At 44.0% G+C, this 54,950-nt stretch carries 49 protein-coding genes; 25 read left to right on the top strand and 24 right to left on the bottom strand.

The features are described from left to right. Positions 1-291 precede the first annotated feature (291 nt). A complete protein-coding gene (locus LIN78_RS17430; protein ID WP_227182163.1) occupies positions 292-1,812 on the top strand; it encodes a fumarate hydratase in 1,521 nt (506 codons plus the stop codon). Positions 1,813-1,913: 101 nt separating this feature from the next. Here LIN78_RS17430 and LIN78_RS17425 read toward each other — a convergent pair whose 3' ends face one another. The 5 genes from LIN78_RS17425 to phaR all read right to left on the bottom strand — a co-directional run bounded on the left by LIN78_RS17425 (position 1,914) and on the right by phaR (position 6,813). Next, positions 1,914-3,056, bottom strand: coding sequence for a branched-chain amino acid ABC transporter substrate-binding protein (locus tag LIN78_RS17425; RefSeq protein ID WP_227182162.1), 1,143 nt, complete (start codon positions 3,054-3,056; stop codon positions 1,914-1,916). 404 nt (positions 3,057-3,460) lie between these two features. After that, positions 3,461-3,967 carry a DUF1993 domain-containing protein gene (locus tag LIN78_RS17420; RefSeq protein ID WP_227182161.1) on the bottom strand — a complete coding sequence of 169 codons (507 nt, stop codon included), beginning with the start codon at positions 3,965-3,967 and terminating at the stop codon, positions 3,461-3,463. A 113-nt stretch (positions 3,968-4,080) separates the two neighbouring features. Further along, the gene (ppa, locus tag LIN78_RS17415; RefSeq protein WP_227182160.1) at positions 4,081-4,608 is read right to left on the bottom strand and encodes an inorganic diphosphatase; all 528 of its coding nucleotides are present in this window, start codon (positions 4,606-4,608) and stop codon (positions 4,081-4,083) included. Between the two features lie 140 nt (positions 4,609-4,748). Then, positions 4,749-6,077, bottom strand: coding sequence for a 30S ribosomal protein S12 methylthiotransferase RimO (gene rimO / locus LIN78_RS17410; RefSeq protein ID WP_227182159.1), 1,329 nt, complete (start codon positions 6,075-6,077; stop codon positions 4,749-4,751). Between the two features lie 175 nt (positions 6,078-6,252). After that, positions 6,253-6,813, bottom strand: coding sequence for a polyhydroxyalkanoate synthesis repressor PhaR (gene phaR, locus LIN78_RS17405; RefSeq protein WP_227182158.1), 561 nt, complete (start codon positions 6,811-6,813; stop codon positions 6,253-6,255). Between the two features lie 191 nt (positions 6,814-7,004). Here phaR and LIN78_RS17400 point away from each other — a divergent pair, with 191 nt between their 5' ends. After that, positions 7,005-7,550, top strand: a complete 546-nt coding sequence (locus LIN78_RS17400) for a phasin family protein (protein ID WP_227182157.1) — start codon at positions 7,005-7,007, stop codon at positions 7,548-7,550. 135 nt (positions 7,551-7,685) lie between these two features. Here LIN78_RS17400 and LIN78_RS17395 read toward each other — a convergent pair whose 3' ends face one another. Both LIN78_RS17395 and LIN78_RS17390 read right to left on the bottom strand, forming a co-directional pair. Then, a complete protein-coding gene (locus LIN78_RS17395; RefSeq protein ID WP_227182156.1) occupies positions 7,686-8,867 on the bottom strand; it encodes an acetyl-CoA C-acetyltransferase in 1,182 nt (393 codons plus the stop codon). 91 nt (positions 8,868-8,958) lie between these two features. Next, positions 8,959-10,680, bottom strand: coding sequence for a PHA/PHB synthase family protein (locus LIN78_RS17390; RefSeq protein ID WP_227182155.1), 1,722 nt, complete (start codon positions 10,678-10,680; stop codon positions 8,959-8,961). Between the two features lie 382 nt (positions 10,681-11,062). On the opposite strand from LIN78_RS17390, the gene LIN78_RS17385 reads away from it, so the two are divergent. Further along, complete coding sequence (locus tag LIN78_RS17385; RefSeq protein ID WP_227182154.1) at positions 11,063-11,323, top strand: hypothetical protein; 261 nt, start codon at positions 11,063-11,065, stop codon at positions 11,321-11,323. A gap of 83 nt (positions 11,324-11,406) precedes the next feature. Here LIN78_RS17385 and pgeF read toward each other — a convergent pair whose 3' ends face one another. Continuing rightward, on the bottom strand, positions 11,407-12,156 hold the full coding sequence (pgeF, locus tag LIN78_RS17380; RefSeq protein WP_227182153.1) for a peptidoglycan editing factor PgeF: 750 nt from the start codon (positions 12,154-12,156) through the stop codon (positions 11,407-11,409). After that, a complete protein-coding gene (gene rluD / locus LIN78_RS17375; RefSeq protein WP_227182152.1) occupies positions 12,146-13,132 on the bottom strand; it encodes a 23S rRNA pseudouridine(1911/1915/1917) synthase RluD in 987 nt (328 codons plus the stop codon). Before rluD ends, pgeF begins: the two co-directional genes overlap by 11 nt. Here rluD and LIN78_RS17370 point away from each other — a divergent pair. Further along, positions 13,131-13,919: an outer membrane protein assembly factor BamD gene (locus LIN78_RS17370; RefSeq protein ID WP_227182151.1), complete on the top strand. Its 789-nt coding sequence runs from the start codon at positions 13,131-13,133 to the stop codon at positions 13,917-13,919. The genes rluD and LIN78_RS17370 overlap by 2 nt on opposite strands. Before the next feature lie 93 nt (positions 13,920-14,012). Here LIN78_RS17370 and LIN78_RS17365 read toward each other — a convergent pair whose 3' ends face one another. Beyond that, complete coding sequence (locus LIN78_RS17365) at positions 14,013-14,879, bottom strand: AAA family ATPase (protein ID WP_227182150.1); 867 nt, start codon at positions 14,877-14,879, stop codon at positions 14,013-14,015. A 24-nt stretch (positions 14,880-14,903) separates the two neighbouring features. Continuing rightward, on the bottom strand, positions 14,904-15,242 hold the full coding sequence (fdxA, locus tag LIN78_RS17360; protein WP_227182149.1) for a ferredoxin FdxA: 339 nt from the start codon (positions 15,240-15,242) through the stop codon (positions 14,904-14,906). A 276-nt stretch (positions 15,243-15,518) separates the two neighbouring features. On the opposite strand from fdxA, the gene trxA reads away from it, so the two are divergent. From trxA to LIN78_RS17340, 4 genes are all read left to right on the top strand, one after another. Beyond that, positions 15,519-15,845, top strand: a complete 327-nt coding sequence (gene trxA, locus LIN78_RS17355; protein ID WP_227182148.1) for a thioredoxin TrxA — start codon at positions 15,519-15,521, stop codon at positions 15,843-15,845. A gap of 169 nt (positions 15,846-16,014) precedes the next feature. Beyond that, on the top strand, positions 16,015-17,274 hold the full coding sequence (gene rho, locus LIN78_RS17350; RefSeq protein ID WP_227182147.1) for a transcription termination factor Rho: 1,260 nt from the start codon (positions 16,015-16,017) through the stop codon (positions 17,272-17,274). Between the two features lie 98 nt (positions 17,275-17,372). After that, positions 17,373-17,579: a 50S ribosomal protein L31 gene (rpmE, locus tag LIN78_RS17345; RefSeq protein WP_227182146.1), complete on the top strand. Its 207-nt coding sequence runs from the start codon at positions 17,373-17,375 to the stop codon at positions 17,577-17,579. A gap of 143 nt (positions 17,580-17,722) precedes the next feature. Further along, on the top strand, positions 17,723-19,339 hold the full coding sequence (locus tag LIN78_RS17340; protein ID WP_227182145.1) for an ArnT family glycosyltransferase: 1,617 nt from the start codon (positions 17,723-17,725) through the stop codon (positions 19,337-19,339). A gap of 77 nt (positions 19,340-19,416) precedes the next feature. Here the strand turns inward: LIN78_RS17340 and LIN78_RS17335 are convergent, their stop codons facing one another. Together LIN78_RS17335 and LIN78_RS17330 are read right to left on the bottom strand one after the other, a co-directional pair. Further along, positions 19,417-22,527 carry an efflux RND transporter permease subunit gene (locus LIN78_RS17335; protein WP_227182144.1) on the bottom strand — a complete coding sequence of 1,037 codons (3,111 nt, stop codon included), beginning with the start codon at positions 22,525-22,527 and terminating at the stop codon, positions 19,417-19,419. Positions 22,528-22,582: 55 nt separating this feature from the next. Next, complete coding sequence (locus tag LIN78_RS17330) at positions 22,583-23,689, bottom strand: efflux RND transporter periplasmic adaptor subunit (RefSeq protein WP_227182143.1); 1,107 nt, start codon at positions 23,687-23,689, stop codon at positions 22,583-22,585. A gap of 160 nt (positions 23,690-23,849) precedes the next feature. Here LIN78_RS17330 and LIN78_RS17325 point away from each other — a divergent pair, with 160 nt between their 5' ends. The 5 genes from LIN78_RS17325 to LIN78_RS17305 all read left to right on the top strand — a co-directional run bounded on the left by LIN78_RS17325 (position 23,850) and on the right by LIN78_RS17305 (position 29,574). Further along, positions 23,850-25,127 (top strand): sensor domain-containing diguanylate cyclase, encoded by a 1,278-nt coding sequence (locus LIN78_RS17325; RefSeq protein ID WP_227182142.1) that lies wholly within the window; start codon positions 23,850-23,852, stop codon positions 25,125-25,127. 103 nt (positions 25,128-25,230) lie between these two features. Continuing rightward, positions 25,231-26,007: a sulfite exporter TauE/SafE family protein gene (locus LIN78_RS17320; protein WP_227182141.1), complete on the top strand. Its 777-nt coding sequence runs from the start codon at positions 25,231-25,233 to the stop codon at positions 26,005-26,007. 82 nt (positions 26,008-26,089) lie between these two features. Then, positions 26,090-26,776, top strand: coding sequence for a phosphoadenylyl-sulfate reductase (locus LIN78_RS17315; protein WP_227182140.1), 687 nt, complete (start codon positions 26,090-26,092; stop codon positions 26,774-26,776). 180 nt (positions 26,777-26,956) lie between these two features. Further along, entirely contained in the window at positions 26,957-28,948 is a 1,992-nt protein-coding gene (locus LIN78_RS17310; RefSeq protein WP_227182139.1) for an ATP-binding protein, read from the top strand. A gap of 2 nt (positions 28,949-28,950) precedes the next feature. Then, a complete protein-coding gene (locus LIN78_RS17305) occupies positions 28,951-29,574 on the top strand; it encodes a response regulator transcription factor (RefSeq protein WP_227182138.1) in 624 nt (207 codons plus the stop codon). 78 nt (positions 29,575-29,652) lie between these two features. Here LIN78_RS17305 and LIN78_RS17300 read toward each other — a convergent pair whose 3' ends face one another. Then, the gene (locus tag LIN78_RS17300) at positions 29,653-30,780 is read right to left on the bottom strand and encodes a hypothetical protein (protein ID WP_227182137.1); all 1,128 of its coding nucleotides are present in this window, start codon (positions 30,778-30,780) and stop codon (positions 29,653-29,655) included. A 190-nt stretch (positions 30,781-30,970) separates the two neighbouring features. Here LIN78_RS17300 and LIN78_RS17295 point away from each other — a divergent pair, with 190 nt between their 5' ends. From LIN78_RS17295 to LIN78_RS17280, 4 genes are all read left to right on the top strand, one after another. Continuing rightward, positions 30,971-31,648 carry a GntR family transcriptional regulator gene (locus LIN78_RS17295; RefSeq protein ID WP_227182136.1) on the top strand — a complete coding sequence of 226 codons (678 nt, stop codon included), beginning with the start codon at positions 30,971-30,973 and terminating at the stop codon, positions 31,646-31,648. Between the two features lie 180 nt (positions 31,649-31,828). Further along, positions 31,829-32,821, top strand: coding sequence for a LacI family DNA-binding transcriptional regulator (locus tag LIN78_RS17290; protein ID WP_227182135.1), 993 nt, complete (start codon positions 31,829-31,831; stop codon positions 32,819-32,821). 3 nt (positions 32,822-32,824) lie between these two features. Further along, a complete protein-coding gene (locus LIN78_RS17285) occupies positions 32,825-34,033 on the top strand; it encodes an AGE family epimerase/isomerase (protein WP_227182134.1) in 1,209 nt (402 codons plus the stop codon). A 66-nt stretch (positions 34,034-34,099) separates the two neighbouring features. Continuing rightward, the gene (locus tag LIN78_RS17280; protein WP_227182133.1) at positions 34,100-35,032 is read left to right on the top strand and encodes a carbohydrate kinase family protein; all 933 of its coding nucleotides are present in this window, start codon (positions 34,100-34,102) and stop codon (positions 35,030-35,032) included. Positions 35,033-35,073: 41 nt separating this feature from the next. Here LIN78_RS17280 and LIN78_RS17275 read toward each other — a convergent pair whose 3' ends face one another. From LIN78_RS17275 to LIN78_RS17265, 3 genes are read right to left on the bottom strand one after another with little or no spacing between them, the layout of a single operon-like run. After that, entirely contained in the window at positions 35,074-35,589 is a 516-nt protein-coding gene (locus LIN78_RS17275) for a 2-thiouracil desulfurase family protein (RefSeq protein WP_227182132.1), read from the bottom strand. Further along, positions 35,579-36,667, bottom strand: a complete 1,089-nt coding sequence (locus LIN78_RS17270) for a 6-phosphofructokinase (protein ID WP_227182131.1) — start codon at positions 36,665-36,667, stop codon at positions 35,579-35,581. The genes LIN78_RS17275 and LIN78_RS17270 overlap by 11 nt, the downstream gene beginning before the upstream one ends. 21 nt (positions 36,668-36,688) lie before the next feature. Further along, complete coding sequence (locus LIN78_RS17265; protein WP_227182130.1) at positions 36,689-37,450, bottom strand: sulfite exporter TauE/SafE family protein; 762 nt, start codon at positions 37,448-37,450, stop codon at positions 36,689-36,691. Between the two features lie 124 nt (positions 37,451-37,574). Between LIN78_RS17265 and LIN78_RS17260 the strand changes: the two genes are divergently transcribed. Next, positions 37,575-38,342 carry an AraC family transcriptional regulator gene (locus LIN78_RS17260; RefSeq protein WP_227182129.1) on the top strand — a complete coding sequence of 256 codons (768 nt, stop codon included), beginning with the start codon at positions 37,575-37,577 and terminating at the stop codon, positions 38,340-38,342. A gap of 6 nt (positions 38,343-38,348) precedes the next feature. On the opposite strand, the gene LIN78_RS17255 is transcribed toward LIN78_RS17260, so the two are convergent. The 7 genes from LIN78_RS17255 to zwf all read right to left on the bottom strand — a co-directional run bounded on the left by LIN78_RS17255 (position 38,349) and on the right by zwf (position 47,674). Further along, complete coding sequence (locus LIN78_RS17255; protein WP_227182128.1) at positions 38,349-40,715, bottom strand: GspE/PulE family protein; 2,367 nt, start codon at positions 40,713-40,715, stop codon at positions 38,349-38,351. A gap of 65 nt (positions 40,716-40,780) precedes the next feature. Then, positions 40,781-41,650: an NADPH-dependent 7-cyano-7-deazaguanine reductase QueF gene (queF, locus tag LIN78_RS17250; protein WP_227182127.1), complete on the bottom strand. Its 870-nt coding sequence runs from the start codon at positions 41,648-41,650 to the stop codon at positions 40,781-40,783. A 255-nt stretch (positions 41,651-41,905) separates the two neighbouring features. Further along, positions 41,906-43,561, bottom strand: a complete 1,656-nt coding sequence (gene pgi, locus LIN78_RS17245) for a glucose-6-phosphate isomerase (RefSeq protein ID WP_227182126.1) — start codon at positions 43,559-43,561, stop codon at positions 41,906-41,908. Between the two features lie 2 nt (positions 43,562-43,563). Next, positions 43,564-44,412: an SIS domain-containing protein gene (locus tag LIN78_RS17240; RefSeq protein WP_227182125.1), complete on the bottom strand. Its 849-nt coding sequence runs from the start codon at positions 44,410-44,412 to the stop codon at positions 43,564-43,566. An 85-nt stretch (positions 44,413-44,497) separates the two neighbouring features. Continuing rightward, positions 44,498-45,532 (bottom strand): glucokinase, encoded by a 1,035-nt coding sequence (gene glk / locus LIN78_RS17235; RefSeq protein WP_227182124.1) that lies wholly within the window; start codon positions 45,530-45,532, stop codon positions 44,498-44,500. After that, a complete protein-coding gene (pgl, locus tag LIN78_RS17230) occupies positions 45,522-46,208 on the bottom strand; it encodes a 6-phosphogluconolactonase (RefSeq protein WP_227182123.1) in 687 nt (228 codons plus the stop codon). Before pgl ends, glk begins: the two co-directional genes overlap by 11 nt. 5 nt (positions 46,209-46,213) lie before the next feature. Further along, entirely contained in the window at positions 46,214-47,674 is a 1,461-nt protein-coding gene (gene zwf / locus LIN78_RS17225; RefSeq protein ID WP_227182122.1) for a glucose-6-phosphate dehydrogenase, read from the bottom strand. 290 nt (positions 47,675-47,964) lie between these two features. On the opposite strand from zwf, the gene edd reads away from it, so the two are divergent. The 7 genes from edd to LIN78_RS17190 form a co-directional block, all read left to right on the top strand. Next, a complete protein-coding gene (gene edd / locus LIN78_RS17220) occupies positions 47,965-49,779 on the top strand; it encodes a phosphogluconate dehydratase (RefSeq protein ID WP_264474663.1) in 1,815 nt (604 codons plus the stop codon). 21 nt (positions 49,780-49,800) lie between these two features. Next, positions 49,801-50,424: a bifunctional 4-hydroxy-2-oxoglutarate aldolase/2-dehydro-3-deoxy-phosphogluconate aldolase gene (locus LIN78_RS17215; protein WP_227182121.1), complete on the top strand. Its 624-nt coding sequence runs from the start codon at positions 49,801-49,803 to the stop codon at positions 50,422-50,424. A 189-nt stretch (positions 50,425-50,613) separates the two neighbouring features. After that, complete coding sequence (locus LIN78_RS17210; RefSeq protein WP_227182120.1) at positions 50,614-50,925, top strand: FmdB family zinc ribbon protein; 312 nt, start codon at positions 50,614-50,616, stop codon at positions 50,923-50,925. Then, positions 50,916-51,575 carry a DUF502 domain-containing protein gene (locus LIN78_RS17205; protein ID WP_227182119.1) on the top strand — a complete coding sequence of 220 codons (660 nt, stop codon included), beginning with the start codon at positions 50,916-50,918 and terminating at the stop codon, positions 51,573-51,575. The genes LIN78_RS17210 and LIN78_RS17205 overlap by 10 nt, the downstream gene beginning before the upstream one ends. Before the next feature lie 87 nt (positions 51,576-51,662). Next, a complete protein-coding gene (gene aspS / locus LIN78_RS17200; RefSeq protein ID WP_227182118.1) occupies positions 51,663-53,468 on the top strand; it encodes an aspartate--tRNA ligase in 1,806 nt (601 codons plus the stop codon). An 82-nt stretch (positions 53,469-53,550) separates the two neighbouring features. Further along, positions 53,551-54,315: a DeoR/GlpR family DNA-binding transcription regulator gene (locus LIN78_RS17195; protein WP_227182117.1), complete on the top strand. Its 765-nt coding sequence runs from the start codon at positions 53,551-53,553 to the stop codon at positions 54,313-54,315. Positions 54,316-54,319: 4 nt separating this feature from the next. Continuing rightward, positions 54,320-54,950 (top strand): pyridoxamine 5'-phosphate oxidase family protein (locus tag LIN78_RS17190; protein WP_227182116.1); only part of this gene is annotated, 631 nt, incomplete at its 3' end.

Here is a 54,950-nt window from a genome sequence, read left to right as displayed (position 1 = left end):
CCTCTTTCTTTACAGACACCAACACCAAAGCACATCAACCCCTTGATTCCAAAAGAAAATATTACAAAAATAATTTTTTAATTTTTTTAGCTAACTAACAATAAACTCTAGGTTTTTTATCACTAACCTTCCACGAATCATATTCATCAGTAAATATGATGTGTTTTGAACCATCAAAACACTCACCTTTCTGAGTATTTCATCGTAAAATTCGTTTTGAACCCTTGTTTGATTAGATTCCTTTATCTAACAAACCCCTCCAATCCCTCTTATATATACAAGGTGAAGTAAATGACAGATATTCGTCAGCAGGATTTCATCGATAGTATTGCTGATAGCTTGCAATTTATTTCTTACTATCATCCAACTGATTACATTCAAGCATTAGCAACCGCTTATGAGCGCGAGCAAAGCCCTGCGGCTAAAGATGCCATCGCTCAGATTCTTACCAATAGTAAAATGTGTGCAGAAGGACACCGTCCAATCTGCCAAGATACGGGTATCGTCTGTGCGTTCGTTAAAGTGGGGATGAATGTTCGTTTCTCTGATGCCACTTTAAGTATTCAAGAAATGGTGAATGAAGGCGTTCGCAAAGCCTATAACCATCCTGACAATAAACTGCGTGCGTCAGTGTTGGCAGATCCAGCCGGCGCACGAAGAAATACAAAGGACAATGCACCTGCTGTTGTTCACTTTGAATTAGTACCTGGTGATACAGTTGATGTACGAATCGCCGCTAAAGGTGGTGGCTCTGAAAACAAGAGCAAGTTCGCGATGTTAAACCCATCAGATTCAATTGTTGATTGGGTGTTAAAAACCGTACCGTTAATGGGTGCAGGCTGGTGTCCGCCAGGCATGCTGGGTATCGGTATTGGCGGTACGGCAGAAAAGGCGATGCTCTTAGCGAAGGAATCGCTAATGGAGCACATCGATATTCAAGAGCTAATTGCACGCGGACCGTCAAATCGAGTGGAAGAGTTGCGTATTGAGCTATATGAAAAAGTAAACGCGCTTGGCATCGGTGCGCAGGGACTTGGTGGTCTGGCAACCGTGCTAGATGTGAAAATCCTTGATTACCCAACTCATGCCGCTAGTTTGCCAATCGCAATGATTCCTAACTGTGCGGCTACGCGCCACACACATTTCACCTTGGATGGTTCTGGCCCTGCTGTTTTAACCCCTCCAAGCCTATCTGACTGGCCTGAAGTGGCATGGACACCATCAGCAGAAGCAAAACGTGTTGACTTAAACAATGTCACCAAAGAAGAAGTTGCAAGCTGGCAACCTGGTGATACCTTGTTACTAAATGGCAAGCTACTAACCGGACGTGATGCAGCCCACAAACGCATGATTGACATGCTAAATAAAGGCGAATCACTACCAGTTGATTTCACTAATCGCTTTATCTATTACGTTGGTCCTGTTGACCCTGTTCGTGATGAAGTAGTTGGCCCTGCCGGCCCAACAACAGCAACTCGCATGGATAAATTTACTCGCCAGATGCTTGAGCAAACAGGTTTATTGGGCATGGTGGGTAAAGCTGAGCGTGGCCCAATTGCGATTGATGCAATTAAAGACAACAAAGCAGTTTATTTGATGGCGGTTGGCGGTGCTGCTTACCTAGTCTCTAAAGCCATTAAACACAGTGAAGTGGTTGCGTTTGCAGACTTGGGTATGGAAGCCATTTATGAATTTGATGTGGTAGATATGCCTGTGACGGTTGCCGTAGATAGTCTCGGCTCATCTGTTCATAAAACTGGTCCAGCAGAGTGGCAAGCCAAGATTGGAAAAATCCCAGTAAATGTTGGGTAATTTCAATCCATTTAGCGGCCATCACTTTGGCCGCTAAATGGTGTACCAACAAAAAATGGCGCTTTAGGCGCCATTTTTTGTGTGCGTTGTCAGCTAAACAATTAGCGAACTACGGCAATTGCTTTCCAAGCGCCGCTATCAAACTGCTTCACGGTAACGGCAGCTTTTTGAATATCACCTTTTGCATCAAAAGCGATATTTCCGGTTACACCTTTAGTTTGAATCGCAGCTAGTTTAGGCAAGTATTTTGCTGGATCTGATGAGTTTGCTGCTTGCATTGCCTGTGCAACAGTCATCACTGAATCGTAAACATACGGTGCGTAGATTTGCACATCTACATTAAAGCGCTGCTTAAAGCGCTGGAAGAATGCTTTACCTTGCGGCATTTGCTCAGGCGGAATACCTGCTTCTGTGCAATATACGTCTTTAGTTAATGCATTGCCCGCCAACTTCAGCATATTGCTTGAGCAGCCGCCATCACTAACCACATACTTTGCAGTCAATCCCAAACGGCGCAATTGTTGCAACTGAGGAGCTGCAGTCACATCCATGCCACTGTACAGCACGACATCTGGCTTTTTACCTTTGATAGAAGTTAATACTGCCATCCAGTCAGTCGTTTTATCTGTTCCGTATTCACGCGCAATCACTTTCGCGCCAGATGCTTTAACAGCCTTTTCCACTTCATCCGCCAAGCCTTGGCCATAAGCAGAACGATCATCAATAATCGCGACTGTTTTTGCTTTTAAATCTTTTACCGCAAATTTACCCATCGCAGAGCCTTGTTGAATATCATTGGCTACCATGCGGAAAGTAGTTTTAAAACCTTGCTGGGTGAATTTTGGATTGGTTGCAGAGGGTGTAATCTGAGGAATACCTGCATCAGCATACAATTTTGCAGCTGGGATAGAAGTTCCTGAAGTTAAGTGACCAATTACGGCAGAAACTTTTGCGTCGACTAATTTTTGAGCAACGACAACTGCTAGTTTTGGATCTGCAGCATCATCTTCAGAAATTAACTCGAACTTAGCAACTTGACCGCCAATTTTAATTTTCTTCGCGTTCAAGTCATCAATGGCTAGACGCGCGCCATATTCATTATCTTTACCCACATGGGCAATAGGGCCCGATAACGCAGATGCATGGCCAATTTTAATGACCACATCAGCGTTTGCTGCACCAACTGATAAAGCTAATGCAATAGAAGACATTTTTACAATTTTACGAATTACAGCAGACTGCATAATGAAGGAATTCCTTACATGATTTGATAGACGCCAGCCAATCCCACATCACACTACTCGGGTTCGAATAGTCATTAAACAATAGCCTGTGGATGACAGACTACAAGAGGGACACCAGCAACAATTCCAAGACATAAACAGCAATCCGTGATGCAGATCGATGTTTGGCCACATGTCAGCAAGGGTAGGCTTGACGAACTACCGCAGTGTTTTGCACTGCAATATTGCGTATTTTCCCTTATTTAGTGCATTTATCGCAATTCGATTGCGTCAATAATTAACCAACTAAGTATTCTTACTGATGCGCATAAGCACATGATATATAAATAGAAAAAGCCGTGTACGCGAATTTTGCCGCACGGCCTCTCCATCATCAAAGCACCAGATTAGCGCGTATCAATTAGTTAATACGCACCAAGAAAATCCATTTTACCCACCGGAACACCATTTGCTCTCAAGATGGCATACACAGTACTAATGTGAAAGTAAAAATTTGGCAATACAAAGTTAAGCAAATAATCCTGACCATTAAAATTCAATGTAACAGTCGGCCAATTCAGGATCACTTCTTTTTGCTCAGATCCATCAACTTTTTCTGCCACAAAAGAAGAAACATAATCTTTTGCTTTAGCAACACGAGCCAACAACTCTTCAAGTGTAGTTTCTGTATCCGCCCATGATGGAGGCGTTTCGCCAGACAATCTTGCAGCGGCGCCTTTTACCATATCCGTGGCAATCTGCACCTGCTTAGAGAGAGGAAACATATCTGGAAAAAGACGCGAGCTTGCCAAAACATTTTTATCATACCCAGCTTTTTCGGCATGCTGAGCGGCAATTGTTAGTAGATTCGATAAGTTATCTAGCATGCGAACAAAAACGGGGATAGACGCTTGGTACATAGAAAGTGACATCTTGGTTAGCCCTCTGAAATGAATCAATATTATTAAAATACGCCGCTCTAATTTACCAAAAGAAAAGGGTGAACATAGTCACCCTTTTTCATGCAGTTGATAAAGGTCAAAAATTAACCCTTATAACGCTCCACGCCAGCAATGATTTCCGCTTTTGCAGCTTCAATATTATCCCAACCTTGAACTTTCACCCATTTGCCTTTTTCTAGGTCTTTGTAGTGCTCGAAGAAATGAGAGATTTGTTGAAGTAGCAACTCTGGCAAATCAGAAGTGCTTTTCACATCTTTGTACATTGGGCAAAGTTTTTCGACTGGTACAGCAATTAATTTAGCGTCGATGCCAGACTCATCTTCCATCTTCAACATACCAAGCACGCGGCAGCGAACCACTACACCAATTTGCAATGGAAATGGAGTAACCACCAATACATCAACAGGATCTCCATCTTCAGAAAGTGTATTAGGAATGTAGCCGTAGTTACATGGATAGAACATTGCTGTACCCATGAAACGATCTACAAACATTGCGCCGGTTTCTTTATCTAACTCGTACTTAATTGGCGCTGCATTTGCAGGAATCTCAATAATTACGTTGAAGTCATTAGGAATATCTTTACCAGCTGGTACGCGATCTAGAATCATCAGAAGGTCCTCTTATTTAACTTAGGTTTTACATTGTGTAGATACAAATTTTGCAAATGCTGAAGGTTTGCTCAGTGTCTACTGCAAAATAAACACCCACGTTCAACATTTTAGTAATCTGTTGATTATATCACTTCAAATCAACTACGTTCAGCCCATAGATCATACTCATCAGATTCAACAATCGTTGCTTGAATCTTATCGCCAACCTGTAACGCGGTTTCTCCATTGAGATACACCAAGCCATCGATTTCAGGCGCATCAGCATACGTTCTACCAATCGCCCCCTCTTCATCCACCTCATCGATCAGCACTTCCAGTGTTTTTCCAACTTTTGCGGCTAAGCGGCGAGCACTGATTTCTGCTTGTTTTTCCATAAAGCGAGCTTTACGTTCTTCCGCCAATTCAGCTGGTACATGATCTGGCAACGCATTAGCAGTTGCACCTTCAACAGGTGAATAGGTGAAGCAGCCAACTCTGTCTAATTGTGCTTCATCAAGGAAATCAAGCAACATTTGGAAGTCTTCTTCTGTTTCGCCAGGGAAGCCTGTAATAAATGTTGAACGAATCGCCAAGTCTGGACAGATTGCTCTCCATTTTTGCACACGCTGAAGCACTTTTTCACTATCGCCAGGGCGCTTCATTGCTTTTAGGATACGCGGACTGGCATGTTGGAATGGAACATCCAGGTAAGGAAGAATCTTTCCTTCTGCCATCAATGGGATCACTTCATCCACTGATGGGTATGGGTAGACATAATGCAGCCTTACCCAAATACCAAGTTTGCCAAGTTCTTCAGCTAGCTCGGTCATTCTAGTTTTTACTGGACGACCGTTATAAAAACCTGTCTTGTATTTCACATCTACACCATAAGCACTGGTGTCTTGAGAAATGACTAACAATTCTTTTACACCCGCTCTCGCTAGGCTTTCCGCTTCTTTTAGTACGTCATGTACTGGGCGACTCACTAAATCGCCACGCATAGATGGGATAATGCAGAAAGTACAGCGGTGATTACAGCCTTCTGATATTTTTAAGTAGGCGTAATGTTTGGGCGTTAGCTTAATCCCTTGTGGTGGAATTAGATCAATAAAAGGGTCATGCGGTTTTGGCAAGTAGTCATGAACCGCTTTTACTACTTCATCTGTTGCATGTGGCCCGGTAACTGCAAGCACCTTAGGATGCGTTTGTTGAACGATATCCCCTTTGGCGCCAAGGCAGCCGGTGACAATTACTTTGCCATTTTCACTTAAGGCTTCACCGATTGCATCAAGTGACTCTTGCACTGCGCTATCGATAAAACCACAGGTATTTACAATTACTAAATCAGCATCATTATATGAACCTGAAATTTCATAACCTTCAGCGCGAAGCTGGGTTAGAAACTGCTCAGAATCGACTAAGGCTTTGGGACAGCCCAAAGACACCACACCAATTTTTTGCTGACCTGCAATACCTGAATTACTCATGCAACCTAACTCTTCAATTGAATATTCGTTTGGTGTGAAGATCTTTTCTAGAGCATCACTCCGCTTACTTACAAATGACAAAAAGGCGAGCGGAGCCCACCTTCTTGACTTACTTAACTTACCAAACAGTGGATGACTGATTGATTTTTAAGGGATTATACCTGAACGAAGTAAATCACTCTTTTGTTTTTTCATCTCCAGGCATTGCTTGAGGAAAACCAAAACCGGTAAATAAATTGCGGGTGCGCTCTTGCATCTGCTGCTGCATATCGACAAACATATTAGTCGATTGCTCTAAATAGCTAGACATCATCCCCTGCATTGCAGGCGCTTGAAACTTTAAAAATTCATTCCACAAATTTGCAGAAGGTACCGGGTTCTCGCCATAAATTTGCTTTGTTTGCTCTTTAAGGCGATCTTGCATTTGAGAAAACATTTGCAGGTTTTTCTCTAAATAGCTACCCAACATGCCTTGCATTGCATTTCCGTAAAAACGAATAATTTGCGTTAGCACATCGTAAGTAAACAGAGGCATTCCACCCGCCTCTTCTTCCAAGATAATTTGAAGCAGAACGCTTCTAGTTAGATCTTCTGAGGATTTTGCATCGACAACTTGAATGTCCACATGATCTAGCACTAACTTTTTGACATCTTCTAATGTGATGTAGCAGCTGGTTGCAGTGTCATATAGGCGGCGATTTGGATACTTTTTGATAATTCTTTTTTCTTGTGTCATTCGCAAGTTTTCCATGGAATAAGATGGCACTACCTAATTAGATTCTAGCATCTTTTTAACGTAACAGATGGCATAGCGCAAGCACATCGATTTTATATTTTTGTGCAACGCACAAAATAATACTTGACGTTTTATTTTGGCTGGCATAACATGATTTTGTGCATTGCAACAATTATTCAGGAGATCCGATTATGTCTGCAAATGAAACTCTGAAACAATATAGCCTAAAACAAGCTGAATCTGCTCTTCAACTAGCTCAAATTTCTTTGGGTAGCGCAGAGAAGCTAATCAAACTTCAACTAGATACCGCTAAAGCGTTGCTAGAAGAACAAGCTCGCCAAACTCAATTGATTACTGGCATTAAGTCTGTTCAACAAGCCAACGAAACTCGTCAGTCTTTGACTGAAAGCAACTTAGACAACCTAGTTTCTTTGTCTCGTAGCGTTTACGAATACGCAACAAACACACAGTCTGAACTAGCTAAGTTCACTGAAGCTCGCATTACTGAACTAAACAAAGATGTGATTACTTTGTTAGATCAAAGTGCAAAAATGGCACCAGCAGGTTCTGAAGCTGCAGTTACTGCAGTTAAACAGACTGTTCAAGCCACTGCAGCTGCAGTTGACAGCCTAAGCAAAGCAGCTAAACAAGTTGCCGACTTTACAGAAGCTAGCGTGAAATCTGCTACTACTGCTACTGTTGATGCAATCAAACAGGCTGCAACGCTAAAAGTATAATCAATCCGATAGGTTTGATTGACGTAAAAACCCCGTCTTTTGATGGGGTTTTTTTATTGCTGAATCGTTGTAGAATCGCAGCAAAAAAACTAAGCCACAACATGATGTTGTGGCTTAGTTTTATTTACACGCCAATTACGCGCGCTCAACCGCTAGTGCAACGCCCATACCACCACCGATACACAGTGTTGCCAAGCCTTTTTTCGCATCACGGCGAATCATTTCATGAATCAAAGAAACCAACACACGTGCACCAGATGCACCAATTGGGTGACCTAAAGCAATCGCACCACCATTCACGTTTACTTTAGAGGTATCCCAACCAAGCTCTTTGTTTACGCCAATTGCTTGCGCTGCAAATGCTTCGTTCGCCTCAACCAAGTCAAGATCATCTAGAGACCAACCTGCTTTTGCCAATGCTTTGCGTGTCGCAGAAACAGGACCAAGACCCATTACCGATGGTTCAAGACCAGATGATGCATAACCTTTGATAGTGACCAATGGTGTTAAACCTAGTTCTTTTGCTTTATCAGCTGTCATCAAAATAACAGCTGCTGCACCATCGTTTACACCAGAAGCATTACCAGCAGTTACTGTACCGTCCTTTTTAAAGGCTGCACGCAATTTGCCAAGACCTTCAGCAGTAGAACCCATTTTAATGAACTCATCCTTATCGAATACAACTGGATCCCCTTTTTTCTGAGGGATCACAACAGGGATAATTTCATCTGCAAACTTACCTTCTTTTTGCGCTGCTTCCGCTTTATTTTGAGAAGCGGCGGCAAATGCATCTTGCTCTTCACGCGTAATCGCATGCTTCTCTGCGATATTTTCGGCAGTAATACCCATGTGGTATTGGTTATAGACATCGGTAAGACCGTCGTAGACCATGCTATCAACTAAAGCGGCATTTCCCATACGGAAACCATCGCGGCTGCCTGGTAAAATATGCGCCGATTGGCTCATATTTTCTTGACCACCAGCAATCACGATGTCGTTATCGCCAGCCAAAATTGATTGCACAGCTAGGTGCGTTGTTTTTAGGCCAGAACCACATACTTGGTTAATTGTTAGTGCAGGCACTTCAACTGGCAGGCCTGCTTTAATTACTGCTTGGCGAGCAGGATTTTGACCCAATCCAGCTGTTAATACGTTACCAAAAATCACTTCACTTACTTGCTCTGGCTTGATACCAGTTTTTTCTAGCAACGCTTTAATGACTGTTGCGCCTAATTCTGGGGCTGATACTTTTGCCAATGAACCACCAAAGTTACCAATTGCGGTACGGCCTGCTGCAACAATTACTACATCAGTCATTTGTGACTCCTTATGGATTTATATTTCATGCAGTGACTAGTGATGCCAAGAAAACTATATTTCTTGGCATCTTTTTTAAATTGCTTACAAATTATTCTGCGCGTGCTTTTACATAACGACCAGGTGCTGGCTCGATCGCTTTGTATGTTCGGTTGCCCGGTGTTTTTGGCGCGGCCACTTTTTCACCAGATAATGCGCCCAACCAATTGGAGTAGTCTGGCCACCAGCTGCCTGGATTGCTTTGCGCTCCTTGTAACCATAGGTCAGACGAGGCAGGCAATTGATCATTTACCCAGTAGTTACGTTTGTTGGTTGTCACTGGGTTAATCGTACCGGCAATATGACCGGATGCACCCAATACAAAACGTTGAGGTCCTGTTAGATACTGTGTGCTTAGGTATGCAGTTTTCCAAGGCACAATGTGATCTTCTTGTGCTGCAAATAGGTACACAGGAATATCAATCTTACGTACATCGATCTTCACACCACAAAGCTCCATTTTGCCTGGCTTTGTCAGGTTATTCTCAATGTACATATTACGTAAGTAGTAGGTGTGCATTGGCATTGGCAAGTTGGTACCGTCAGAGTTCCAGTACAACAAGTCAAATGGAGGAGGTGTTTTACCTTTTAGGTAATTGTTGACCACGTAATTCCAGATAAGATCATTCGCACGCAAGCTAGAGAACACTGCTGCTAACTCTTTTCCTTTAACCACACCACCTTCTGTCATGCTCATTTCTTTTAGGCGGACCATGTTTTCGTCAAGGTAAACCTTGATTGGGCCTGGTTCGCTATGGTCAATCATCGAGGTTAAGTAGGTGGCAGAATTGATGCTTGTGTCGCCTTTTGCTCTTAACACTGCCAGAGCGGTAGTTAGCAAGGTTCCGCCAATGCAGAAGCCCATTGCATTCATATCGGCTTTACCGGTAATCGCTTTCACTACTTCAATTGCTTTGAAGACGCCCAAGTTCAGGTAGTCTTCCCATGTTAAGTGTTTCATCTCTTCGTTTGCACTTTTCCATGAAACCAAGAAAGTAGTGAAACCTTGAGAAACGATATAACGAATCAAAGAGTTTTCCGGCTGCATATCCATCAAGTAGTATTTATTGATGCATGGCGGAACAATCAGTAGAGGACGGTCAAATACTTGATCAGTCGTTGGTGTGTACTGAATTAATTGAATTAATTCATTTTCAAAAATTACCTGCCCTGGCGTCACTGCCATGTTTTTACCGACTTCAAACTTCGACTCGTCGGTCATGGTGATATAGCCCTTTTGCACGTCTTCGAGCATGTTTTTCATGCCCTCAACCAGACTTTCCCCTTTTGTATCAGCGGCTAGCTTTAATACTTCTGGGTTAGTCAGTGCAAAGTTACTTGGACTCATTGCATCCAAGAACTGCTTTGTAAAGAAGCGCATCTTTTCTTTTTGCGCATCATCTACCTGAGATTTTTCAACCAAGTCCATCATCCACTTAGTTGTACTGAGGTAGCTTTGTTTGACATAACTAAAGAATGGAAACTGCTCCCACTCTGGCGCAGCAAAGCGTTTGTCTTTTGTTGGCTCGCCAGTGGTTTGGCCAATCACACCTTGCCATGCCTGCATTTGTTGTTGGTATAGCTGATTTTGCAATTGGCTTAATTGGCTAGCATTTTGCCAAAAACCAGAGAAAATATTTGCGTATGGGTTCGTCGCAACATCTGGAGATTGCTGAGGGACCGCTTTAACGAACTGCTCAACAAACTGTTGGTTTGCTTTGGTGATTTGTTGGAAAAACTCGGATAGGCCCAGGCCATTATTCGATTCAGACATCAGCGAAACTCCCTCTCTGCTTGCATCAATTGGTTACAATTGATGTTCAATCATCAATAAGTACAGCAAGTCTAGAATTTTGTTTTGGAAACACTGAATGAAATTGTTCCCAAACATTCTGTAAATTTAGCAACTCAATGCGACACTTTGGTGTCAAGAACATTGCACTTTACACATATTAGAACAATTTTGCTGCAAAGCAACATTAAATTAGATTTTCTTGATCTGAATTAGTTTCCTTGCATGTTGCAATGCCAACTTTCTCATCATCATACGAATTGATGCGACTGACAAGACAATACGTGTAAAAAATCTGGATTGAGTCAGCCAATTAATCTAGGTGATAATTAGCCTTTAAAAAAATTAGATCCTTTAAGGTTTTATGAAACATATTTTCTTGATCGCATGGCTTTATATTGTCATCTTATTTGCTGCAGGAACAGGTAGCGTCATGCGCGCGATCAATATTTTATTGTTCTTGGGGGCGATTCCTGTTGGCTTATATTTATGGGTCTCATTGAGAAAAGTGCATCAACGTCAAAGAGCACTGAGAGAAGCTCAAGAAGAAATGTACAATGAAGATTCAGAGTTACAGGCAGCATCAAACGATGCGGATGTAGATAACTCGCAAAAAACTAATTAAATGAAGTGAAAAGCCCCTGCTTTTGTTAAGACAGGGGCTTAATTTTTGAACAAAAAACGCCAGCTAAGTAAGTAACGTTTTTTCTATCGAAGCCAAATCATACTTGCTTGACGCCCTGTAACTTTGTCGCGTCGATAGGAAAAAAACCTTTCTTTATCTGAATAGGTGCATAATCCACCACCTGAGATTTGGGTAGAATGAACACCGGCAGCAATTAACCTTTGTTTAGCCAATAAATAGATATTAGCCAACCATTTGCCACTGTTGGCTGGATTTGGAACAAATGCTTCAATCGCTTTTGCATCTTTCGAAATAAAAGCCTGCCTTACTTCCTCGCCTACTTCAAACGCTGCTGGGCCTATTGCAGCCCCTAGCCACACCAGAAGCTGGCTAGGATCTACATCCATTTTAGCGATCGTCGCTTCTAGCACACCATCACATAAACCACGCCATCCGGCATGGGCAGCACCGACCACCGTAGCCTCTTTATCGGCAAATAACACCGGCAAACAATCAGCTGTTTGCACGGCACAGATCACATCTTTTTTTCTAGAGATCGCCGCATCAGCAACTGGCACCTCATCATGAGGTAGATCTAAATCCACCACCTCAATGCCATGAATCTGTTGCAGCCACTGAGGTTTTGAAGGCAAGAATCTATTCAGTAAATGTCGATTTTCATAAACTGAAATTAATTCATCTTCAACATGCGATCCTAAATTAAGTGAATCGTAAGGTGCTTTACTCACGCCACCTAATCGGGTAGTTGCTAGGGCGCCAACTTCAATGGAAGTCTCCCAAGTAGGGACAATGAAATGATCTTTATTTAACATAAGTAGGCTCCCCTAAACTGTCTATTAATGCTTGCATATCTTCTGCAATAGGAACCTCCCAAGCCATTTCCTCACCAGAAATAGGATGAATCAACCCTAAACGCCATGCATGCAATGCCTGACGATGAAAAGCAGGTTCAGAGACTTTTGGCCCATAGAATGGATCGCCAATCAGCGGAAAACCTAAATGCTGCATGTGGACACGAATTTGATGCGTTCTACCTGTTTCTAACTTACAGCACACTAAGGTATACCTATCCCAACCGCTGACTGGCTCATAATGCGTAATAGCTGGTTTTGCATCTGCTCCTCCACGTGGATGAACAGCCATTTTCAAACGGTCTTTCGGATTACGGCCAATAGGCGCATCCACAGTACCCGAAGAAGGAACGACTCCTTTGACAAGCGCAAAATACTGTCTTTTCACCGTTCTTGCTTGAAGCTGTCTGACTAATTCGGTCTGCGCAATAATGCTTTTCGCCACTACCATTAGTCCACTCGTCTCTTTATCTAAGCGATGAACAATACCCGCCCTTGGGACAGTAAATAGATTTTTGTCGTGCGCTAAAAGCCCGTTTAGCAGTGTACCTGACCAATTTCCGTGTCCCGGATGAACCACTAGGCCTGCAGGTTTATTGATCACAATCAGGTGATCATCTTCAAAAACAATATTTAGCGGAATGTTTTCAGGCTTAAACGCCAATTGTTCTGGTGCAAGTTCAGGTAAAACATAAACTTCTTCACCACCAAAAACTTTTGTTTTTTGGTTGGCGACATCACCGTTTAACAATACTCGTTCATGCTTAATCCATTGCTGCAAGCGGCTTCTAGAGTATTGAGGTAGTAACTTTGCGAGCGCCTGATCAAGCCTTAAACCTGCAAACTTGTCATCCAAAATCCATTCAAATGGATCTAACCCATTTTCAGATGGCACGTTTGCGCTATAATCTGCTGACTCCACACTGGATTGGAACATGAAGAAACTTCTCTGTATTGCATTAGCCACCGTTATTCTCGCTGGTTGCGGCAGCTCTGAAAAGAAAGACCCGACCACTAAATGGTCTGCGAGTAAGCTCTATTCTGAGGCAAAAATTGCTTTAGATGAAAAGAATTATACCCAAGCAATTGAGTATTTTGAGAAACTTGAAGCAAGATATCCTTACGGACAATTTGCGCTGTCTTCTCAATTGAACATTGCATATGCGAATTACAAGGATGGCGAACCCGCTGCAGCAATTGCTGCATGTGATCGATTTATCAAGCTTCATCCAACACATCCTAGTGTCGATTATGCCTACTACTTAAAAGGGCTCGCTTCATTTAATGAAGACACCAGCTTCTTGGCTAGTATATCTAACCAAGACATGACGGAGCGCGATCCTAAAGCGGCCAGAGAGTCTTTTGAAGCTTTCAAAAAGTTGGTGACTTTATTCCCAAAAAGCAAATACACGCCAGATGCGGCAAACCGCATGCGTTATTTGGTGAACTCACTAGCATCTAGCGAAGTTCACGTTGCAAAGTATTACATGACCAGACAAGCATACTTGGCAGCAGCTAACCGTGCGAAGTTTGCAATTGAACAATATCCACAAGCACCGGCGGTTGAACAAGCGCTTGCCATCATGGTGAAAGCTTATGATCAATTAGGCTTGAAAGATCTAAGTGCAGATAGCAAACGCGTGCTAGATAGATCTTATCCAAATAGTAAATATCTATCTGATACGGAAGAAAAAGAAGATAAGCCTTGGTGGCAACTTTGGTAAGATTGTCCGTATTGGAGTCATCAAAAAGCCAGTGAGAGATCACTGGCTTTTTTGTTTTGCATGACCCGTCCTGAAATAGACCACAAGAAGGTATCAACTAGGCTCAAGTTTGGTTTCCAAGTACCTTTTTGCCATTTCTAGCCGATCTACGCCCTGCCCTTTTATCCATTCAAAATCTGCATTGAATTTTTGTAAGTAGCTTTTTGCAAATGCAGCGTCAAATTCTCTTTTGTCAGAATAACGCCGCTGATGGTCGGGGACAAATGGAATATCATCTCCGCACAAGAGATAAAACTTATCGACCACCAAATTCGCCGGAAGACTCGCAGTTGGTTGAACGCCGAAATACCACTCCAGCCACATTAGGGAAGCCAATGCATCTGTATCAGCCAACCAGATGCCCTGATGTACTTTACTTATCGCCTGATGAAATGCATGGACGACATTCAAAATTGTCCATGCTTGCTGTCGATTGCAGTCACATCCAAAAATATCAAACCATAAACGGACATACTCAGTTACCAATGGTAGCTTAAACGCGGTGGCAAGTTGCGTTGAAACCGTCGATTTCCCCGTACTTTCTGGGCCAAAGAAAACGATCGCTGCCCCAGTATGATCTTTAGATTTGGTTTCAATAAAATCAATACCAACGACGATGGGACATGGAAGAAATGGAATGTCAGTCGGCCAATATTTAATTAGGCGCGCATCGACAATATGAAGCATCTCAGGGTTAAAGGATGCCCCAATATCAGCACTTAAATGATCAGGGGACGCGCCAACGACATGAAATTGGGGCGTGATAGTCGGACACAGTGACTGAGTAAACGAGTGATATAACTGTCTTTGCTTATCGCTAATTGGATCAATCAGCCAAAAAGTACAAGACAAAAATGATGTACCCGCCAAACTAGCGGGTACAAGCGATGAAAGAATGATTGAATCAGTTGTTACCATCATTGATTAATCATTAATACAATTTAATTAAGCATCGTTCTTATCTAGATACTGCAGCTTATCTTTCACACCACTCCAGTCTGCATGGTCAGGCAGCGGATCTTTTTTCTCAACAATCGTCTTCCAATTTGGATGCTTAGACAATTGCGCATTTAGTTCGATGTAAACTTCTTGACCTGCAGGCACATCATCTTCAGCGTAAATCGCTTCCACCGGACACTCTGCCACACATAAAGTACAGTCAATGCACTCATCAGGATCGATGACTAAGAAGTTTGGACCTTCTTTGAAACAATCAACAGGACAGACATCCACACAATCTGTGTATTTACATTTAACACAGGCTTCGGTCACAACATAAGTCATGGCAGGCTTTACCTTGAAATAATAGGTTCTATATAAAAAACCTAGGTTACAATGAATATCAGACTATAATACTCAAGTATACACGATGCGCCTAAAAGATAGCGTTCTGAAGGCGACAGACATGGGACTTGAAATAAAAAAACCAACCCATATCTGTAATAATATCCCAGCAGGGCTTTAAAAGTTTGTTCTCATCCGTTAGGATGCAAACTACTTCAGGCAATATAGCTAATCAACCAACTACATTCTGATTAGTACACAAACAAGGATCAAAACATGAGCGAGCATATCCTCCATACCACTGATGATGCATTTGAAGCAGATGTTCTACAATCTGGCACTCCTGTATTGCTAGACTTCTGGGCTGAATGGTGCGGACCTTGCAAAATGATCGCTCCAGTATTGGATGAAGTAGCTAAAGAATACGCAGGCCGTTTGACCATTGCTAAAATTAACATTGATGAAAACCAAGCAACACCACCAAAATTTGGCGTTCGTGGCATCCCAACATTAATGCTATTTAAAGATGGCGCAGTAGCAGCAACGAAAGTTGGTGCACTATCAAAATCTCAACTTGTTGCTTTTATTGACAGCAACCTGTAAACCATATAGCATCAACTCTTAATAGAGATCCTGATTTGCCTTTTATTCTTCCTGAACCAAAGGCAAATCAGTCGAATAAATCATTTCCACTCTTCATAAGTCCAGTTTTAGATACGCCAGCAATTGCTGACAATCTATTCTTTCACCGCTTTCAATCGCGAACCTGAACATGCACTTATCTGATCTGAAACATCTACACGTCTCTGAACTAGTTGAAATGGCAGTAGCCAACGAGATCGATGGCGCCAACCGACTAAGAAAACAAGACCTAATCTTTGCACTATTAAAAAACCAAGCCAAAAAAGGCGAAAGTATTTATGGTGAAGGCACACTTGAAGTGCTGCCAGATGGATTTGGTTTCTTAAGAAGCCCTGATACTTCTTACTTAGCTGGCCCTGATGATATTTATGTTAGCCCAAGCCAAATTAGACGTTTCAATTTGCATACAGGCGACTCGATTGAGGGGGAAATTCGTACACCCAAAGATGGTGAACGTTACTTTGCCCTTGTAAAAGTCGACAAAGTGAACGGCGAATCGCCTGAAGCGGCAAAGCACAAAATTCTGTTTGAAAACTTGACGCCACTCTTCCCTAATGAACGCTTAAAACTTGAGCGCGATATTAGTGCAGAAGAAAACGCGACAGGTCGCATGATTGATATTGTTGCACCAATTGGAAAAGGCCAGCGCGCCCTCATCGTTGCACCACCAAAATCCGGTAAAACCGTGATGTTGCAACATCTTGCCCATGCGATCACAACGAATCATCCAGAAGTGACCCTGATTGTTCTTCTCATCGACGAACGTCCTGAAGAAGTGACTGAGATGACTAGAACGGTACGTGGTGAAGTAGTTGCCTCTACATTTGATGAACCTGCCACCCGTCACGTACAGGTAGCGGAAATGGTCATCGAAAAAGCAAAACGCCTTGTAGAACATAAAAAAGACGTGGTGATTTTGCTTGACTCTATTACACGTTTAGCACGTGCATACAACACGGTTGTGCCAACCTCAGGCAAGGTACTAACCGGTGGTGTGGATGCAAACGCATTACAACGACCAAAACGTTTCTTTGGTGCGGCACGTAACATCGAAGAAGGCGGTTCACTCACTATTATCGCAACGGCACTAATTGATACCGGTAGCCGTATGGATGATGTGATTTACGAAGAGTTCAAAGGTACAGGTAACATGGAAATTCACCTAGACCGTCGTATGGGTGAAAAACGTCTGTATCCAGCGATTAACGTGAATCGCTCTGGCACTCGTCGTGAAGAGTTGCTGATTGAAAAAGATACACTGCAGAAAATCTGGGTACTGCGTAAGCTACTACATCCGATGGATGATTTAGAAGCGACCGAATTCCTGCTAGATAAACTAAGAGCAACAAAAACCAACTCCGATTTCTTTGATTCAATGCGTCGTGGTTAATATTTGGGCAAAAGTATTGCCTACACACGAAAAATCGGCCATAATTCCGCTTTTAGTGTAGGCACAATCCCTACGCGGCAGACCATCAAGGAAAAGAAATGAAAGATATTCATCCAGAATACAACGAAATCGAAGTAACTTGCAGCTGTGGTAACAAGTTCACTACACGTTCAACAATGAACAAAGGCTTGCACATTGAAGTTTGTTCAGAGTGCCACCCTTTCTACACTGGTAAACAGAAAGTTGTTGATACTGCAGGTCGTATCGAGAAGTTCAAAAACAAATACGGTTCCAAAGTTCGTTAATCTGGAATCTTTCAAAAAAAGGCAGCCTTGGCTGCCTTTTTTTATTTCTGCAATTTTACACGACTAGTATACTTCCACCATGAACCTGAGAAGGCTAATGGGCTCTAAGTTATTCTTTCTGAAATACCAATAAATAATTATTCATGCTGACTTATCAAGCACCACCCACTACCGAAGCAACCATTCAAAAAGATCATTCTTGGTTATTGTTGCTTTTGTCTCTCACTTGGCTTGTTCCAGGCTTATTTGGTCATGCACCTTGGAGAAATGAAGAAGTCGAAGTATTAACGGTGATTCGCCATATGCTAAGCACCGGCAATTGGATGATTCCTCATTTTGGTTCGCAGGTGTTTCTAGAAAACCCACCGCTCACTTATTGGGCTGGTGCAATTTTTGCCTATTTGTTTAGCCCATGGCTACTGAGCTTACATGAAGCAGCTCGCCTCGCCGCTGCAGTGATGATGGGGCTAAGCTTCCTGTTTATTGGGATGGCAGGTCGGCAACTGTGGGATAAAAAGCAAGGTCGAATTGCTGTATTGCTGTTAATGGGCTCATTTGGTCTGATTGCTCGTGCACACTTAATTATGCCTGAGCAAGGAAATTTCCTTGGCCATGCTTTGGTACTTTATGGTTTATCCATTATTCGCACACAGTTATTTTATAGTGCAACATTAGCCGGTATTGGTATTGCGCTATCCTTTTTAGGAGGGGGTACTGTCGCCATTCTACCGACAACACTCGCCGCATTACTCGTGCTTTTTGACAAGCCGCTAAACTCAATTAATCGTATTCAATGGACATTGGTTTTATTTGTCACCGCGATTCCTCTTGCTTTGGCTTGGCCTTTGGCCCTTCAAGAAATTGCGCCATCGGTATTTGCCGAGTGGAAACGACTTCATTGGGACAATCTATCTTTCTTTCTCCCTAAGAATGCACTCTATTATTGTTCCATGATGGCTTGGTTTGCTTGGCCAATTTGGCCATTGGCGTTAGGGCAACTACTTCGTCATCGTAGAAGAATGTTTGAGGATCGTACCCGATTAATTCTGCTTGGCATGTCGCTTTGTTGGTTATGGGAAGCAAGTCTTTCTCCGGAGCAACACGATGTCAAAGCGATTATCGTCCTCTTACCATTTGCGTTACTAGCAACACCCGCGGCCAACCAGCTTAAACGCGGATGGACGGCAGCATTTAATTGGTTTTCACGATTTACGTTTACGGGCTTTATTGCATTAGCTTGGTTTGGCTGGTTTGTATTGGCATTTGAAATGCCTTCTAAACTGGCTGCACGTATGCACAGGGCGAGTCCGAGTTACGTACATGAAGACCATTGGTATTGGCTACTATTTGCAATAGCAATGACAGGCGCGTGGGTCTGGATGTCTATTCGTCCAAAAGTCAGTGGTCGCATTGCAATTGCAAATTGGGCAATTGGCTTAACCGCTGCTTGGGGTTTGGCGATGACACTGTGGATGCCTTGGGTCGAAGCAGCCAAGGATTACCGACCGATGTTAGATGGATTGTATAAGGCACTGCCAACCAATGAGTGCGTCAATGGCAATCATACCCCCACGACCGTGAGGGGATTGCTTTACTTCTACTATGGCGTTGATTTAACCATTGGAGCCAATGCAAGTTACTGTCGGTGGTCACTGATTCAAGCGAATAAAAAAGATGCGGATACCTCTAATCAGTTAGTTTGGAGAGGATCAAGGGCTGGAGACAAAAAAGAAGAGGTTCGCCTGATTAAAAATGAGTAGTCAGCTTCTTTAGAGATAACTAGAGATAACACCCATACCCCGCCAATTATGCTTGTGATTGGCGGGGTGTATTTTTTCTAACGATGGATATGAAGCTTCTTCAAGATCCACTCGCCTAAATCATCTAAATAGGTATACACCACCGGCACAACCACAAGCGTAAGCAAGGTAGAGGTTAAGACGCCACCAATCACCGCATCGCCCATCGGGGATTGTTGCTCCCCACCCTCGCCAAGACCTAATGCTAATGGCACCATGCCAAATACCATTGCAAAGGTTGTCATTAGAATAGGTCTTAAACGTACACGGCCAGCTTCGATAATCGCGTCATGTCGGTTCATCCCTTTTTTAACTGACTGCTCCACAAAATCCACTAAGAGAATGGCATTCTTTGTGACAAGCCCCATCAGCATAATCACCCCAATGATGGAGAAAATATTTAATGTTTGCCCCCCTAACCCGAGACCTAGAAACACACCAATTAAAGACAATGGAAGCGACGTCATAATCGCTAGTGGATGCAGAAAACTGCCAAACTGCGACGCAAGAATCATATAAATAAAAATCACCGCAAGAGCCAATGCCTGTACGGCATAACCAAAGGACTCTTGCATATCTTTATTTGCCCCGGCAACCTCAAAACGATAACCTGGTGGTAGCTTGATGCTATCCATCGCTCGCTGAAGATCCACGCCCACATTACCTGCAGGTCGTCCATCAACGTTCGCAGTCAGTCGAACTTCTCGTTGTAAGGCACGCCGATTTATCTGAGTTGGGCTAGTTTCCATTTTAAAGTCGACAACCTGAGACAAAGCAACCTGTAAGGGTAAACCAGTCAACGGATCTGTTTTTGTACTTAATAGTCTGATTGCTGACAACTGCTGAATCCGCTCTCGATCGATCGCTGGCAGCCTAACTAGTACGTCATAATTTTGGCCATCTTCAGCTTCCCATGTTGTCGCACTGTCACCGGAAACTAGTGGGCGTATTGCATTACTTATTTGGTTAATGCCTACACCTAAGTCACTCGCAGCATCTCTCTTGATTGCGAGAGAGATCATTGGTTTTTGTTCGCTGACACTCGATTCAATATCCACCATGCCAGGGATTGACTGCATCTTGGCTTCCAGTTGCTTTGAAATGGCAACTAAGGTAGCCATCTCTCCACCTTGAATACTAACAAAGATAGGTTTCTGCCCACCGCCCGGAGAATCTGCCACGCCAAGGCTTTTTAGTTCAACACCACCAACTTGAGCCAAGCGGCTTCTCATTAGTGGGATGAGTTGCTTTTGCCCCAAGTCTCTCTCTGACTTGTGGACCAATCCAATGCGAATAGAGAATTGATTTTTTCCTTGTACAAAACCGGTATTAATTGTTGAATACGTCCGTTTTACTTCAGGCATTTCCTTTAAGACATTTTCCACTTGGTGTACTTTTGCGCTCGTATAAGCAAGACTAGAACCAACCGGTGTTTTTGCCGTCAGTAAAAGCTCGGACAAGTCGGCTTCAGGCACAAACTCTGCGCCTAAGCGTGAAGCAATAAAAAAACTACCCATTAGCACGCCAAGGGATAACAGCAATACTTTGATGCGATGCCCTAAACACCAATGAATGAGTTTCGCGTAGGCATTTGCAAGGTTGTCTAAGAACAGCTCTATTTTCATCAGCAAATTGCCAATGATTGGCCAGTTTGGTTTTTGATGGGCGACTGAATGTGGATCATGCCAAACAGAAGAGAGCATGGGATCAAGGGTAAAACTCACAAACATAGAAATGAGCACAGCACCAGCCACGGTCACACCAAATTGGAAAAAGAATTTCCCAATAATCCCCCCCATAAAACCAACGGGCAGAAATACCGCAACGATTGTTAAGGTGGTTGCCAATACGGCTAATCCAATCTCTTTTGTTCCTTCTAATGCAGCTGCTTGGGGCCCTTTACCCATTGCTAAATGTCGGGTGATGTTTTCGCGTACCACGATTGAATCATCAATCAATAGGCCAATGCACAACGATAGCGCCATCATCGTCATCATGTTGATAGAGAACCCAAATACACCAAGCAAGAAAATGGTGCCAACCAAAGAAATAGGCAAAGTGACGCCCGTAATCAGCGTACTTCTCCAAGATCCTAAAAACAGAAAAACAACAAAAACTGTGAGCAACGCCCCTTCAACCATGGTTTTGTTGACATCGTCTAGTGAGTTTTGAATAGCCACCGAGCCATCGTATACAACACCTAATGTCATTCCCTTTGGTAGAGAGCCTTGCAGCTCTTCCATTTTGGCTTTAATCCCTTTAGATACTTCGACCGTATTGCTGTTGCTGACTTTGCTAATATCAATCGCAAGTCCAGGTTTTCCATTCACAAACGCAGCAGAGGTTTGTTCTTCTTGCGCATCAACAACACGAGCAACATCTCTCACCCTCACCGCAGTACCATTGTGCCTAGCTACAATTAGCTGACCAAACACCTGTGGATCGACTACTTTTCCGTTTACTTGCAAAACGATTTCATTGTTTTCACTAATCAGGTTGCCGACTGGTAATTGCTGGTTCTCTGACTTCAAGATAGCCATTAATTGATCCACGCTCACTTGATTGGCGGCCATTTTCGTTGGATCGATTAACACATGAATCTGACGCTTTACGCCCCCTACCAAATTCACCTGCCCAACACCTTTTACCGTTTGAAACTGTTTAACAATGAGTTGATCTGCAATATTGGTCAGTTCTCGTTGGGTATGCGTGTTGGATGATAAAGAAACTGACATCATCGGCCGATCATCCGGGCCAGCCTTTCCTACGGTTGGCTCGTCAACTTCATCTCTCAAAGTGGCCTTTACAGTGGCCAATTTATCGCGCACATCTTGCATTGCTACATCAACATTAGTGGAGAGGGTAAATTCAACCACCACCACACTTAAACCTTCATATGAATTGGAGTAGATTTTATTCACGCCAGCAATCGTATTCATTGACTCTTCGATTTTTCGAGTCACATCATTTTCAACGACCGATGGGGTTGCACCCGTATACTTCGTAGAAATAACAGCAATAGGAAATTTGATATCTGGGAATTGCTCGATAGCCAAATTGCGATATGAGAAAATACCCAATACCAATAAGGCCAGCATCATCATGGTGGCAAAAACAGGATTTTTAACACTAACTTTTGTTAACCACATGGATAACACTCACTCGAAAGTTGTTTTGGCTTTAGCAAAATAGCGGACTTCCTACTTATTTAATTTGAATGGCGACCCCATCTACGGCATGCTCAAGAGGAATCGCAACAATACGATCCCCGTTTTGTAATCCACTACTCACAATAACCTCGTTATTGCCACTTGCCACATCTGTTGTGGTAATCCATTTTTTCTGCAAATGCTGGTCTGTCGTTACCAGCCAGACAAAAGGCTTCGCCTTATCTGTTTGAACACTTGCTTTTGGAAGCATGATCCCGCTCTTAGCATCCATCTTTACTTCTCCATTCACAAACATGCCAACTTTCATTTCAGTTTTTGGCATCGTCACCTGAAAATGGACTTTGACACTTCGCGTTCCACTAGAAGTGGATGGATTAATACGTGCAATCTCTGCTTGATAAACTGATTGTGCATCCCCTTCTATCTTGAATTGCGCTTTTTGACCAACATTTAATTGGCTAATAGCGGCAGAGGGAATGTCTGCCTCTAGTTCAAGGGTTGAAAGATCGACAATATTAAATAACGCTGCATGAAGACCTACTTCTTGACCCAAGGTAATAGAACGTTGGGCAATTACGCCGTTAATCGGTGAAAGTATTTGCCCTGACCCCAGATTACTCATGGCTTGTTTTAATTCTGATTGGCTACTAACAAGTGCGCTGCGCTTCAATTGCACTTGGTTCACCACCTCATCTAAGGCATTTTTTGAAATGAAGTTTTGCTGAAATAAAGCTTGTTGACGCGACAAGTTACGCTCTGCAATAGCCAATTCAGAGCTAGCTGCATTTAACGCGGCTTGCTTCACTGCTACGGTACTGTCCAAATCAGGCGAAGATAGTTTGGCCAGCAACTGTCCTTTAGCAACGGCATCACCTTCTTGGACCGTTAGCCGGGTGACTTTACCAGAGACTGGGGCTGTCATTTGAACAGCCATTGGGGAAACAATTTCACCATTAAAAGCCACATTAGACTGCAATGCTTTGGATTGCACTAAAAATACGTCTTGTGCTAAAAGTACAATCGTGTTTGGTTTTGATGCCATACTGACGGTAGATGCGTGGCGATTCGATTGGTATTTCTGCCATTGCCAAACACCTAAGCCAACTGCGACGAATAAAACGCTAATCACAACTTTTTTCATTGCAACACACCTATTCCAAGCTAGTTCATTCTGGTTTGTACGTATCAATCAAACATAAATGATTAATCTTTATTTACAAGCCATCAGATCATGAGTGGCTAGTCGATTTAATTTGTGTTCCGTTATACTCTAGTGCATCTCAGCACCAGATCACCTTAATATGCATAGTCACGATGCCACACCTGAATCGCTCTTTTGTGAAGATGTAATCGATGCGGTCACTTCACCAATTTTGGTTTGCCACACGCAAACGGGCAAAGTGTGCTACTTCAATGCAGCGGCAAAAAGCCAATTAGCCTTAACCGATACGCCTGCAGTGGATCAATTATTCGAGCGAAGTGCAGATTGGCGTGAGTTACTCTTAAGACTAAAGACCCAAGGTCATCTCAAACATTTTGAGGCGCGATTAAAAGGCAATCTTGGCAGAGATTTGTGGGCGCTGATTTCCGCCAAAACCTACAAGCATAATGACATTGCGCAGCCCTTAGTCGTCCTCTCTCTGCACGATATTACCGAATATCGAAAACGCGAATTTCGCTTACAAGCTAACGAAGCCTTGCATCTACAAATTTTGCGCTGTAGCAGCGAAGGCTATATTCAGTTTGATACCGAAACCAACCGAATTATTGATGCGAATCCGGCCATGTGCGACTTGTTAAAACAACCCTCGCATAAAGTCATTGGCGCAACCTTATCTGACTTTTTAAGTAATGGAAGTTCCCACACATCGCTTGCTTACCGAGACTGGACGAGATACCACGACACCTTGCAAGAGGAAATTGTGCTATCTCAACCAAATGGTCAGCAAATTATCGCACAGGCAAATGCAAATGTTCTAAAAAATGAGCAGGGAGAAGTCATTACCGCATTTGCATTGATGACCGATATTACCGAGCGGAAGAAGAATGAAGAGCGCATGGTGTATTTGGCATTCTATGATTCGCTGACCGCACTACCAAACCGCTTATTGTTTCAAGAACGCTTACAGCAAGCCCTATTTCAGCAAACACGATATGGCGCTCCATTTTCCCTGTTCTTTCTCGATCTAGATAATTTCAAGCAAATTAACGATACCTTAGGTCATGATGCAGGCGATGCCATGCTTAAACAAATCGCGAAACGTTTATTCAGGGCCGTGAGAGAAAGTGATACGGTTGCAAGAATTGGTGGGGATGAGTTTTTGATCATCCTGCATGGGATTAGCCAAGCAGATGAAGCTACCATTGCTGCAAAGAAGTTACTCGATGCATTACAAGCACCAATCGAAATAGGGCAGCATCAACTACAAGCGTCTGTCAGTATTGGCATTACCCTAGTACCGAAGGATGGCATTGATGCGACTACCCTTAGGAAAAAGGCAGATTTAGCCATGTACCAAGCCAAAGCATTGGGCAAAAATACCTACGCCCTTTACCAAGAAGACGACCGTCTTTTATAACGAATAAGCATTAATATCAAACACAATAATCTAAAGAATGATCTATAGGGCTGCTAAGATGCACACTTATCTCAGTATAGTGTTGCCTACCTAAGTAAGATCTATGGACTTTATTCATATTGCCTCAGGCTTTATCGTTGGATTAATTGTTGGTGTCACAGGCGTGGGCGGTGGTTCGTTAATGACCCCAATCCTGTTAGCGCTTGGCGTCCCAACGGTAAAGGCCGTTGGAACAGATTTGTTATATGCGGCCATTACCAAAGCGGCAGGCGTTTTTGTTCATCAAAAACAACGTAACATTAACTGGAAGATGACCTTCTGGTTATCTGTTGGCAGTATTCCGGCGAGTTTACTGACCCTTTATGCGCTCAAAAGCTGGGACCTGCCAGAAAAAACAATTGATAGTATTATCAAACAAGCACTAGGCATTGCTTTGTTTTTAACCGCCGTCTCGATTCTGTCTAAGTCTTGGATTTTGAAAAAATTAAAGAAAGACAAAGCAGACTTGTATGAAGTACTCACGACTCAACAAAAGTTTTTCACCGTCTGTAGTGGGCTTTTACTAGGCGTATTAGTGACATTAAGTTCTGTTGGTGCTGGGGCTGTTGGTACTATTTTGTTATTTGTGCTTTTTCCTTCTTTGCCAACCGTCAAATTAGTTGGGACAGAAATTGCGCATGCGGTTCCGCTAACCTTGATTGCAGGCCTCGGTCATGCAGGCCTTGGTAATTTGAACTGGGAACTACTGTTTACCCTTTTGACAGGTTCAATTCCTGGCATTTTGATCGGCAGCCGTTTATCTGGCACCATGCCTGATCACATTATTAGACCTATTCTTGCAGTGATTTTGGGGATTGTTGGTTTCCGCTTTATCATCTAAGTTTTTCATTAGCGTCTTTTATTTTCGATATTCAAAAGCTGGAGCATGTTGACCTCATCACTTCAGCTTAAGGGAGTTTTGTATGGATTTTGATCAAAAATTAGCAGAAACCATCAGTCTATTAAAAAAAATCAGCGATGAGTTTCAACCAGCAGTCTTTGCAAATAGCTATGGTGCTGAAGATATGGTGCTTACCCATCTAATCAGCCAGCACGCATTAAATATCCAAATTTTTAGCTTGGACACAGGCCGTCTACCTGCAGAAACATATAGCTTGATGCAAAAAGTTGAAGAGACTTACCCATCTCATCAAGTAAAAGTATATTTCCCTGAGACGGCAGCAACAGAAGCTTGGGTAAAAGAAAATGGGATTAATGGCTTCTACAACAGTGTAGAACAACGTAAGTCCTGTTGTGCAGTTCGTAAAATTGGCCCGTTAAAACGCGCATTAGCAAATAACAAAGCATGGATTACAGGATTGCGTAGAGAACAATCTCCTACGCGTACCAATTTAGGCTATCAAGAATTCGATGCAGATAACGGCTTGGAAAAATTCAACCCACTGATTGAATGGACTGAGAAAGAAGTGTGGGCATATATTCGTGCCAACAACATTCCATACAATGAATTACACGATAAGTTTTATCCATCTATTGGCTGTGCGCCCTGTACCCGTTCAATTGCGATGGGTGAAGATGTTCGTGCCGGTCGCTGGTGGTGGGAAAACCCAGAAAATAAAGAATGCGGCCTACATGTGAAAAAGATCTAACTCACACTTTGCTAGTATCTAAAAAGACCACTGCACCATGTTGCGTGGTCTTTTCTTCTTTATAAACATGCTTTTGCATGAAACTGACAAATTCAATTGATGCCACTACAATTGATTGTTGTGTATAACCTATAGTGATATTGTCCGGCACTTGCCGCCTACCCCATTTATAAATACCGCATGCTCAAATCCACCCGACTACGCCTTTATTTGCTCGCCTTATCGGCTTGGCTAGTCCTCGGTATGTCTGCGGCGGGTGTGATGATCACGGCTCAGTATCTACAAATTTCTGATCGTTTTGATCAAGACTCACGCTTACTTACTCGAAGCATCACGCAAAGACTAGAACAACACGACGCCATCTTAGCGGCCATTGCCGCCATGCAAGATATGGCCCCGACCCCATCCTCATATGAACTCACTCGCTTTGCAGAGCAAATTCGTGTTCGATATCAACACGTGGAAGGCATCGGCTCTTGGCAACGATTAAATGAAAAACGTCCTGTTCAGACGGTTTGGAGAACTGGCGCACCGCCGATTGATTGGCCAGTCCCTAGAGACATGTTAGAAGCGGCTTTAAAATCGCACTCCAACGGTGAACTCACAGTGGTCCCCGCCCCATTAAATCGATTTGCGCTAGTCACCCAACAGCGCAGCTTTGACGACTCAGTGATTATTGCAGCGCTGCTGATTGATCCTGACCGATTACTAAGAGGTGACGAACTACCATCGAGAATGCTTGGTTACCAACTATTGTCGCCAGATGGAAAAGAAACCCTATCTAGACAAGCGCCGGGACTAAGTCAATCTCCGGCGATTAGTTGGCTAACGCCGCCTAGAGTCAGCTTTTTACTAACAACCGGTAGTCAACCATTTTTATTAGAGGTATGGCGCCCCATCCACTTTAGAGAAATGATGTTTGATCGGGTGGCGGTGGTCATCATTATTCTTGGTGTATTTGTTTTTATCTTGGCGCGCATGCAAGAACAGCGACACGATGCAAAAGTGATGGCGAAGCGTCACGCTAGCCAATTAGCTAGAGAACGAATGCGTGCATCTGCCACCGTTGAAGCAACCGCCGATGCACTAATTACGTTCGATCGACACGGAAGAGTAACGCTGGCAAACCCTGCAGCGCGAGAATTAGCCCAGTTAACGGAACAAGTTATTGGTCGCAATATTCGGCAATTGCTTCACTTCTCGATTGATGGCGTGCATGGAACCCCCTTTCAGCCACTCGATGCCTTAAAGCATTCGATGACCGTTCAAGAACTGCCAGACGATACCTTGCTTACGCTGCCCGACGGTGATCAATGTATGATTGAAGGCGTGTTGTCCCCACTAGTCGATGATGCCGGTAAGTTTAATGGCGGTGTCCTTGCTATTCGGGATATGGGGTCTTTTAGACGGCGCACATTAGAGGCTCTGCAGGGTGCCGAACGGCAATTGCGCGAAAATGAAGCGGTGCTTGCAAGAGTCACCCAAGAAAGCTCTTTGGCTGAAATGGCTTCTGGTATCGCACATGAGTTAAACCAACCCCTCACTGCCATTTTAAGCCGCTCTCAGGCAGCGATGCGATTGTTAAAAGAGTCTCCAGACTTAGACCCAGATTTCGCAACGTCGTTAGAGGCAACAGTAAAACATGCGAAACGTGCAGGGGACATTGTAAAGCGCTTGAAAAGCCTTGCGATGCGCCAATGCTTTGATGAAGAACCATTTGATTTGCACCAAGCTTGCCGTCATGCAATTGCATTGATGAATGAAGACTTAGAATTAGCTAAAATAGAAATAATTGAAGATTATCGCGCCACACAATCTATAGTGAATGGAGATGTGATTCAATTAGAGCAGGTTGTACTGAATATTGTCCGAAATGCGATGGAAGCGATGATTCGAGCAAAAGCGGTGAATCCAGTGATACACATCAGTACAATAGATGATAAACAATCCATTACCTTACGTATCTCCGACAATGGCAATGGAATTGATTCGGAAAACCTGCCAAAACTGTTTGATCCATTTTTTACGACACGTAAAGATGGTATGGGCCTAGGGCTGGCAATTTGCCAAAATATTATTAGTGCCCACGGTGGAAATCTTACAGCGTCAAATAACCCGGATCGGGGCGCTTGCTTTACAATATCATTACCGGGATCAGAGGAACACAATTAGTGATGGACTTGCAATCACCTTTAATTTACTTGGTCGATGATGACGAAGATGTTCGTGAAGCCTTAGCGCTTTTGCTTCGTACAATGGGTATGCGGGTAGAAACCTTTGCCGACCCTCAGACATTTCTTTCTGGCTTTGACCGTCAGGCGATTGGCTGCTTGATTGTGGACATCCGTATGCCAGGTATGACGGGACTTCAACTTCAGCAAAAAATGCTGGATGAACAATGCACGCTACCTGTGATTGTCATTACTGGACATGGTGACTTAAATCTTTGTCGCCGCGCATTTAAAGCGGGCGCGGTTGAGTTTCTAGTCAAACCAGTAGATGAAGAAGCGCTCTTAGAGGCAGTGCAAAAAGCAGTTGGCCAGCATATTAAAGAACAAAAACAGCAAAGCCTCACTCGTGAAGCACAAACACGATTAGGTAGGCTAACTGACCGAGAGAGAGAAATTCTCACTCACATTGCGGAAGGTTTATCGAATAAGCACATCGCCAGAGTGTTGGATCTTTCGCCAAGAACGGTTGAAACGCACCGTGCGAACATTTTTGCAAAACTCGAAACTCCGTCTCTCGCTGAGCTGGTACGCCTATACTTAGCAGGATCGGACACACAAGCAGACTAATGATCACGGTGTGTAGATGAAAAAAAGCACTGCAAGTCAAACTGCAGTGCTTTTTTATTGGTGGCTCACCACTTGTGATTAGTGAGTCGTATCACCTTCTAAATCATCTAGGCATGGGAAGAATGGGATTCCTTCCTCTACCGTCGCAGGCAAACATCTGTCGATAAGGATAATGTCGCTTACTTGGCATTCCGTAAAGAACGTATGCATCATGGAGAAGACAGAAGGAATATGATCTTTTGGATCAAGTGGCCAAACAAATCTTTCTACTACGTCTTGCTGCAATCTAGACTGAATAGTGACGCGAATCTCTGCATTTTCATGCACAGATAAAATCACGGCAGGGTCACCTACCCCTTCTCTAATACGGCGAATAATAGAACTAGCAAACAGATGGAAGGCCACTTCAAGCGTTGTAAATCTGGCATCGTATTGACCAGCAACGACACCCGTTAGCGCTCTCGGCATCACAAATAGTGTCATACCTTCTTTTTGCCATTGCTTTTGGAGCAACTGTCCAAATGGGATACCCCATTTACCGACCTCATCGCCAATACGTGCACGCTGACGACTCGCATCTTCAACAACAATCCCGACGATAAAACGTAAATGCACGCGTTCTTGGCTTTCGACCAAGACGTCTGAAGGCGTTAGATTGAATGGGAACCCTTGGGTCGCTAGTGTCGTTGCCAAATGCGCTTGATACCAAGCGTCATTCTTAATTTTACCAAGGCTTTCTAAGTCCACTAATTCACCGGACATCCAAACATGGTTACTAGAATCCATCACGCCATGCTCGACGAGCAAAGCGCGCATTTCTAACGGGTTAGGGAGTAATGCAGGGATGGTGTAAGGCTGTCTAGAACCTGCGACAATGACGAGTGGAATAGCAAACAAACGGACTAGCTTGCCATCATCTCTTTGCACCGTACCTGTGCCATCAGCAATGGCCGCGACGGCTTTCCAACACTGTAGTCTCTCTTTTGCTGGCAATGCTGCTAACAATGCACCGATAACTTCGCTTTTGCCTTCGAAAAACAATTCTTCAATCAACGCTTTATTGATTGGGGCGCTTCCTGCTTGTGAAAGCCAATTGGCTAGCTCTGGGTATTCTGCAGAAAATGGAAAAGCGGTGATGGTTCTTGGATCAGATACTCGCATGTCAAACCTAGTAGAAAAATCATATCCCCAGATTATACCAAGCATCCTTCCCTCTTCGTCGTTTTTCTGAAATCAGCAATTATCGTTGGAATCTAAAAACTCAGCTAACTACATGAGTTATCTAAATAAAAGCTGATCGAATCCAATCAAGGGCATGGGTAAATTTGCCATCGATCTAAGAGTTTGTTAATGTCGCCCTTTGAGTGTTGATCTAATCTTGCAAAGTCAATCTACAATGAAAAAAAATAGTCCCATCGCTAGGCAAACACTGACGGGAGCGGTGACCGAAGCGCTAAGGAATAGAATCTTAAGTGGTGAGCTACCAGATGGCTCTCAATTAAGACAAGAAGCTTTATCTTTAGAATTTGGGGTTAGCCGGGTGCCAGTACGCGAGGCACTCCGTCAATTAGAGGCCGAAGGTCTTATCCAAATTTTTGACCATAAAGGGGCAATTGTTACCAAGTTTTCGCTCGACGATATTAAAGAACTTCTCGATATACGAGTAATGGTCGAGGGAGATTTGATTGAGCGCGCGGCCAATCATGCCGAAAGTACGGCATTTAATGAAGCGGAGAATATTCTTAATCAGTTTGCAGATGCGTTGGCTCAGCAAGATATTTCGCTTTGGGGTCGTTTGAATGCGCACTTCCATTTAGCCCTATACAAACCAGCAAATCGTCCACATAGTTTAGCGCTAGTTGAATCTTTACTAAACAAAACAGAACGGTACACTCGCATGCAAATTTTGTATGCAAAATTCGACCAGCAAGCCACCGATGAGCATCGTCACCTAATTGATTTTTGTAAGGCTGGCGAGGGTAAAAAGGCAAGAGAATATCTGTCTGAGCATATTCTAAAAGCAGAAAAAGCATTAGAAGATTTTTTTGCACAGAGACAGCATAGCGAGAGATAGTTACGTCATACTCTTACTAGCATGCACACACTAAGCCACCGTAACAGGTGGCTTTTTTGTCTCGTTATCTCGTAGTTATTCAACGCAATGAAGTACAGATTTTTGTACTTTTATTTCTTTAAAACACAGCGTAGAATCCCTTTACTAAACAAAAACTAAACAAAATAAAAGAGGATAGACATGTCTGCTACAGTGCGCGATATCGCCAAAGTAGCCGGGGTATCTATTGGAACGGTTTCGCGTGCTTTAAAAAATCAGGCGGGACTGACCGAATCCACCCGGCTTAAAATTCATCAAGTAGCTTCTGAGATGGGCTACAACTTTAACAAACTCCGAAATGACCGCATCCGCAAGGTATGCTTCATCATCCATCGTCAGCACAACACGTTGGCTAGCTACCCATTTTATGCAAGCGTGTTGCAAGGTGCCGAGCACGTTTGCCATCAACATGAACTCGCACTCAGTTTTTTATCTCTGGGACCTGCCGACCCAATTCAAAACCAAATTAAACGCCATGAACCTGACGCGATTATTTGTGCAGGCTTCTTTGAGCCAGATGTCCTCCGCCTTATCCAAAAGCTGGGCAAACCTGTTGTTCTGTTAGATAACACGAGCGATGAACTAACGCATCTCAATCCAGATAACCGTCAAGGTGCAATGTTAGCAACGGATCATCTCATTAAACTAGGTCGTCGCCGTATCGCATTTATTTCTGGTTCCCAAGCGCATTATAGTATCCGAGAACGGGTACATGGCTATCATAAGTCTTTGTTTAATCATCAATTACTGGCAGACCCTGATTTATTTGTCACGATTAATGATGCCTTGCCATTAGATAGCGCAACCGAAGAAGTCACGGCGCAACTATTAGCCTTACCGACACCGCCTGATGCCATTGTTTGCTACAACGATGCGGTTGCTCTTGCTGCCATGCGAGCGTGTCAGCAAAAAGGGTATTCGATTCCAAAAGATATTGCGGTGATTGGATTTGATGATATCGATGCAGCGCAACACGCCAACCCTCCGCTTTCAACGATTCGAATTGAAAAAGGGGAATTAGGAAAGCTAGGTGTGGAGAGCCTCTTGAATCTATCTACAGATAAGTTATCCATGGTCCTTCCTGTCTCACTTTGCATCCGACAAAGTACGCAACCGACTCTATTTAAGGAGTAATGCATGATGAATTACCCTGACTTTCGCCAACGTGAACCCCTTTTGAATCACATCCAGCAAACCATGGCGTTTTACTATCCTCGGTGTGTGGATACGACTGGCGGGATGTATCACTTTTTAAAAGACAACGGCGATATTTATGATGCAAGTACAAGGCATCTGGTGAGCAGCACACGCTATGTGTTCACCTTTGCAATGGCGTACAGTCAATTTAAAAAGCCTGAATATTTAGAAATGACAAAGCATGCGGTGTCATTTTTAAGGTCTGCACACCGAAATGCAGAAACAGAAGGCTATGCATGGGAAGTTTGCTGGAAAGACGGCACTGCCACCGTACTAGATGAAACCAACCATTGTTATGGATTGGCATTTGTTTTACTCGCTTATGCCCATGCGCTGATGGCAGGCATCCCAGAAGCTAGGTCATGGTTAGACGAAACCTATGCGCTCATGGAAAAACGTTTCTGGGAACCAACTTACGGCTTGTATGCAGATGAAGCAACGGGGGATTGGCAGTTAAAACCGTACCGTGGGCAGAATGCCAACATGCATGCCTGCGAAGCCATGCTAACTGCCTTTGAGGCAACGGGTGACACAAAATATCTACATCGTGCAGAAGAATTAGCAAAAAACATCACCATTCGGCAAGCGGCATTAGCTAACAATATGATGTGGGAACATTATCAAGCGAACTGGCAAGTAGATTGGGAATACAACAAAGATGATAAAACGAATATTTTCCGCCCTTGGGGCTACCAACCGGGTCACCTAACAGAGTGGGCAAAGCTCCTCTTGATCATGGAACGTTTTAAAGACCACTTGCAGGGTGATAGCGAATGGCTGTTACCCAAAGCCATTACGTTATTTGATACGGCCATGGATAAAGCATGGGATAGAGAACATGGCGGCTTATTTTATGGCTTTGGGCCTGAAGATGAAATTTGTGATAGCGATAAATACTTTTGGGTCCAAGCAGAAAGCCTAGCGACAGCAGCCCTATTAGCCAACCGAACCGGTAATGAAAAGTACTGGGCGTGGTACAACCAATTATGGATCTACAGCTGGGATCATATGATCGACCACCAGCATGGCGCTTGGTACCGAATTTTATCCGCTGACAACAAAAAATATTCCGATGAAAAGAGCCCAGCAGGCAAAGTGGATTATCACACCATGGGTGCCTGCTATGAAGCATTGAATGTACTAGGATAAATAAAGATCCCCCCATTCTTACCCTATTGTTTAAACCATCATGATGAACATTGAAAAGAGAATTTCATGACGCAACCAACTACTCTCCCCCGTTTTGTAGCAGCTGGAGAAGCACTTACCGACATTATTCGTACAGGCCCTGACACTTGGGTGACTAAAGTAGGTGGGGCGACGTGGAACGTTGGCCGCGTAATGGCGAAGCTCGGCGTGCCAAGTGGTTTTGCAGGCGCAATTAGTAAAGATGTATTTGGCCAAGCGCTGCATGAAGCAACAGAAGCTGCAGGTCTGGATATGCGCTTCTTACAGCAACCGGCAAAGTCGCCGCTACTCGCGATTGTGCATGAAACACAGCCACCAAAGTACTTCTTTATTGGGGATGATAGTGCCGATCTTCACTTTGATCCAAGCCTACTGCCAGCAGGCTGGATGGATGCAGTGGAGTGGGTACACTTTTGCGGTGTTAGCTTAGCCAGACAGCCATTAGCTGATAAGTTAGTGGCCTTAGCGGCAGAGCTAAAATCGCATGGCGTAAAAATTAGCTATGACCCTAATTTCCGTCTAATGATGGATGAACAGTATGATCCAATTTTAGAAAAAATGACCAAGCTAGCAGATATTGTCAAAGTATCTGATGAGGATCTAGTAGGCTTGTTCCGACATGATGACATTGATGCTTCCTTCGACAAATTAAGAAGCTGGAACCCTGAGTCCGCTTATTTATATACCCGTGGTGAACAGGGCGCCTCTATTCACATTGGCACACAAAGCTGGCACTGCAAACCGCCTAAAATTGAAGTGATTGATTCGGTGGGCGCTGGAGATGCGAGTATTGGTGGCTTGCTTTACAGTGTTATGTATCATGCAGATCGCTCTTGGGAAGAACACTTACGTTTCTCTGTAGCGGCCGGCGCAGGTGGATGCTTATCTGCGGGAGCCAATCCGCCATCAGTGGAGCTGATCGATAGCTTATACGCCCAAACTGTTGCAACTTCGCTGTAAATATTGAGCAGGTAGCCAAATCATTTGGCTACCTGCATGATTTACTCAGTATCCGCCAATTGCTCAAACAACTCTTCAATTTGAGATGGGTTGAAAACGGTAATCCCATGCTGGGTGAGTAATGCAGTTGTAACACCCATCCCTTCTCTTAGTTGAGACTGAAAACTACCATCATATATTTGAACATTGCCACAAGATGGGCTCCGAGCCATTAATAAGGCAAATTGGCATTGATTCGCCTTTGCCAAGGCCAACGCCTTTTCTGCACCAGCCTTAAAAGCGGATGTCACATCTTGTTTATCTGCGGTTTGAACCATCGCCAAGGCCCGCCAAACATCTCGCCCATCCCCATGAATAATTTCTGCTGCGGAACGAGGCACTGGTAAGTCCCCCGCCATTTCCGGGCAGATAGGAATAACCTTTGCAATGTTCGCGAGCTGATTCACTAGCGAGGCGCTCATCCCTTTTGTTTGGCCGTCGTAGCGAACGGGATCGCCAAGTAGACATGCACTCACGAGTACAGAGGGCTTTTGAACTCCTTCCGTATTAGTCGCCAAAGCACACTCCTAAACGTCGCCCGTCTTCAATCAATGAATGATTCGTTGGCACCACTTTTCTTGGGCCCAATGCTTCTTCCACAGGTACGGCAACAATCTCATTATTTCTTAGCGCCACTAACACCCCAAACTGATGTTTGCCGGCACACTCCGCCGCCGCCACGCCAAATCTCGTGGAAAGAAGACGATCATAACTAGTCGGTGAACCACCACGTTGTAAATGACCCAACACGGTCACACGGGATTCTAACTTTGTTCGTTGTTCAAGTTCTTTTGCGACCACATGCCCGATGCCACCCATATGAATAGGGTCAGTTAGGCGAGCATCCGTTTGGCTAACAATGCAACCATCAGGCAACAAAGCACCTTCCGCCACACACACTAAGGAGTAGCGCATACCTTCACTGTGTCGTTGCAATACCTTTTGACACACCGCTTCCCACGTCCAATCAATCTCTGGCAAAAGAATCACGTCAGCAGCACCAGCAAGCCCACCAGCTAACGCAATCCACCCTGCACTTCGCCCCATCACCTCCACCACCATGACTCGATGATGCGAAGAAGCCGTCGTCGCTAAACGCTCTAAAGCATCGCTAACAATCGAAACTGCCGTATCAAAACCAAACGTCTGATCCGTGGCAGCTAAATCATTATCAATGGTCTTTGGCACACCAATAATAGGAATATTCATTGCCGCAAGTTGCCCTGCCAATTGCATCGTACCATCACCACCGATGGTAACGAGGACATCAATACCTAATTCATTCACCGTTTTAAGCATATCTGCAGAACGATCTTCAGACTTCATCGTTCCATCTGACAACATCGTCCGATAATGCCAGGGGTCTCCTTTATTTGACGTACCTAGAATCGTCCCGCCTTGAGGCAAGAGTCCTTCTGTCATGCCCAGTGTAAGTACACTTGTACGCCCTTCCACCAGTCCTTCGAAACCATCCTCAATACCAATCACTTTGGCATCAAATTGTCGAATAGCTGTCTGCGTCACCGCACGGATGACTGCATTAAGCCCAGGGCAATCACCACCACCAGTTAAAATCCCAATCGTGAGTTGCTTCATTTTTTATCCTTTTTTTACCCACTAGGTGAGTCCTTTGATGATCATGCCAAGCGTAACAGTTGCTAACAAACATCTATAACCAATTTGCTGAGCCCATTTTGGCAGATAAGAAAGCAGAAACTGCCCCAGAAAACTCCCCAATTGCATACACGCAACCAATACAACAAGCCAGTTTAACCAAGCAAAGGAAAATGAAATCTGATGCATGCCAAAGAAAGCACTAAAAGAGGAACCTAGCATAATAAAGAAGGTACAAAACTGACTCAGTTCCACTGCCATCTTCATTTCTTCATTATTGCTTAGATAAAACCAAGGCACCAGAAATACGCTCCCCCCTACGCCCAACATGCCAGCGGTACTAGCAACCATTGCTAAGCATGTCGATTCTGTCGGCAATTCACGGCGAAATATATGTGCATGCCTAAAGATCGCCTCTCCAAACAAGAGTGACATCAATAAGTAGGCAATAAACAGTATCTGAAGCGTCTTGCCACCTAGGCTAATTGCCAACCATCCGCCTGCGAGTGCGCCAATAAACAGTACAGGGGTAAATCGAAATACCTGCTTGTATTTTTCCGGGGATTTGAGACAACGTGGCAACACATGAATTCCACTATTCACTAACATCACGATGACGACTACTTGGATGGTACTTAGCATATCCAAAGGTGAATTGACTTCGTTTGTCGTCTCAAATAGCGCCGGAACTAGAAAAAAGCCGCCACCAAACCCAAAGCAGCGAAAGCATACGCCACACAGTAAACCAAGAATCACAATATTCATCTTTATCTCTCATTTGGTAGAGAGCATATGTTATGAAAACACTTCAAAGACATAAATAATGGAAAATGACATTCAACCCATCTAAAATGCCAACTTGGTTCAATCTATCTCTGTGCGTAGAAAAATGAAAAAAGCAGATATTCAAGAGTGGGAACACCTTCCCAACCCGATTGTTGCAATCGAAAAAAACTATTCTAAGAATGCGTATTTAGCGCCACACCGCCATCAGCGACATCAACTGTTATTTGCAGCAACGGGGATGATGGAAGTCAGCACAGAATCCGGACAATGGATTATCCCAAGCAACCAAGCGGTTTGGATTCCAAGCGAAACTGAACATGCGGTGAAAATGCTAAGCAGCGTCACTACTTGCAGCATCTATATCAAACCGGAAGCAATCGAAGAGGCTAGCTTGCATTGTGAAGTGAAAATCATCTCTGACTTAGTTAAACAACTACTCATCCATGCCGCATCAATTGACATGCGGCAAGTGTTAACAAAAAGAGAATCATTGATTTTAGATTTGCTGCTAGTAGAAGTCCCGCTTCTGCCGAGCGCAAATTTTGGATTACCGCTACCGTCTGCCCACCCAATGCTCAAACAACTTTGTGAACGCTTTTTACGGATGCCAAACATCCATCAGCCGATGGAAGAGTGGTATGAAAGCCTACATATTAGTAGAAGAACATTTAGCAGGCACTTTGTAAAACAAACCCAAAAAACGTTTAGTGAGTGGATTCAATTAGCGTGTCTTTTTCATGCGATTCCACGTATTCATCAGGGCGAATCCATTAGCAAAATTGCATTAGACATTGGGTTTGAACATCCAAGTGCTTTTTCATTGATGTGCAAGCGAATGACTGGGCATAACCCCAGTCATTTTCAAGCATAAGCTACATTACTTAATGCAAACCGCACGGATCTGCGGCATATCGGTAAATCCTTGCAAGACTTTTTCAATACCATCTTGCTTAAGCGTTCGCATCCCTTCTTCTAAGGCAATCGCGAGTAGTTCTGCCACCCTCGCATGGTTTTGAATGGCCTTTTTAGAAGCATCCGACCCAACCAGTAATTCATGTAAGCCAAGGCGACCTTTATAACCAGAGCCTTGGCAAACATCGCACCCTTTTTTGCGATAGAGAGTGAATTTCCCTTCGGCGTTTGCGAAGTCTTTCTTCCAATCTTGCAGTAGCTTTTGCTTTTCTTGCTGAGGATTTTCTTTCCAACGAGAAGTCTGTAACAGCTCTTCCGCATATTCTTCAACTAGTTGCAACATCTCGGCATCAGATGGCTGATACGCTTCCTTACAACTTGGGCATAAACGCTTTGCTAAGCGCTGAGCCAATATTCCTAGTAACGCATCGGCAAAGTTAAATGGGTCCATCCCCATATCTAACAAGCGAATAATTGACTCTGGCGCACTGTTGGTATGTAGCGTCGCCAGCACCAAATGCCCTGTCAACGAAGCTTCGATACCAATCGATGTTGTCTCCTTGTCTCGCATTTCACCCACCATGATCACATCTGGGTCTGCACGCAAGAAAGACTTCATCGCAGTTGCAAAAGTTAATCCTGCTTTCGGGTTCATCTGAACCTGCCGCAGCCCTTTTTGGGTAATTTCAACCGGGTCTTCAGCAGTCCAAATCTTGGTTTCTGAGGTATTGAGATACTTGAGCACCGAATGCAAGGTGGTAGTTTTACCAGATCCAGTCGGGCCACAAACAAAGAATAATCCATACGGTTTATTCACTACATTCACTAACCGTTGGTGGTTATTTTTAGATAACCCTAACTTCTCTAGCGGAATCGGCTCGCCTGCTGCCAAAATACGCAGCACCACATCTTCCAAACCGCCAGAAGTAGGCACAGTGGCAACGCGAAGTTCGATATCTAGCGGACCAAATTTTTTAAATTTGATTTTTCCATCTTGTGGTCTTCTTCGCTCCGAAATATCTAGATCACACATAATTTTAATACGTGTGATTAACGGCTCGCGATAACTGGAAGGCACTTCAATATAGGGCACCAAGGTACCATCCCGACGAAAGCGAATTTCGGTTTTATTTCTACCAGGATAAGGCTCAATATGAATATCGCTGACACCTTGATTGTAAGCATCCACAATGATTTTATTTACTAACTTGACGAGTTCATTGTCTTGCGCAGCACTCACATCTTCTGACGTGACAACTTCACTCACATCATCTTCCATATCCGACAAAATATCGGTGATATGACTGCCATCATCCCCGTTCCCCGCACCATAAAAAGCATCAAGGGTCGCATTGAAATCCACAGTTGTTGCTACCGCATAAATCAGCTGACCTTGAGGATACAATTGTTGGGCAACCCGCGTATTGCGAATTTGCTCAGGATCTTTTGTCAGTATGACAATCCCGCTAGTGGTCTCTTCTAGCGGTAACCATTGTTGTTCTTCTAAAAACTCGCGTTTTAAAGACTTCAGCAAATTCAATGGTTTGATTAATCCAGCCTTAAACGGCCGATAGGGAACTTGGTAAAAGTGAGCGAGTGCTTGGCCAATCGACTCTTTACTCACTTGAAACTCTTCGATCAAGGTTGATTCGAAGTCTTTGTTTTTTCGTCTCGCAGAAATTTGCGCCAAGCGCATTTCTGCAAGTGCAATCACCCCATCTTGTATCAAATAGTCGTAACGAGATTTTGCAACGAACACGCCCGCCTGACGCTGGCGCAATGCAATCGCCAGTGTTTTTGCAATTTCAATGACGCCTTCTAATGCCAATAAAGAAAATGGCTGATTGTCTTTTTGGTTAATCAGCTGCAAAACGCCGACAAGGCTATTATCGCGCTCGTCTAGAATGGGGGAGACCAACATTTGTCTCGTCACGTAACCGGTACGTTTATCGACTTCAGACAAATGCTTTAGTTGAGGGCTGTATCGAGAAAGCTCGTTCTCATCATAAACATTCGCAATATTTAAACGACGTTTATGTAAGGCGCAAAACCCAGCAATACTTTGTTCGGATATCGGTAAGCGAATATCTTTAAAGGCATTTAAACCGGTTTTAACTTTGGAAATAATGGAGGTCTGATCTTCAGAAAGCACATAAATCGTTAAACGATCTGCGCCAAAATGATGGCAAAGTTCAGCAGATAACTCTACCATCAATTCATCTACATCTTGGGTCGCATGGATTTTATTGACAAGTGTTTGCAGGTGCCGATGAAAATTTAAACGCTCACTGACATCCACCATTTGCGTCACACCAAATGACTGCTCACTCATCTGCCTATCTCCCAATTAGATCAGTACGTTTCTCCCAATAAAGTAAGTATGACATGAATACGTCATTATTGACGAGCCAAGCGTAAGTTTGGAGGCATGCCTTGCGGGAAATTTGTTCTAAATGGGTTGATATCCAAGCCACCACGTCTAGTGTAACGTGCGTACACACTTAATTTCAGTGGTTTTAATTCGCGCATAATATCGGTAAAAATTCGCTCTACACATTGCTCGTGAAACTCATTGTGTTGTCTAAACCCAATCAGGTAACGAAGTAGGCTTTCTTGGCTAATTTGTTGACCAACATAATGAATTTGTACACTGCCCCAATCCGGCTGCCCGGTTACTAGGCAGTTAGACTTTAATAAATGAGAAATCAGCACTTCTTCTACTGGCGCTTCGCCCTCTTCCGCATTCACAGGCGCAAATGCTAATCGCGAAGGATCTGGATCATACTGATCTACTTCAATATCTAAGCCATCGATACAATAACCTTCTAACTTACCAATACTTTGCGCGTCATACTTAGCAAGCTCATGGAGTTGAACCATCACACCAGCACCAGCCGCCGACGAAAGGTCTTTCACCAAACGAGTCCTCATTTCATCCCAGCTAGAAATGCGTGTTTGGTTAAAGCTATTTAAGTAAAGCTTGAAGGATTTAGATTCAATTAAACAAGGAGAGTCGGCTGGAATCGTAAAAACCGCAATTGCTACTTGTGGTTTACCTTTAGCATTTAACCAAGACAACTCGTAACCGTTCCAAATATCTACGCCCATAAAGGGTAGCTGATTAGCCTGAATACTGAGTTCATCACGCTTTCCTTGCCTAGGAATAGGAAACAATAATTCTGGCGCATAGGTATCTCGATAAGTAACCGTTTTGCCTAGCGGAGAAGCCTCAGGCACACCTGCATTTGAATGAATAGCATCAGACATAATCAACAACTTTTGGAACAATCATAGATAGAGAAATGCTAACACACGCGGGCTAGCAATAAAGAAAAACACTTAGGAAATTTTAAATCAAAGAAGCGCAGCAAAGAACATCGAGTACATACGAAAAAAAATCAGGCGAACGCGCACCCCCATGGCACGTTTCGCCTCGGGACAACACCCTCCCCAAAACAGAAAGGTGGACAGCGGATATCGCCCACCTTTCCGAACAGGATGCTAGCAGACCTTTAGTTATGCTTAGGCTTTACTAGCTTTCGTAAACCGACGGTAATACTCGATCAGATTACGTGTAGAGCTGTCATGCTCAGAAACTTCTGAACCATCAACCAATTGCTGGTGGATCTTCTTGGCTAATTGTTTGCCTAGTTCAACCCCCCATTGGTCAAATGAGTTAATCCCCCAGATTGTACCTTGTACAAAGATTTTATGCTCGTACAACGCAATCAAAGCACCTAGGTTATGGGCATCCAGATTCGATACCAAAATCGTATTGGTTGGTCGATTACCATCAAATACACGGTGCGGAATCATTTGCTCTAACTCATCTCCAGACAAGCCTTGCGCGACAAGTTCTGCACGAACTTCCTCTGCGGTTTTACCTTGCATAAAGGCTTGTGCTTGAGCAAATACGTTAGAAAGCAGAATGTCATGGTGACCAGGCATCGAGTGACGACCATCAATCGAACAAATTAAATCGATTGGGGAAATGTGTGTACCTTGATGCAATAATTGGTAGTAAGCATGCTGACCATTAATCCCTGTCTCACCCCAAATAATTGGAGCCGTCTCATGGTCTACTCGCTCACCTTCACGGTTCACTTGTTTACCATTCGATTCCATATCTAACTGCTGGATGTAAGATGGGAAACGATGTAAATACTGATCATAAGGGGCGATGACATGCGAGCCACCACCATAGAAGTTCATGTACCAAATACCCAGTAGACCAAGTAATACCGGCATATTTTTCTCTAATGGCGCATTTCTAAAATGCTGATCCATTAGGTGAGCACCATTTAGCAACTCATAGAAGTGATCACGACCCAGCGCCAATACAATCGGCAAACCGATAGAAGACCAAACAGAGAAACGACCGCCAACCCAATCCCAGAACTCAAACATATTCTGCGGATCAATACCAAAATCCACCACACGTTGACGGTTGGTAGAAACGGCAACAAAGTGCTTCGCAATCGCCTTTTCATCTTTCGCAGAGGCTAAGAACCATTCGCGGGCAGTTTTTGCATTCGTTAACGTTTCTTGCGTCGTAAAGGTTTTTGATTCAATCACGAACAAGGTGCTAGCCGGATGCACTTCTTTTAGCGTTTCGGCAATTTGGCTGCCGTCAACGTTCGATACAAAGTGCATTTTCATACGAGGGTGCGCGTAAGGCTTCAGCGCTTCGTATACCATCTGAGGACCAAGATCAGATCCACCAATACCAATAGAGACAACATCGGTAATCGGTTGGCCGGTATAACCCAACCAGTCGCCAGTGCGAACGCTATGCGCGAAAGCACACATGCGGTCCAACACCGCATTCACTTTTGGCATAATGTTTTCACCATCAACCAAAATCGGGCTATTTGTGCGATTACGCAACGCCACATGCAAGACAGCACGCTTCTCGGTGAAGTTGATCTTTTCACCGTTAAACATCGCAGCAATGCGCTGACTCATGCCACGTTCACGCGCCAAATTAACCAACATATCCATCGTATCTTGGTTGATACGGTTCTTCGAGTAATCAAGAAGAATACCGCCCACTTGCAATGAGAAGCGTTCAAAACGCTGCTCATCTTGCGCAAATAAATCGCGCATGTGGTGGTGACTATTTTCTCTAAAGTGAGCCCACAAGGCTTCCCATGCTTTAGTTTCTGTTAATTTGGACATGATTAGACGTCTTCCCCGTTCCTAACTCGTTTTTCTCTCAAACTACGCTTAGCTTTTTCTAATTGTGAAATGGCTTCTGGTCCGCGTTTTAACGCAACACCAACCGCCAATACATCAATAATGACCAACTGCACCAACCGAGACAGCATCGGAGCATATACTTCCACATCCTCTTGAACATCCGCCCCTAAGGCGACCGTTGCAATTCGTGCCAAAGGCGTACCTGATGGCGTAATGGCAATCACCTTAGCGCCGACAGATAGCGCCATTTGTACAGAATGAATAATGTCGGTAGATCGGCCACTTGCAGATACGGCCACCACCACATCCCCAGCATTTAGCACCGCTGCCGCCATGCGATGCACATGGGGATCACTATAAGCAGCCGTTGGGACGCCGTAACGGAAGAATTTATGTTGTGCATCTTCGGCAATAATGCCGGAGTTACCTTGGCCATAAAATTCGATACGCTTTGCTTCGCTTAACAACAAAATGCCCTGTTGCAAAGACAGGGCAGATAAGTCATTTCGACATTTCAATAGCGCAGAGATCGTGTTATCAAACACTTTGGCAGAAAGATCAGAAACAGAATCTTCCAGCGTGACACTGCTATGGACAAAAGGTACTCCACTGGCCAAGCTATTGGCTAAACGACGTTTAAAGTCAGATAAACCATCGCATCCCATACTTCGGCAAAAACGAATCACCGTCGGTTGGCTTACTTGCGCAACCCGCGCAATTTCAGCCACCGGTGCTTCAACTGCCCAGCGAGGTTGTTCCAACACCTGCTTAGCCACTAGACGCTCGGCTTTTGGCAAATTATTTAGCTGATGATTGATTCGATTTAGCACCCTCTTGCCCTTTTATAAATGATTTGCTTGCTAATTGTTTTGAGTTAGAGCCGCTATCGTACCAAATTCATGCTAGTTAAGTCTGCTATTCACCAGACTCACGTAAGAATTGCTGTAGCGCAGCGGTTGCACCAGTAAAGGCTGGGTACTTTGCTTGAATAACAAAAACTGGCACGTTCGACATATAGGTCGAGAAACGACCTTTATCTTTAAATCGAGCGATAAATGGAGAATCTGCAAAGTACTCGCCTAGTCTAGGCACAATGCCACCACCAATGTAACAACCACCACGCGCACCTAAGGTCAGCACCAAATTTGCAGCGGCAGTTGCCAACATGGCACAAAATAGATCAATCGTTTCTCGGCATTGTGCATCCGCATTCGACACACCTAATGTCGAAATATCAGCAGGGCCAAAGTCTAGCTTTTCAACGCTATTTAATTCGCAAACCGCTTCATAGATCAGTGGCAGGCCCATCGGCTCTGCACCACCACCGCCACACAAGAATCGCTCAAAAGAAATATGGGCATCATTCCCCAGCTTTTGCTGAACCAATGCCATCAATGCACGTTCTTTTTCATTAAATGGGGAAACAGTTGCGTGCCCTCCTTCACCAGAAAGTGCAATCCAGCCACCATGTCCATTTGGTACTAGCCCAGAGACACCTAAGCCGGTTCCTGCACCAATTAGCGCAATAGCAGCACCATCCACAACCTCTCCACCACATACTTTGTGAACTTCTTCGGAAGACAAATGAGGAAGCGCCAAAGCCAATGCAGAAAAATCGTTCAGCATGAGCAGTTTTTTGAGACCCAACTCTGCTTGCAAGCCTGAAATAGAAAATTGCCAGCTATGGTTAGTCATCTTCACCACATCACCAGCAATCGGATTGGCAATGCCAAAAGCCGCATATTCAGGGCGATTATGCGATTCTGCGTAACCTACCGTCGTTAAATATGCTTCAATCGCTTCAAGCAAGCTTCCATAACTACTAGTAGGTAAAACGTGTTCATTATGAAAGCGGAAACTTGTATTCACTTCTGTTGGGTCGACCAAAGCAAAACGAGCATTGGTTCCGCCAATATCAGCAATTAACCATGGTCGAAGGTTATTCTGCATAAAATACCTCGACATCTGCTGCTGTATCACATAAGACAAAGCTCACTGGCCATGTCTTCGAAGGCGCTTCGCATGCTTTATCAAATACAGCCTTTTTGGCACTACCCGCAAACTGGAGGAATACTTTACCGGCTTGATTAATCGCAGGCAGTGTCAAACTCATGCGATCAGTTGGTGCGACTGCGCCAACCTGTGCTAAACAAATAGGTGCATCATTCGCCAATCCGGCATCTAAAGCTGGGCTAGCAGGAAACAAGGATGCCGTATGTCCATCGTCACCCATTCCCAAAACCACCACTGAAAATGGAAGTCCTAAATGTGTAAAAGTTGCATTTAATCGGCTTTCTGCGTCACTAGCAGAAGCTTCAGAGCCAAACATCGGGATAAACGTGGCAGATGCCGCTTGTCCTTGTAGCAAATGCGTTCGCACTAGCGCTGCATTACTACCACTATCGGATTCAGGCACCCAACGCTCATCTACTAAAGTAACGATGACACGATCCCAAGGCAGCTCCATTTCACGCAATTGTTCAAATACAGGAACAGGAGATTTCCCACCAGACACTGCAATCACAGCAGAGTCTTGGTTCGCAAGCGTTGCACTTAATTGCTGAGCAATCGCTTTTGCAATTGCAGAGGATTGCTCAGAGATTTGATTAAACACATGCAGTTTCATCTTGCTTATGCCTCTTCATGCCAAGACAAACCATCACGAGATAACAACGCAGAAGAAGCTGCAGGTCCCCAAGTACCAGCAGTATACGGCTTAGGCGCACTTCCATCTTGAGACCAAACAGACATGATTGGCTCAACCCATTTCCACGCCTGCTCAAGTTCATCTTGACGCACAAATAAGGAAAGATTGCCGCGAATGGTATCTAACAATAGTCGCTCATAAGCATCCGCACGGCGGATAGAAGAACTCGCCGCAAAATCCAGGTCCAAGTGCACTTGTTGTAAGCGCATATTGTCACCAGGCGCTTTGGCCAAGAAGTAGAGCTTCATGTGCTCTTCGGGCTGTAAGCGAATCACCAACTTATTAGGAGAACTAATACCACCTGGCGCAGGGAAGATTTGATGAGGAACATCGCGGAAATTAATCACAATTTCGGCTAGGCGGTCGGCCATACGCTTACCGGTTCGAAGGAAGAATGGCACGCCAGCCCAACGCCAGTTTGCAATTTCACAGCGCAGCGCCACAAAAGTTTCTGTTTTACTTTCTGTTGCAACACCGTCTTCTTGCAAGTAGCCAACCACAGGTTGTCCACGTGATGCACCAGCTTTATATTGACCGCGTACCGTTTTGGTTAGCACGTCTTCTTGAGAATATGGCACTAAGGCACGAAGCACTTTTAACTTTTCATCCCGAATCGCATCAGAATCTAAGCTAAATGGCGGCTCCATTGCGACAAAGCAAAGCATTTGAAGCAAATGGTTTTGCACCATATCTTTTAGTGCGCCAGTATGGTCATAAAAACCACCACGCTTTTCGATGCCAACTTCTTCAGCAATCGTAATTTGAACATCGCTGATCCACTCTCTTCTCCAGAGCGGGTCAAATAGCGCATTACCAAAACGTAGTGCCATCAGGTTTTGTACCGACTCTTTACCTAGATAATGGTCAATGCGATAAATTTGGTTTTCTTTGAAGAAACGGCCAACTGATTGGTTAATCTCATTGCTAGAACTAAGATCATGACCAAGCGGTTTTTCCAACACAACACGGACATTGTCACCATTCATTTGTTGGGCGGCCAAGTTTTGGCAAATACCGGTAAATAATGAAGGGCTTGTAGAGAGATAATATACGGTTACTTCCGCAGGCACTTCGTCAACAGCAGTTTTCAAAGCTGGGTAATCTTCAGCATTTTCAGCATCCACTTTGACATAAGCGATGCGTGCAGCAAAAGTAGCCCAAACCTCATCAGACCAATCAGACTTAGGCAAAAATTCTTTTGCTTTGCCAGTAACCTGAGATAGATAGTCATCCTGGCTAAAATCACGACGCCCTAAGCAGAGAATACGGCCAACGCCCAAACTACCAGAACGATGCGCTTGATATAAAGCAGGTAGTAACTTGCGCATCACAAGATCGCCAGTTCCACCAAACAAGACCATATTAAAAGATTGAGTCGTTGACACCGTGCACTTCCTCTCTACTTATACACATTCATGTGCTATAGCTTAATTATTACCAGCAAAATGGCAGATTACCAATTTTGAGTGCAATGAGTACCCATACGGATAAGCATCTTATGTAGTTATACTACTTTTAAAAACAACAACTGTCCAGCAGAATCAAATAAACCAGCAAATACATACCTTTACGTGATATTTGCATAGGTAAATTCACTTTTACTGTACAGAATTTCACCTTGACACTTTGATCGTCATGACGTTAAATGTAGTTATCCTACAAGAGAATTACGACCATGCCTTTGCACAGCACACTAATTGCCGTTACTGAACGGATCAAAGAACGCAGCGCCCAAAGCCGAGCACGCTACGAAGCAAGGATGAAAGCAGCCAAACAAAATGGCGTTACTCGCGATCATATTTCTTGCACCAACGTTGCACACGCTTATGCCGCCATGCCGCAGAATGATAAATTAGTACTAAAAGCTGCAAAGGCACCGAATATTGGTATCGTTACCGCTTATAACGACATGCTTTCTGCTCATCAGCCTTATGCTGGGTATCCAGAGATCATCAAAGCCGCAGCAAGAAAAAGCAACGCAACAGCACAAGTTGCTGGCGGCACACCAGCCATGTGCGATGGCGTCACACAAGGCCAACCAGGCATGGAACTATCCCTGTTTAGCCGCGACATTATTGCAATGAGCACTGCAATTGCCTTATCTCATCATGTATTTGACGGAGCACTTTACCTTGGTGTCTGCGACAAAATCGTTCCAGGTCTTTTAATTGGTGCATTGCGTTTTGGCCACCTTCCGGCTGTCTTTGTGCCAGCAGGCCCAATGACTTCAGGCATTTCAAACTCTGAAAAAGCAAAGATTCGCCAACTGTACGCAGAAGGCAAAGTGGGTCGCGATGCATTGCTAGAATCCGAAATGGGCTCTTACCATAGCGAAGGCACCTGTACCTTCTACGGCACAGCAAACAGCAACCAAATGCTGATGGAGATTATGGGCTTACACATGCCTGGCTCTGCATTCGTTACGCCAAACACCCCTCTTCGCCATGCACTCACAGAAGCAGCTACCGTTCAAGCCATCAAACTAAGCCAAGAAGGCATCTCTACTTCTGACATCATTACAGTAGAAAGCATTGTTAACGGTATTGTTGGTTTACTGGCAACTGGCGGCTCCACCAATCACGCCATCCACTTACCAGCCATTGCAAAAGCTGCTGGCATTGAAATTAACTGGGATGATTTCAGTGAACTATCAGCAGTCGTACCATTACTGGCAAAAGTCTATCCAAACGGCAAAGCAGACGTTAACCACTTCCATGCCGCAGGTGGAATGGCACTACTCATCAGAGAGCTAATTAGTGCCGGTTTATTACATGAAGACGTGCAAACCGTTGTTGGCAAAGGTCTTTCCAATTACACGCAAGAACCAACACTAGTTGACGGTGAACTAGCTTGGAAAGATGGCGCCACAACCAGTGGTGACGACACAGTAATCGCCAGCGCAAAAACACCATTTAGTGCAGATGGCGGGCTACGCCTACTTGCCGGCAATCTTGGCCGCTCAGTGATTAAAATCTCTGCCGTCGCACCTGAGCATCGCAAAGTAACCGCCCCTGCAGTGATCTTTGATCATCAAGACGAGCTACTTGCCGCATTTAAGCGTGGTGAACTTGAAAAAGACTTTATTGCAGTGATTCGCTTCCAAGGACCAAAAGCGAATGGCATGCCAGAACTTCACAAGCTAACACCAACCTTAGCCGTACTTCAAGAAAGAGGCTTTAAAGTTGCACTAGTAACGGACGGACGTATGTCCGGCGCATCAGGCAAGGTTCCTGCAGCCATTCACATGAGCCCCGAAGTACTGTCAGGTGGACCACTAGGAAAAGTACGTAACGGTGACATCATTACCTTAGATGCAGAAGCCGGAACCGTAACCGCTGACGTAGACGCAAATGAATGGGCAACGCGTGAAATTGCTTCAGCAAATTTAACCAACAACCAATTTGGATTTGGACGCGAGCTATTCACAGGTCTAAGACAAATGGCAGGTGATGCAGAAGCTGGCGCAATGACCTTTGGCTTCCAAGACTAATAGAGAAAGAGGCTTAACCGCATGACACTCGATCAAATTATTGCAGCAACAACGGTAATGCCTGTTATCGTCATTGATGATTTAGACACTGCCGTCCCACTTGCCCAAGCGCTAGTTGCTGGTGGAATTAGAACGCTAGAAGTGACACTACGCACGCCAAAAGCACTAGAAGCAATTAAGTTAATTAAAGCAGAAGTGCCAGATGCCATTCTCGGCGCTGGCACGATCACCACTGCCAGTCAGCTAGATGCAGTGATCGAGGCAGGCGCCAGCTTTGGTGTTAGTCCTGGCAGCACACCGGCATTCCTTGAAAGCATAAAAAAAAGCGGCCTACCATTTTTACCAGGCGTCATGACACCTTCAGAAGCAATGGTTGCCCGAGACGCCGGCTTTGCAGTGTTAAAACTATTCCCTGCAGTACCTGCGGGTGGCGTGAAATTACTAGAAGCCATTAGAGGCCCATTACCAGAGATTAAATTCTGCCCAACAGGTGGAATCTCCCCGCAAACCGCACCAGATTTTCTAAAATTGCCAAACGTTGTATGTATTGGTGGATCTTGGCTAACACCGAAAGAAGCCATTGCAAGCAAAAACTGGGATGAAATTACACGCCTAGCGAAAGAAGCAGCTTCTCTACGTGGTTAAACAAGAATACAAGTAAAAAACACCTATAAAGCACCACCATTTTCGTGACTCAGCTGATGTTTTTAAAACATAGCTGAAGAACTCACCCAAAATGGTGGTGTTTTTACTTACCAAACCCTCTCGAATAATCTACCTCATATCAATTTCAGGTATAATCTAAAGTTTGTAATTGTAACTTAGAGGTTTAGCATGCCAATTTACGCATATCGTTGCAGCAGCTGCGGTTTTGCCAAGGACGTGCTGCAAAAGATTTCTGATGCACCACTAACAGACTGTCCTGAATGCAAACAGCCCTGCTTCTCCAAGCAACTAACCGCGGCTGGTTTTCAACTAAAAGGATCTGGCTGGTACGTGACCGACTTTAGAGGTGGTTCTTCTAGCTCGGCTACAGTAAACGCAACCTCACCAAAGCCTGCAGAATCAACAACAACAGAAACCACTAGCACAACGACAGCAAGCGCCCCCGCTTGTGGAACCTCAGGTGGTTGCGGATGTCACTAATCAGACTTCGAAAATACCTTCTAACTGGCCTATTAATTTGGGTACCGATGGTGATTACACTTTGGGTACTCCAATTAATTATTGGAACCTTAGATGGGATCTTTCATTGGCTCCCACCACAATGGCAGCCAGAGTCTTTAATCCAATTTAACCTACCACTTTTTGGGCAAGTTAAAGGATTACCCGGCTTAGGCGTTGTCATTACACTGTTGGTACTATTGCTAACAGGATTAACCGTTTCCAATATTCTTGGCAAACGGATTTACATTCTCTGGGAAAATGTACTCAGCAAAATCCCAGTTTTCAAAACAATTTACAGTAGTGTCAAGCAAGTTTCAGACACCCTACTCTCTAGTAACGGCCAAGCCTTTCGTAAAGCATTGCTCGTCCACTACCCGCATCAAGGGAGTTGGACCATTGCATTTCAAACAGGTACACCAACAGGAGAAGTGGCTGAAATACTGCCGCCAGATATGGTTAGCGTCTATGTGCCAACCACGCCAAACCCAACATCAGGCTTTTTCTTGATTGTTCCTAAATCAGAAACAAAAGAATTAGAGATGTCGGTGGATGAGGCATTGAAATACATCATATCGATGGGTGTTGTCGCCCCAAAACCCGGTGCACACCCTCACAAAGAAGAACACTAAGAATTTAGTTATACGCTTGAGCCAATGCTCAATAGCAAACAAGTAATTATCCAAATAGCGTCATTTTTGATAGAGAGTTTTAAAAGAATGAGAACAGATTACTGCGGACTAATTGATACCCGCTACCTTGGTCAGACAGTCACCTTATACGGTTGGACTCATCGTCGCCGCGATCATGGTGGCGTGGTATTTATTGATTTGCGTGACCGTGAAGGCCTAGTTCAAGTTGTTTGCGATCCAGATAATCAAACAGCGTTCCAAGTAGCAGATACTGTCCGCAATGAATTTGTTTTGAAAATTGTAGGTCGTGTACGCCCTCGCCCAGAAGGCACAACCAACAAAAATCTAATCTCTGGTGAAATTGAAGTCATTGCAGATGAGATTGAAGTACTCAACCCATCTGTCACCCCACCATTCATGATGGATGACGAAAATCTATCAGAAAACACACGTCTAACATACCGTGTGTTAGACCTTCGTCGCCCAGCAATGCAAAAGAACTTACGTCTACGCTACCGCGTTGCGATGTTGATCCGTAACTACCTAGACGCGCAAGGCTTCATCGACGTCGAAACACCAATGCTGACACGTAGCACACCAGAAGGTGCACGTGATTACCTGGTTCCTTCACGCGTTCATGACGGCCAATTCTTCGCGCTACCTCAGTCTCCACAACTATTCAAACAGCTATTGATGGTTGCTGGTTTTGATCGCTACTATCAAATCACAAAATGTTTCCGTGACGAAGATTTACGTGCTGACCGTCAACCAGAATTCACACAGATCGACTTGGAAACCTCATTCCTAACTGAAAATCAGATCATGGATATCACAGAAAGTATGGCAAAACATACTTTCAAAGAAGCCATTGGCGTTGATCTTGGCGACTTTCCACGCATGACCTACCAAGATGCAATGCATTTTTATGGCTCTGACAAGCCTGATCTACGTGTCACGCTGAAGTTCACTGAACTAACAGACCTAATGAAAACAGAAGAATTCAAGGTTTTCAGAGGCGCTGCAGATATGCCAAACGGCCGCGTTGTTGCTTTGCGCGTACCAAATGGTGCAACAATTTCTCGTAAAGAAATTGATGATTACACTCAATTTGCAGGCATCTATGGTGCAAAAGGTCTTGCCTACATCAAAGTAAATGACAAGACTAAAGTTACAAATGATGAGCACTCAGGTCTTCAATCACCAATCGTAAAATTCTTGTCTGTTGCGGCATTAGAAGAAATTCTAAAACGCACAGAAGCACAAGATGGCGACATCATCTTCTTTGGCGCAGACAAAGCCAAAGTAGTGAATGAATCAATCGGCGCATTGCGTATCAAAATTGGTCACGAAAGAGGCGAAGCCAACGGTTACTTCATCAGAGAGTGGCGCCCACTATGGGTGATTGACTTCCCAATGTTTGAACACGATGAAGAAGATGATCGCTGGACAGCATGTCACCACCCATTCACATCGCCAAAAGATGGCCATGAAGACTTAATGGTGAGCAATCCAGGCGCATGCTTGGCAAAAGCTTACGATATGGTACTTAACGGGTGGGAAATTGGCGGCGGTTCAGTCCGTATCCACCGCGCCGAAGTACAAAAGAAAGTATTTGATGCACTGAAAATTTCACCAGAAGAAGCTCAAAACAAATTTGGCTTCTTGCTAGATAACCTTCAGTTTGGCGCACCTCCACACGGCGGTTTAGCATTTGGCCTAGATCGACTAGTTACGTTAATGACCGGCGCAGAATCGATTCGTGATGTGATTGCATTCCCGAAAACACAACGTGCACAGTGTCTATTAACCAATGCACCGAATGAAGTGGATGAGAAACAACTTCGTGAGTTGCATATTAAGCTTAGAAATACACCTAAATTAGTAACAGAATAATTTGTTACTAGGTACAATAAAAAGCCGTCCACAGTTTGGACGGCTTTTTTTCTATCAAAAGAATAAAAACAAAGGTGGGTATATGTGGCAAGAGGAACGCTACCAAAGAATCAAAGCACTACTTAATACACAAGATCGTGTAACCATAGAACAGATCATATCAAACCTAGGGGTTTCAAGAGAAACCGTGCGCCGGGATCTCCTAAACATGGAGGAACAAGGACTCTTAAAAAGAGTGCATGGCGGCATTATTCGGATTGAAGACGAAGCGCCAATCACAGAAAGAGTGAATAGCCATGTAGTAGCCAAGAGAGAACTAGCAAAATCCATTTTGCCCTACATGCACAAAGGGATTACGCTAATGCTCGATGCAGGCACTACCAATTTATTAGTGGCAGAAGAACTAGGTATGTTGAGCGGGATCACAGTGATCACCAATTCTTTTGATATCGCCTTAAAATTGCGAAACAGTGTAACTGAACGTAATAGTGAGATTATTCTCCTTGGTGGAAATATATCTCTGCGCGCCCCTGCTACTACGGGCAGCACCACAGTCAGCGATCTAAGACGCTACCATGCGGATATTGCAATCCTTTCACCTGTTGGTATCGATGCAGAAAAAGGAGCATGCAATTTTGACTTTCAAGAAGCAGACATTGCTAGAACCATGTCAGAGCAATCAAACAGGAGTTTTATCCTAGCTGATCAAAGTAAAATTGGTTTAACCAGTAGAGCGCAGTTTTGTCCTCCTGAAAAAATCGATTTATTAATTACAAACAGTAAATCAGCAGAATGCCCAGGCTATACCGAACTCGCCAACGCAGTAAAAGCAGTGAAATTGTGCTAAATAAATGAAGATACCAAGCCACGCTATTCAATACACTATCCGCTCATGTTTTGAAGGTACATTAGCAACAAACTCAATTCAACTACCTCAATATCCTCATGCTTCTTGGATACAGCTATGCACAGATTTCCAAGGCATGCCAATTTTCATCATTAGCCACTTAGCAGAGCATACCAAAAATCTAGTTTCAGATCCTCGATGCTCTTTATTAGTTACAGCACAAGGAGAAACAGAAGCTAGCCCTAAGCGTTTAACAATCCTCGGACAAGCCAAAGCATTTACGCCATCAGAAATTGAAATAAGCCGATTTTCAAAACTCATACCACAAAGCGCGCTATATCTTAATATTGGTGGATTCGAGTTTTATCGATTAACACCTGAAAAGGTACGGTTTATCAGCAGTTTCGGAAAAATGGGCTGGTTAAATCTCGAAGAGTATATCGACAATAAACTAGCTTCTTGCAACTTGAGCTCAGAAGAATTAACTCATCTCAATCACTTACAAAAAGAAAAACGAGTTGAAATAGTAGCAGTAGATTCTTTTGGGGTAAGCACTGTAAATCTCGAGACACAGAAGGTACACTTTACACCAACAGACAATCCACTAAACAGCAATACTCAACTTATTGAGTGGG

It is taken from the genome of Leeia speluncae, assembly GCF_020564625.1.
GTDB lineage: Bacteria > Pseudomonadota > Gammaproteobacteria > Burkholderiales > Leeiaceae > Leeia > Leeia speluncae.
The sequence above is the reverse complement of the archived record's forward strand: the minus strand, read 5'-3'. Positions and strand labels throughout refer to the sequence as shown.

Bases quoted from the DNA above. Each gene is read 5' to 3' on its own strand.
- aspS (WP_227182118.1), top strand. From the start codon at position 51,663: ATGAGAACAGATTACTGCGGACTAATTGATACCCGCTACCTTGGTCAG.
- LIN78_RS17320 (WP_227182141.1), top strand. From the start codon at position 25,231: ATGGACTTTATTCATATTGCCTCAGGCTTTATCGTTGGATTAATTGTT.
- pgi (WP_227182126.1), bottom strand. From the start codon at position 43,561: ATGTCCAAATTAACAGAAACTAAAGCATGGGAAGCCTTGTGGGCTCAC.
- queF (WP_227182127.1), bottom strand. From the start codon at position 41,650: ATGTCTGATGCTATTCATTCAAATGCAGGTGTGCCTGAGGCTTCTCCG.
- LIN78_RS17195 (WP_227182117.1), top strand. From the start codon at position 53,551: ATGTGGCAAGAGGAACGCTACCAAAGAATCAAAGCACTACTTAATACA.
- LIN78_RS17260 (WP_227182129.1), top strand. From the start codon at position 37,575: ATGAAAAAAGCAGATATTCAAGAGTGGGAACACCTTCCCAACCCGATT.
- phaR (WP_227182158.1), bottom strand. From the start codon at position 6,813: ATGACACAAGAAAAAAGAATTATCAAAAAGTATCCAAATCGCCGCCTA.
- LIN78_RS17385 (WP_227182154.1), top strand. From the start codon at position 11,063: ATGAAACATATTTTCTTGATCGCATGGCTTTATATTGTCATCTTATTT.
- trxA (WP_227182148.1), top strand. From the start codon at position 15,519: ATGAGCGAGCATATCCTCCATACCACTGATGATGCATTTGAAGCAGAT.
- LIN78_RS17285 (WP_227182134.1), top strand. From the start codon at position 32,825: ATGATGAATTACCCTGACTTTCGCCAACGTGAACCCCTTTTGAATCAC.
- LIN78_RS17420 (WP_227182161.1), bottom strand. From the start codon at position 3,967: ATGTCACTTTCTATGTACCAAGCGTCTATCCCCGTTTTTGTTCGCATG.
- LIN78_RS17280 (WP_227182133.1), top strand. From the start codon at position 34,100: ATGACGCAACCAACTACTCTCCCCCGTTTTGTAGCAGCTGGAGAAGCA.
- LIN78_RS17255 (WP_227182128.1), bottom strand. From the start codon at position 40,715: ATGAGTGAGCAGTCATTTGGTGTGACGCAAATGGTGGATGTCAGTGAG.
- LIN78_RS17370 (WP_227182151.1), top strand. From the start codon at position 13,131: ATGAAGAAACTTCTCTGTATTGCATTAGCCACCGTTATTCTCGCTGGT.
- LIN78_RS17210 (WP_227182120.1), top strand. From the start codon at position 50,614: ATGCCAATTTACGCATATCGTTGCAGCAGCTGCGGTTTTGCCAAGGAC.
- pgeF (WP_227182153.1), bottom strand. From the start codon at position 12,156: ATGTTAAATAAAGATCATTTCATTGTCCCTACTTGGGAGACTTCCATT.
- rho (WP_227182147.1), top strand. From the start codon at position 16,015: ATGCACTTATCTGATCTGAAACATCTACACGTCTCTGAACTAGTTGAA.
- LIN78_RS17330 (WP_227182143.1), bottom strand. From the start codon at position 23,689: ATGAAAAAAGTTGTGATTAGCGTTTTATTCGTCGCAGTTGGCTTAGGT.
- LIN78_RS17290 (WP_227182135.1), top strand. From the start codon at position 31,829: ATGTCTGCTACAGTGCGCGATATCGCCAAAGTAGCCGGGGTATCTATT.
- LIN78_RS17395 (WP_227182156.1), bottom strand. From the start codon at position 8,867: ATGACTGATGTAGTAATTGTTGCAGCAGGCCGTACCGCAATTGGTAAC.
- LIN78_RS17305 (WP_227182138.1), top strand. From the start codon at position 28,951: ATGGACTTGCAATCACCTTTAATTTACTTGGTCGATGATGACGAAGAT.
- LIN78_RS17295 (WP_227182136.1), top strand. From the start codon at position 30,971: ATGAAAAAAAATAGTCCCATCGCTAGGCAAACACTGACGGGAGCGGTG.
- LIN78_RS17430 (WP_227182163.1), top strand. From the start codon at position 292: ATGACAGATATTCGTCAGCAGGATTTCATCGATAGTATTGCTGATAGC.
- LIN78_RS17400 (WP_227182157.1), top strand. From the start codon at position 7,005: ATGTCTGCAAATGAAACTCTGAAACAATATAGCCTAAAACAAGCTGAA.
- rimO (WP_227182159.1), bottom strand. From the start codon at position 6,077: ATGAGTAATTCAGGTATTGCAGGTCAGCAAAAAATTGGTGTGGTGTCT.
- LIN78_RS17340 (WP_227182145.1), top strand. From the start codon at position 17,723: ATGCTGACTTATCAAGCACCACCCACTACCGAAGCAACCATTCAAAAA.
- rluD (WP_227182152.1), bottom strand. From the start codon at position 13,132: ATGTTCCAATCCAGTGTGGAGTCAGCAGATTATAGCGCAAACGTGCCA.
- LIN78_RS17265 (WP_227182130.1), bottom strand. From the start codon at position 37,450: ATGAATATTGTGATTCTTGGTTTACTGTGTGGCGTATGCTTTCGCTGC.
- LIN78_RS17365 (WP_227182150.1), bottom strand. From the start codon at position 14,879: ATGATGGTAACAACTGATTCAATCATTCTTTCATCGCTTGTACCCGCT.
- LIN78_RS17315 (WP_227182140.1), top strand. From the start codon at position 26,090: ATGGATTTTGATCAAAAATTAGCAGAAACCATCAGTCTATTAAAAAAA.
- LIN78_RS17300 (WP_227182137.1), bottom strand. From the start codon at position 30,780: ATGCTTGGTATAATCTGGGGATATGATTTTTCTACTAGGTTTGACATG.
- ppa (WP_227182160.1), bottom strand. From the start codon at position 4,608: ATGATTCTAGATCGCGTACCAGCTGGTAAAGATATTCCTAATGACTTC.
- fdxA (WP_227182149.1), bottom strand. From the start codon at position 15,242: ATGACTTATGTTGTGACCGAAGCCTGTGTTAAATGTAAATACACAGAT.
- pgl (WP_227182123.1), bottom strand. From the start codon at position 46,208: ATGAAACTGCATGTGTTTAATCAAATCTCTGAGCAATCCTCTGCAATT.
- glk (WP_227182124.1), bottom strand. From the start codon at position 45,532: ATGCAGAATAACCTTCGACCATGGTTAATTGCTGATATTGGCGGAACC.
- LIN78_RS17425 (WP_227182162.1), bottom strand. From the start codon at position 3,056: ATGCAGTCTGCTGTAATTCGTAAAATTGTAAAAATGTCTTCTATTGCA.
- LIN78_RS17205 (WP_227182119.1), top strand. From the start codon at position 50,916: ATGTCACTAATCAGACTTCGAAAATACCTTCTAACTGGCCTATTAATT.
- LIN78_RS17270 (WP_227182131.1), bottom strand. From the start codon at position 36,667: ATGAAGCAACTCACGATTGGGATTTTAACTGGTGGTGGTGATTGCCCT.
- LIN78_RS17335 (WP_227182144.1), bottom strand. From the start codon at position 22,527: ATGTGGTTAACAAAAGTTAGTGTTAAAAATCCTGTTTTTGCCACCATG.
- LIN78_RS17390 (WP_227182155.1), bottom strand. From the start codon at position 10,680: ATGTCTGAATCGAATAATGGCCTGGGCCTATCCGAGTTTTTCCAACAA.
- edd (WP_264474663.1), top strand. From the start codon at position 47,965: ATGCCTTTGCACAGCACACTAATTGCCGTTACTGAACGGATCAAAGAA.
- rpmE (WP_227182146.1), top strand. From the start codon at position 17,373: ATGAAAGATATTCATCCAGAATACAACGAAATCGAAGTAACTTGCAGC.
- LIN78_RS17215 (WP_227182121.1), top strand. From the start codon at position 49,801: ATGACACTCGATCAAATTATTGCAGCAACAACGGTAATGCCTGTTATC.
- LIN78_RS17310 (WP_227182139.1), top strand. From the start codon at position 26,957: ATGCTCAAATCCACCCGACTACGCCTTTATTTGCTCGCCTTATCGGCT.
- LIN78_RS17325 (WP_227182142.1), top strand. From the start codon at position 23,850: ATGCATAGTCACGATGCCACACCTGAATCGCTCTTTTGTGAAGATGTA.